This window comes from Sphaerisporangium sp. NBC_01403, assembly GCF_045040145.1.
Lineage (GTDB): Bacteria > Actinomycetota > Actinomycetes > Streptosporangiales > Streptosporangiaceae > Sphaerisporangium > Sphaerisporangium viridialbum.
Genome location: NZ_CP109534.1, coordinates 9,545,081 through 9,602,751, shown reverse-complemented (window position 1 = coordinate 9,602,751; position 57,671 = coordinate 9,545,081). Strand labels below are relative to the sequence as shown.

At 70.4% G+C, this 57,671-nt stretch carries 50 protein-coding genes (2 of these 50 running past the window's edge); 18 read left to right on the top strand and 32 right to left on the bottom strand.

Annotation, left to right across the window (positions count from 1 at the left end; genetic code table 11):
- Together OG589_RS43455 and cutA are read right to left on the bottom strand one after the other, a co-directional pair.
- On the bottom strand, positions 1-261 hold the beginning of the coding sequence (locus tag OG589_RS43455; RefSeq protein WP_405144784.1) for a hypothetical protein. Its footprint begins 441 nt before the window's first position; the window shows 261 of its 702 coding nt (coding positions 1-261); it begins with the start codon at positions 259-261; its stop codon lies beyond the left edge, outside the window.
- 369 nt (positions 262-630) lie between these two features.
- Positions 631-984 carry a divalent-cation tolerance protein CutA gene (cutA, locus tag OG589_RS43450; protein ID WP_405144783.1) on the bottom strand — a complete coding sequence of 118 codons (354 nt, stop codon included), beginning with the start codon at positions 982-984 and terminating at the stop codon, positions 631-633.
- Positions 985-1,392: 408 nt separating this feature from the next.
- Between cutA and OG589_RS43445 the strand changes: the two genes are divergently transcribed.
- Together OG589_RS43445 and OG589_RS43440 are read left to right on the top strand one after the other, a co-directional pair.
- Entirely contained in the window at positions 1,393-2,004 is a 612-nt protein-coding gene (locus OG589_RS43445) for a hypothetical protein (RefSeq protein ID WP_405144782.1), read from the top strand.
- A gap of 102 nt (positions 2,005-2,106) precedes the next feature.
- Positions 2,107-6,933, top strand: a complete 4,827-nt coding sequence (locus OG589_RS43440; RefSeq protein ID WP_405144781.1) for an FtsK/SpoIIIE domain-containing protein — start codon at positions 2,107-2,109, stop codon at positions 6,931-6,933.
- A 9-nt stretch (positions 6,934-6,942) separates the two neighbouring features.
- Here OG589_RS43440 and OG589_RS43435 read toward each other — a convergent pair whose 3' ends face one another.
- The 5 genes from OG589_RS43435 to OG589_RS43415 all read right to left on the bottom strand — a co-directional run bounded on the left by OG589_RS43435 (position 6,943) and on the right by OG589_RS43415 (position 13,495).
- Positions 6,943-9,444, bottom strand: coding sequence for a BTAD domain-containing putative transcriptional regulator (locus OG589_RS43435; protein ID WP_405144780.1), 2,502 nt, complete (start codon positions 9,442-9,444; stop codon positions 6,943-6,945).
- 233 nt (positions 9,445-9,677) lie between these two features.
- Entirely contained in the window at positions 9,678-10,607 is a 930-nt protein-coding gene (locus OG589_RS43430) for a type II secretion system protein (protein ID WP_405144779.1), read from the bottom strand.
- A 182-nt stretch (positions 10,608-10,789) separates the two neighbouring features.
- Complete coding sequence (locus tag OG589_RS43425) at positions 10,790-11,614, bottom strand: hypothetical protein (RefSeq protein ID WP_405144778.1); 825 nt, start codon at positions 11,612-11,614, stop codon at positions 10,790-10,792.
- Between the two features lie 76 nt (positions 11,615-11,690).
- The gene (locus OG589_RS43420; protein WP_405144777.1) at positions 11,691-12,701 is read right to left on the bottom strand and encodes a hypothetical protein; all 1,011 of its coding nucleotides are present in this window, start codon (positions 12,699-12,701) and stop codon (positions 11,691-11,693) included.
- Between the two features lie 521 nt (positions 12,702-13,222).
- A complete protein-coding gene (locus OG589_RS43415; RefSeq protein ID WP_354837269.1) occupies positions 13,223-13,495 on the bottom strand; it encodes a WXG100 family type VII secretion target in 273 nt (90 codons plus the stop codon).
- Between the two features lie 229 nt (positions 13,496-13,724).
- Between OG589_RS43415 and OG589_RS43410 the strand changes: the two genes are divergently transcribed.
- The 3 genes from OG589_RS43410 to OG589_RS43400 all read left to right on the top strand — a co-directional run bounded on the left by OG589_RS43410 (position 13,725) and on the right by OG589_RS43400 (position 18,445).
- Entirely contained in the window at positions 13,725-15,467 is a 1,743-nt protein-coding gene (locus OG589_RS43410; RefSeq protein WP_405144776.1) for an acetyl/propionyl/methylcrotonyl-CoA carboxylase subunit alpha, read from the top strand.
- A 104-nt stretch (positions 15,468-15,571) separates the two neighbouring features.
- Positions 15,572-16,966, top strand: a complete 1,395-nt coding sequence (locus tag OG589_RS43405) for a hypothetical protein (protein ID WP_405144775.1) — start codon at positions 15,572-15,574, stop codon at positions 16,964-16,966.
- A gap of 231 nt (positions 16,967-17,197) precedes the next feature.
- On the top strand, positions 17,198-18,445 hold the full coding sequence (locus OG589_RS43400; RefSeq protein WP_405144774.1) for a pentapeptide repeat-containing protein: 1,248 nt from the start codon (positions 17,198-17,200) through the stop codon (positions 18,443-18,445).
- Between the two features lie 70 nt (positions 18,446-18,515).
- Here OG589_RS43400 and OG589_RS43395 read toward each other — a convergent pair whose 3' ends face one another.
- Positions 18,516-19,910 carry an NAD(P)H-quinone dehydrogenase gene (locus OG589_RS43395; protein WP_405144773.1) on the bottom strand — a complete coding sequence of 465 codons (1,395 nt, stop codon included), beginning with the start codon at positions 19,908-19,910 and terminating at the stop codon, positions 18,516-18,518.
- 220 nt (positions 19,911-20,130) lie between these two features.
- Between OG589_RS43395 and OG589_RS43390 the strand changes: the two genes are divergently transcribed.
- A complete protein-coding gene (locus OG589_RS43390; protein WP_405144772.1) occupies positions 20,131-20,583 on the top strand; it encodes a gamma-glutamylcyclotransferase in 453 nt (150 codons plus the stop codon).
- Positions 20,584-20,586: 3 nt separating this feature from the next.
- On the opposite strand, the gene OG589_RS43385 is transcribed toward OG589_RS43390, so the two are convergent.
- The 3 genes from OG589_RS43385 to OG589_RS43375 form a co-directional block, all read right to left on the bottom strand.
- The gene (locus tag OG589_RS43385; RefSeq protein ID WP_405144771.1) at positions 20,587-22,368 is read right to left on the bottom strand and encodes a helix-turn-helix domain-containing protein; all 1,782 of its coding nucleotides are present in this window, start codon (positions 22,366-22,368) and stop codon (positions 20,587-20,589) included.
- Between the two features lie 403 nt (positions 22,369-22,771).
- Positions 22,772-23,956, bottom strand: coding sequence for a kynureninase (gene kynU, locus OG589_RS43380; protein WP_405144770.1), 1,185 nt, complete (start codon positions 23,954-23,956; stop codon positions 22,772-22,774).
- Between the two features lie 167 nt (positions 23,957-24,123).
- Entirely contained in the window at positions 24,124-24,669 is a 546-nt protein-coding gene (locus OG589_RS43375) for an RDD family protein (RefSeq protein ID WP_405144769.1), read from the bottom strand.
- A 90-nt stretch (positions 24,670-24,759) separates the two neighbouring features.
- On the opposite strand from OG589_RS43375, the gene OG589_RS43370 reads away from it, so the two are divergent.
- Positions 24,760-25,563: a purine-nucleoside phosphorylase gene (locus OG589_RS43370; protein ID WP_405144768.1), complete on the top strand. Its 804-nt coding sequence runs from the start codon at positions 24,760-24,762 to the stop codon at positions 25,561-25,563.
- Between the two features lie 143 nt (positions 25,564-25,706).
- Positions 25,707-27,338: a phospho-sugar mutase gene (locus OG589_RS43365; protein WP_405144767.1), complete on the top strand. Its 1,632-nt coding sequence runs from the start codon at positions 25,707-25,709 to the stop codon at positions 27,336-27,338.
- Between the two features lie 4 nt (positions 27,339-27,342).
- Here the strand turns inward: OG589_RS43365 and OG589_RS43360 are convergent, their stop codons facing one another.
- From OG589_RS43360 to OG589_RS43340, 5 genes are all read right to left on the bottom strand, one after another.
- Positions 27,343-27,963, bottom strand: coding sequence for a PH domain-containing protein (locus OG589_RS43360; RefSeq protein WP_405144766.1), 621 nt, complete (start codon positions 27,961-27,963; stop codon positions 27,343-27,345).
- A gap of 65 nt (positions 27,964-28,028) precedes the next feature.
- Positions 28,029-29,108 (bottom strand): adenosine deaminase, encoded by a 1,080-nt coding sequence (locus OG589_RS43355; protein ID WP_405144765.1) that lies wholly within the window; start codon positions 29,106-29,108, stop codon positions 28,029-28,031.
- 26 nt (positions 29,109-29,134) lie between these two features.
- Positions 29,135-29,488, bottom strand: coding sequence for a cupin domain-containing protein (locus OG589_RS43350; protein ID WP_405144764.1), 354 nt, complete (start codon positions 29,486-29,488; stop codon positions 29,135-29,137).
- A gap of 45 nt (positions 29,489-29,533) precedes the next feature.
- Complete coding sequence (locus tag OG589_RS43345) at positions 29,534-30,184, bottom strand: hypothetical protein (RefSeq protein ID WP_405144763.1); 651 nt, start codon at positions 30,182-30,184, stop codon at positions 29,534-29,536.
- Positions 30,185-30,359: 175 nt separating this feature from the next.
- Entirely contained in the window at positions 30,360-31,805 is a 1,446-nt protein-coding gene (locus OG589_RS43340) for an MFS transporter (RefSeq protein WP_405144761.1), read from the bottom strand.
- 86 nt (positions 31,806-31,891) lie between these two features.
- Between OG589_RS43340 and OG589_RS43335 the strand changes: the two genes are divergently transcribed.
- On the top strand, positions 31,892-32,260 hold the full coding sequence (locus OG589_RS43335; protein ID WP_405144759.1) for a MarR family winged helix-turn-helix transcriptional regulator: 369 nt from the start codon (positions 31,892-31,894) through the stop codon (positions 32,258-32,260).
- Positions 32,261-32,335: 75 nt separating this feature from the next.
- Entirely contained in the window at positions 32,336-32,686 is a 351-nt protein-coding gene (locus OG589_RS43330) for a PRC-barrel domain containing protein (protein ID WP_405144757.1), read from the top strand.
- Between the two features lie 67 nt (positions 32,687-32,753).
- On the opposite strand, the gene OG589_RS43325 is transcribed toward OG589_RS43330, so the two are convergent.
- From OG589_RS43325 to OG589_RS43305, 5 genes are read right to left on the bottom strand one after another with little or no spacing between them, the layout of a single operon-like run.
- Positions 32,754-34,031 (bottom strand): thymidine phosphorylase, encoded by a 1,278-nt coding sequence (locus tag OG589_RS43325; RefSeq protein ID WP_405144756.1) that lies wholly within the window; start codon positions 34,029-34,031, stop codon positions 32,754-32,756.
- Between the two features lie 41 nt (positions 34,032-34,072).
- Entirely contained in the window at positions 34,073-34,471 is a 399-nt protein-coding gene (locus tag OG589_RS43320) for a cytidine deaminase (RefSeq protein WP_363921676.1), read from the bottom strand.
- A complete protein-coding gene (locus tag OG589_RS43315; protein WP_405144755.1) occupies positions 34,468-35,736 on the bottom strand; it encodes an ABC transporter permease in 1,269 nt (422 codons plus the stop codon). The genes OG589_RS43320 and OG589_RS43315 overlap by 4 nt, the downstream gene beginning before the upstream one ends.
- Positions 35,733-36,875 carry an ABC transporter permease gene (locus tag OG589_RS43310; RefSeq protein WP_405144753.1) on the bottom strand — a complete coding sequence of 381 codons (1,143 nt, stop codon included), beginning with the start codon at positions 36,873-36,875 and terminating at the stop codon, positions 35,733-35,735. Before OG589_RS43310 ends, OG589_RS43315 begins: the two co-directional genes overlap by 4 nt.
- Complete coding sequence (locus OG589_RS43305) at positions 36,872-38,479, bottom strand: ABC transporter ATP-binding protein (protein WP_405144752.1); 1,608 nt, start codon at positions 38,477-38,479, stop codon at positions 36,872-36,874. Before OG589_RS43305 ends, OG589_RS43310 begins: the two co-directional genes overlap by 4 nt.
- On the opposite strand from OG589_RS43305, the gene OG589_RS43300 reads away from it, so the two are divergent.
- Complete coding sequence (locus OG589_RS43300) at positions 38,403-38,561, top strand: hypothetical protein (protein ID WP_405152263.1); 159 nt, start codon at positions 38,403-38,405, stop codon at positions 38,559-38,561. The two genes, OG589_RS43305 and OG589_RS43300, sit on opposite strands and share 77 nt — an antisense overlap.
- Positions 38,562-38,763: 202 nt before the next feature.
- Here OG589_RS43300 and OG589_RS43295 read toward each other — a convergent pair whose 3' ends face one another.
- The 4 genes from OG589_RS43295 to OG589_RS43280 form a co-directional block, all read right to left on the bottom strand.
- Complete coding sequence (locus OG589_RS43295) at positions 38,764-39,837, bottom strand: BMP family protein (protein ID WP_405144751.1); 1,074 nt, start codon at positions 39,835-39,837, stop codon at positions 38,764-38,766.
- 225 nt (positions 39,838-40,062) lie between these two features.
- Positions 40,063-41,304, bottom strand: a complete 1,242-nt coding sequence (locus OG589_RS43290; RefSeq protein ID WP_405144749.1) for an amidohydrolase — start codon at positions 41,302-41,304, stop codon at positions 40,063-40,065.
- Positions 41,291-42,472 (bottom strand): glutamate--cysteine ligase, encoded by a 1,182-nt coding sequence (locus OG589_RS43285; RefSeq protein ID WP_405144747.1) that lies wholly within the window; start codon positions 42,470-42,472, stop codon positions 41,291-41,293. Before OG589_RS43285 ends, OG589_RS43290 begins: the two co-directional genes overlap by 14 nt.
- A gap of 190 nt (positions 42,473-42,662) precedes the next feature.
- On the bottom strand, positions 42,663-42,878 hold the full coding sequence (locus OG589_RS43280; RefSeq protein ID WP_405144745.1) for an SCO4848 family membrane protein: 216 nt from the start codon (positions 42,876-42,878) through the stop codon (positions 42,663-42,665).
- A gap of 107 nt (positions 42,879-42,985) precedes the next feature.
- On the opposite strand from OG589_RS43280, the gene OG589_RS43275 reads away from it, so the two are divergent.
- Positions 42,986-44,116, top strand: coding sequence for a D-alanyl-D-alanine carboxypeptidase family protein (locus tag OG589_RS43275; RefSeq protein WP_405144744.1), 1,131 nt, complete (start codon positions 42,986-42,988; stop codon positions 44,114-44,116).
- A 13-nt stretch (positions 44,117-44,129) separates the two neighbouring features.
- Here OG589_RS43275 and OG589_RS43270 read toward each other — a convergent pair whose 3' ends face one another.
- The 3 genes from OG589_RS43270 to OG589_RS43260 form a co-directional block, all read right to left on the bottom strand.
- A complete protein-coding gene (locus OG589_RS43270) occupies positions 44,130-45,071 on the bottom strand; it encodes a YihY/virulence factor BrkB family protein (protein ID WP_405144743.1) in 942 nt (313 codons plus the stop codon).
- 125 nt (positions 45,072-45,196) lie between these two features.
- On the bottom strand, positions 45,197-46,201 hold the full coding sequence (trpS, locus tag OG589_RS43265) for a tryptophan--tRNA ligase (protein WP_405144742.1): 1,005 nt from the start codon (positions 46,199-46,201) through the stop codon (positions 45,197-45,199).
- Between the two features lie 41 nt (positions 46,202-46,242).
- Positions 46,243-47,559 carry a hemolysin family protein gene (locus OG589_RS43260; RefSeq protein ID WP_405144740.1) on the bottom strand — a complete coding sequence of 439 codons (1,317 nt, stop codon included), beginning with the start codon at positions 47,557-47,559 and terminating at the stop codon, positions 46,243-46,245.
- A gap of 155 nt (positions 47,560-47,714) precedes the next feature.
- On the opposite strand from OG589_RS43260, the gene galE reads away from it, so the two are divergent.
- Positions 47,715-48,677, top strand: a complete 963-nt coding sequence (gene galE, locus OG589_RS43255) for a UDP-glucose 4-epimerase GalE (protein WP_405144739.1) — start codon at positions 47,715-47,717, stop codon at positions 48,675-48,677.
- Between the two features lie 109 nt (positions 48,678-48,786).
- Positions 48,787-48,912, top strand: coding sequence for a hypothetical protein (locus tag OG589_RS43250; RefSeq protein WP_405144738.1), 126 nt, complete (start codon positions 48,787-48,789; stop codon positions 48,910-48,912).
- Positions 48,913-48,922: 10 nt separating this feature from the next.
- On the opposite strand, the gene OG589_RS43245 is transcribed toward OG589_RS43250, so the two are convergent.
- Both OG589_RS43245 and OG589_RS43240 read right to left on the bottom strand, forming a co-directional pair.
- A complete protein-coding gene (locus tag OG589_RS43245) occupies positions 48,923-49,777 on the bottom strand; it encodes a hypothetical protein (RefSeq protein ID WP_405144736.1) in 855 nt (284 codons plus the stop codon).
- Positions 49,778-49,935: 158 nt separating this feature from the next.
- A complete protein-coding gene (locus OG589_RS43240; protein ID WP_405144735.1) occupies positions 49,936-51,399 on the bottom strand; it encodes an MDR family MFS transporter in 1,464 nt (487 codons plus the stop codon).
- 93 nt (positions 51,400-51,492) lie between these two features.
- Here OG589_RS43240 and OG589_RS43235 point away from each other — a divergent pair, with 93 nt between their 5' ends.
- Positions 51,493-52,065, top strand: a complete 573-nt coding sequence (locus tag OG589_RS43235) for a PadR family transcriptional regulator (RefSeq protein ID WP_405144734.1) — start codon at positions 51,493-51,495, stop codon at positions 52,063-52,065.
- Here the strand turns inward: OG589_RS43235 and OG589_RS43230 are convergent.
- The gene (locus tag OG589_RS43230; RefSeq protein WP_405144732.1) at positions 52,062-53,948 is read right to left on the bottom strand and encodes a serine/threonine-protein kinase; all 1,887 of its coding nucleotides are present in this window, start codon (positions 53,946-53,948) and stop codon (positions 52,062-52,064) included. The two genes, OG589_RS43235 and OG589_RS43230, sit on opposite strands and share 4 nt — an antisense overlap.
- 842 nt (positions 53,949-54,790) lie before the next feature.
- On the opposite strand from OG589_RS43230, the gene OG589_RS43225 reads away from it, so the two are divergent.
- Together OG589_RS43225 and OG589_RS43220 are read left to right on the top strand one after the other, a co-directional pair.
- A complete protein-coding gene (locus tag OG589_RS43225; protein WP_405144730.1) occupies positions 54,791-55,420 on the top strand; it encodes a hypothetical protein in 630 nt (209 codons plus the stop codon).
- Between the two features lie 322 nt (positions 55,421-55,742).
- On the top strand, positions 55,743-56,360 hold the full coding sequence (locus OG589_RS43220) for a hypothetical protein (protein ID WP_405144728.1): 618 nt from the start codon (positions 55,743-55,745) through the stop codon (positions 56,358-56,360).
- Positions 56,361-56,504: 144 nt separating this feature from the next.
- On the opposite strand, the gene OG589_RS43215 is transcribed toward OG589_RS43220, so the two are convergent.
- A complete protein-coding gene (locus OG589_RS43215; protein WP_405144727.1) occupies positions 56,505-57,131 on the bottom strand; it encodes a hypothetical protein in 627 nt (208 codons plus the stop codon).
- Positions 57,132-57,300: 169 nt separating this feature from the next.
- On the opposite strand from OG589_RS43215, the gene OG589_RS43210 reads away from it, so the two are divergent.
- Positions 57,301-57,671 carry the start of a tyrosine-type recombinase/integrase gene (locus OG589_RS43210; RefSeq protein WP_405144725.1) on the top strand. 772 nt of this gene lie beyond the right edge of the window, so only the first 371 of its 1,143 coding nucleotides appear in the window; it begins with the start codon at positions 57,301-57,303; its stop codon lies off the right edge, out of view.

Here is a 57,671-nt window from a genome sequence, read left to right as displayed (position 1 = left end):
GAGGATCGGCTGGCCCGCGCCGATCTGCTGGGTGATCTGGATGGCCGACACGCGGTCGCCGCTGCGGAGGACCAGCAAGGTCGTGGCGAGCGCCCCGCCGAGGACGAGCAGCAGCGCGAGGGCGGCGAGGGCCGGCTTGCGCTCGCGAGGCGGCACGGGGAGCTTGCGGGAGGCCGGTCCGGACAGCGTGCCCGGGGACCCCGGGCGCTCCGAGTTCACGGGCGCACGGCTGTCACGGTCGGGTTTCTCGCTGATCCTCATGGGTGGGGGGCTCCCGAATCAGGAACCAGGCCGACACCCTCACCATGCGCTGAAATCGGCCGCCACCGGGGCTGACCGAGATGAACCGCATGACCACGGTGCGGGACGGCATGGTCACGGATATGTAGGACGGGGGGTCGTTGGGTTATCTTCCGGAATTCTCATGCCATTGTGTGCAGCTTGCACCAAGCTCATGGATAGAAACCGGACCCATGCTTATCCACTATGGATTAACTGTCAACGGGAGCGTCAAGAATCGCAGCGGTCCCGTGACACCGCTCGACATGATATTTCCGCTGTTATTCCCCTTTGTATCGAACGTATCGTCAGCCACAGTTACCACTCTGGTTTCCCCTGCGAAGCGGCATCTTAACCGCCCGTCTCGCGGCCGTCGCCGCCAGGTCCAGGCCGCGTCTCCTCGTCGATCCAGTGCAGATAGGCGGGAAGGCCGCCCTCGACGGGGAGGCTGATGATCTCCGGCGTCTCGTACGGATGCTCGCGGCGGATGTGCTCGGCCAGCTCGGCCGAGCGCTCGCGGGTGGTCTTGATGAGCAGCAGGTACTCCTCGGCGGTCTCCACGGCGCCTTTCCACCGGTAGGTGCTCGTGACGGGACCGACGATCTGGACGCAGGCGGCGAGCCTCGCGGAGACGGCGGACCGGGCGAGCTCGGCGGCCTTGTCACGGTCCTCGACCGCGACCTGGACCTGCACGTAGTCCGGCATGAGAGCCCCTTTCTCCTCGCTGGACCGGCCCTTCGCGACCGGTTGTACACAGCTTTATCCACAGCGACGGGGGGTTATCCACGGGCACACTTCTGCCCGATTCGTGGCGATAAATCCGGTTTAAGATCGAAAATCAGCCCACAACGCCCCCGAGTTATCCACAGGAGGGCGGGTTATCCACAGCCGTCACCCACAGACGCCTGTGGGAAACCCGTGGGACGACATGACACCCCGCGATAACCACCCAGGTTAGCGGTCTTTCCGTATCGGTCTTTAGGCACGAGACCATGCGAAACGAGCACGGATGTGCTGAAAACTGGAAAGGCGGGAAGGATAGCTACGTCCCCCCTCGACAGATACATAGTCCGGCCCGGCACCTGGGTGCGGAACTCTTGAGAAGGAGGGGTCATGCACAGAATTCTGGCGTCGAGCGTCGGGCTGGCCACAACCGTCCTGCTGGTAAGCGCATGTGGCGGAGCCGGCAAGCCCGCGACCAGCTACAGCAGGGCGGCGGCGAACGCCACCGAGTCACCGACCAGCACCGAGATGTCCCCATACCCCTCGCCGACGAGCACGTCGACCACGAGCCCCACCTACACCTCGCCGGGAGCGTCGCCGTCGGGGACCGAGTCCATGCTGAGCCCCATGCCGACGCCCGAGCACGCGAAGGTCAAGGTCGCCGACTCGAAGTACGGCAAGGTCCTGGTCGGCGAGAACGACAAGGCCCTCTACGTCTTCGAGAAGGACAAGGACAACACGTCCAACTGCTACGACAACTGCGCGATCACCTGGCCGCCGCTCCTCACCCGCGGCAAGCCCCACGCGGGCACCGGAGTGAAGGACAGCCTGCTCGGCACCACGACGCGCAAGCAGGGAGAGAAGCAGGTCACCTACGACAAGCACCCGCTGTACTACTACACCGGCGACCTGCGGGCCGGAGAGTACAACGGTCAGGGCAAGAACGAGTTCGGCGGCAAGTGGTATCTCATCAGCCCTGACGGCAAGAAAGTGGAGAAGTAGGGAGACGGGCACCCGCAGGTCTGGTTGACGTAAACCTCCGGACCGGATGAACTCCCGTCGCTACCTTATGCGCGGGAGAGCCGGACCCGGAGGAGACGCCGCATGCGGATCATGCTTACCGTGGTCTCAGAGCACGGACACCGTGACGTCGTCATCGACGGTGACGAGGAGACCACGGTCGCGGGCCTCGCGGCGGCGTTGAAGGGCGCGCCGGGAGAGCCCCGAGGCAACGTCGTACGGCTGGCGCGGGCGCGCGCGCCCTACGGCCTCGGCGGACAGGCACGCCCGCGCGGGCGCGAGGTGCCCTCGCTGTGGGTCGACGGCAGGCGGCTCGACCCGGACGCGCCCATGGTCGCGGCGCTCCGCGACGGCGACCTGGTGACGCTCGACCAGCGGGCCGCCGGGTCCACGCTCCTCACGGAGCCCGGCGGAGTGGTGGAGATCAGGGTGGTCGGAGGGCCCGCTGCGGGCTCGGTCCACCGGCTCGGCCTGGGCGTCCACGTCATCGGGTCCGACCCCGCGTGCGCGGTGCCGGTCGGCGACCACCAGCTGCCGCCCGAGGCGGCCGAGGTGCGCGTCACGCCGGACGAGGTCCTCGTCAGGTCGGTCTTAGCCCCCGGCAGGCCTCCCGCCAAGATGTCGCGCAGGGCCAGGCGCAGGGCGAGGAAGCGGGCGCGGGCCGGGGCCCCTGAGGCCGGCGCCGAGAGCACCGAGGTCATCGGCGCCCTCACGCGCGGGGCGACGCACACCGTCCCCCAGCTCGCGGGCGAGCCGGTGAACGGCCCCCGCCCTTGGCCGGACGGCACGCCGCTCACCTGCGGGAACTCCGTGCTCGTCCTCCGGGCCACCGAGCCGCCCGACGCGCATCTGGACGTCCTGCCCGAGGGCGGCCTCGCCTACAACCGGCCGCCCCGCCTGCGCCCGGCCGAGCGCCGCAGGCGGTTCGAGGTGCCCGCGGAGCCCAGCCGGGGCGAGGGCATGCGGTTGCAGCTGCTGGCCGCCTGCCTGCCCGCCGTCCTCGGCTTCACCATGGCCGCGGTGTTCCACATCTGGTACTACCTGCTGATCGGGCTCATGACTCCCATGATCATGATCGGCCAGTGGATCAGCGACCGGCGGCACGGCCGCAGGAAGTACCGCCAGGACATGAAGGCGTACCGCGAACGCCTGGTCGCCTTCGAGGCGGCGGTCGAGAAGGCCAGGGCGGTGAACGAGCTCGAACGCCGCGCCGCCTCCCCCGACGCCGCCGAGCTGCTGCTCACCGCGACCGGTCCCCGGCGGCGGCTGTGGGAGCGCAGGAGCCACGATCCCGACGCGTTGCGGCTGCGCATCGGCCTGGCCGACCTGCCCGCGGAGATCGAGTTCGTTCCCGAGCGGGGCGCGGGTCCCGACATCCCGATGCCCGAGCTTCCCGTGGCCGGGGCCGTGCCGGTCTCGCTGGCGATGCGCCGGCTCGGCGTGGCGGGCATGACCGGGCCGCGCGAGGTGACGCTGGGCATCGCCCGTTCGCTGGTCGGCGCCGCCGTCACCCTGCACAGCCCGCGCGACCTCGCCGTGGTCGTGCTCTCGGCCGGAGCCGACGGGGCCGCGCAGTGGAACTGGGCGCGGTGGCTGCCGCACTGCGCGCCGCGGGACGCCGACTGCGTCGCGCTGGTCGGCGCCGACCCCGAGGCGGCGGCGCAGCGGGTGTCGGAGCTCGCGGCGCTGATCGGCGAGCGTCTCGGCCCCGACGACCACGGCCTGGCCCCGCTCGCCCCGGCCAAGGGGTGGGGGCGCTCGTTCCTGCCCGACGAGGAGCCCCTGTTCGCCGCCTACGACGACCGCCCGTACGACGTGCTGGTCATCCTCGACGGCGCCCAGGTGCTGCGCGCCCTGCCCGGCATGCCGCAGGTGCTCCGCCAGGGGCCGCGCGCCGGCGTCTACACGATCGCCATCGACGAGGACCAGCGGCTGCTCCCCGAGGAGTGCGCGACGGTCGTCGACTGCGGGCCCGAGGGGTTCGTACGGCTGCGCGGCGGGGGCCTGGACGCGATCGGCGAGATCCTCGCCGACCAGGTCTCCCCCGCGTGGTGCGAGCGCCTGGCCCGCTCGCTCTCTCCGCTGCGCGACGTGAGCAGGGACGACGCCGCTGTGGCGCTCCCCTCGTCCGTACGCCTGCTCGACCTGCTTGAGCTGAGTCCGACCGGCCGCGCGGTGGCGGCGCGGTGGCGGGCGGGCGGCCGCACGACCGAGGTGCCGATCGGCGTCGGGGCCGAGGGCACGTTCAGCCTGGACCTGCGCACGGACGGCCCCCACGCCCTCGTCGCGGGAACGACCGGAGCGGGCAAGTCCGAGCTGCTCCAGACGCTGATCTGCTCGCTGGCCGTCGCGAACCGCCCGGACGAGATGACGTTCGTGCTGATCGACTACAAGGGCGGCGCGGCGTTCAAGGAGTGCGTGCGGCTGCCGCACACGGTCGGCATGGTCAGCGACCTCGACGAGCACCTCACCCAGCGGGCGCTGGCCTCGCTCGCCGCCGAGATCCGCCGCAGGGAGCGGCTGCTGCTGGCGGCCGGGGCCAAGGACATCGACGACTACCACGAGCTCAGGGACCGCCCGCGTGAGAACGGCTCGCCGGCCGGTGGACTCCTCGCGCCCCTCCCCCGGCTTCTGCTGATCATCGACGAGTTCGCCGCCATGGTGGCCGAGCTGCCGGACTTCATGGACGGGCTGGTCGACATCGCCCGGCGTGGCCGGTCACTCGGGATCCACCTCGTCCTCGCCACCCAGCGGCCCGGGGGCGTGGTGACCGCCGACATCCAGGCGAACACCTCGCTGCGCATCGCGCTGCGCGTCACGGAGGCCACCGAGTCGGCCGACGTCATCTCCGGGCCCGAGGCCGCGCACATCTCCAAGTCCACTCCCGGCCGGTGTTACGTGCGGTCCGGCATCGGGGCCGCGCAGGCCGTCCAGACGGCGCGGGTCGGCGGGAGGGTGCCGGAGGCCGCGCGCCGGAGCTCCGGCCCGAGGATCGTGGAGGTCGGCTGGCGCGATCTCGGGCACCCGCTGCGCACGGGTCCGCAGGGGAGCGCGGGCGGGGTGGGCGGCGTGGGCGGCGGGCCCACCAGCGACCTGGCCGTCCTCGTGGACGCCGTGGTGGAGGCCACCCGCGTCATGGGCATCCAGGAGCAGCCGAGCCCATGGCTCCCCCCGCTTCCCGAGACGATCTTGCTGGAGGACTCCGCGTCCGGCGGCGCCTCGCCGCCCCTGCGGTCCGGCGCCGACATCGTGCCGATGCCACGGTCCGGCGGTGACGAGATGCCGCCGCAATTCGGCGGTGATCTCAGCGGTGACGCGGTACGACCGCAGCGGTTCAGCGCCGACGAGGTGCCGCCGCTGCGGTTCGGCCTCACCGACCTGCCGTGGGCCCAGGACCGGCGGCCGCTCGTCCTCGACCCCGCGCACGGCGGCCACCTGCTGATCGCCGGCACGGCCCGCACCGGCAGGTCCACGGCCCTGCGGACCCTGGCCGGCTCCATCGCCCTGCACGCCTCCCCCGAGGACGTGCACCTGCACGCGATCGACTGCGGCTCGGGCTCCCTGCTGCCGCTGGTGGCGCTCCCGCACTGCGGCGCGGTCGTCACCCGTGACCAGCTCGACCGCGTCGAGCGCCTGCTCACCCGCCTCCGCACCGAGGTCGGCCGCAGGCAGCAACTCCTCGCCGAGGCCGGATACGCCTCCCTGGCCGAGGCCAGAGCCGTGACCCGGAGCGGCGCGTCGCTCTCTCCGGGCGAGGCCAGCGCCGTGAGCAGGAGCGGCGCGCCGGCGGACACGGGGCTGCGGATGCCGTGGCTGGTGCTGATGCTGGACCGCTGGGAGGGCTTCGCGGCGGCGTTCGAGGGCTACGACTACGGACGGCTGCTCGACTCGTTCATGCAACTGCTCCGCGAGGGCCCGGCCGTCGGGCTGCGCGCCGTCGTGACCGCCGACAGGTCCGGCCTCCTCGGGCAGATCTCGACGCTGTTCGAGGACCGGCTGATCATGCGGCTGGCCGACCCGGCCGACTACGGCCTGGCCGGGCTCCCGCCGCGCAGCCTCCCGTCGGCCATGCCGCCGGGGCGCGCGATCTCCATCGGGGAGCAGGGGGTGGTCGAGAGCCAGATCGCCCTGCTGTGCGACGACCCTTCGGGGCCCGCCCAGGTCGCGGCGCTGCAGGCGCTCGCCCGTACGGCCGCGGCGCGGTTCCCTGGCCCCGGGTCGCTGCTGAAGGTGGACGCGCTGCCGATGCGGATCACCTCCTCCCAGGCCCTGGAGCTCGTCCCCGCCTTCGAGCCGCCCTCGCCCCTGTGGGCGCTGCTCGGCGCGGGCGGCGACTCCCTGGCCCCCCTCGGAGTCGACCTGCTCGCCCAGGGCCCCGCGGCCGTCATCGCGGGGCCGTCCAGGTCAGGCCGGTCGTCCGTGCTGCTCACCGCCGCCCGCTCGCTACTCGGCCAGGACACCCCGATCGCCGTGGTGGCTCCCCGCCGCAGCCCCCTGCGGGAACTGTCCGGGGAGCCGGGCGTGCTCACGGTCCTCGCCGGGGACGCGGGCGACCTGCCGGGCGCGCTCGCGGGCCACGACCGGTACGTCGTCATCGTGGACGACGCCGAGCTGGTGTCCCCCGACTCGCCCCTCGGCATGGCGCTGGAGGGCACGCTGCGCAGCGGCAGGGACGGCGAGCACGGGCTGCTGATCGCGGGCACCACCGGCGACCTCGCGACCGCCTACCGGGGGTTCGTGGCCGAGGCCCGCAAGGCGCGCACCGGGCTGTTGCTGTCGGTCCAGAGCCCGGCGGACGGCGACCTGTTCAACGTACGCCTGCCGCGCGGCGCCGTCGGCGGCCCTCCCGGCCGAGGCCTCCTGGTCGTCTCCGGCACCCCGACCCCGATCCAGACCGCCCTGACCCCCTAGCGTTCGTGGTCACTCTTCGCGTGTGGAGGAGGGAAGGAGTTCCGCGATCAGGGACTCCGTCTCGGGGACGAGTCGCCCCCAGTGCTGGGAAGCGGCGGCGCGCTGCCGCAGTGTGCCCACCCAGAGCTGGAGGGTGCCCATGTCGCCCGTGGCGTGCGCGGCCCGCAGCAGGTCGCGCCACAGGCCCTCATCGCCCTCCGAGACCCGCAGCCCGGCGAGCGCGGCCCCGATGGCGCCGTCAGGGTCGCCCGCCCGCATCCGCAGCTCGCACAGCCGGTGTGCGGCGTCGGACACCCGGGCCGTGACCTCCGGGCCCACCGGGTCCCCCGCCAGCCACAGGTAGTGCCCGGCCGGATGCCCCGCCGCCAGCGGCCCGCGAACCAGGGCGAGGGCGTCTTCGAGGGCCGCGGTCTCGTTCGGGGGATCGCGCCGCGCGAGCCGTACGAGCTCGCGGAACACCTGCCAGTCCACGCGCACCTCGGGGCCGAGGCGCAGAAGGCCCTCGGTGTCGACGTACAGGTTGAAACGTCCCGCGCTGTCCATGCCGAGCCACTCCTGCGCGCGGATGATGGCGGCGTCCCGTACGGCGGTCTCCACGCCGCCCGGCCACAGCGCCCCGTCCAGCGCCTTGGGGTGGACGCCGCCCGGGTGGGTGGCCAGGTAGGCGGCCAGCTCGGAGCAGATCGGCACCCGCTCCTCCTCCAGGGGCCGGGGCGTGAGCACCCGGACGGTCCCCAGCACAGAGACCTCCGCCGACGGCCGGAAGGACGGGTCGAGCTGCACCGCCGCGAGGCCGTTCGGCTCAGGCTCGGGCAATGGAAGCACGGTTCCGTGGGTGGCGTTACGGAAGAGCTCGGCGATCTGCGCGTACTGCCGCTCGCTCAGGAGCTGGCCCATGGCGTCCAGGCCGAGGTCCTTGACGCCCGCCCTGCCACCCTCGGTGAGCTCCCAGGTCCACGCTGAGCCGGGCGAGCCGTCACCCGCTATGAGACACCCGATCAGCATTCGCGTGCCCGTACGGGCCAGCTCGGCGAGCCGAGCGGCCTCGTCAGCGGTCGCCGGCAGGGCCGACAGCAGGTAGGCAGGCGTCCGGGCCCCGGCGCCGCCGGACACCGAGCCGGCCCCATCGGAACCGGCGGGCCGCGAATCGGCCGCACGTGCCGAGAGTTCGGGCAGCACCTCGGCGATGCTGCCCGCGACGACGACCCGATCGGGGGCCACCATGGCCAGCTCGTGTCCGAAGCCGACCAGGAGCAGCCTCACATGGTCGGACCACCGGTTGGTCGCCAGCTCGACGGCGGCCGCCGCGAGGGCCGCCGCCACCATCGGCCCGGGACCGCGGAGGTCGATCACGCCGCGGGCCGTCTCCAGGTCGATCAGCACCCGCCCGTTCTCGTTCGTGCCGATGGAGACGAGCCCGGGGTAGGGAGCGGGGGTGCCCGCCACGGCCTGCTCGTTCAAGGACGAGCCGTCAGGGGCGTCCAGTCGCCAGACCCTGCCGCCGTCCACGGCCGTCCACGGCGCGGGCACGTCCTCGTCACCCGGATGGATCCACAGGTCGATGTGGGTGGACGACAGGAAGGCGCCATACACGGTCGGGGGCGTGCGGCCCCTGGACGCCAGCTCCTTGCCGAGGTGGCGGAGTCCGAGGTCGAGCAGTCTCGCGCCGGCCTGGTCGGCGGCGATCTGGAGGGCCACCTCCGCGAGCGCTGCCTCACCTGCGGGCACGGGGAGCCCGCATCCGGGCGGCCGGGTCCAGAGGCGCTCCCGGCGCCTGCGTCCCAGCGCCGCCAGCAGCCCCGCCGCGGCGAGCGACCCGGCCGCGGCGAACCCGGAGATCGCACCGGCGACGGGAATCTCGGGCGCGGGTAGGCCGGGGAGCGGGGCGCCCGCGTGCCGCCCGGCTTCATAAGGTGCCGGTCCCTGCTCGGCCACGTTCACAGCGGGCGTGGGTCCCCCGCGACGATGCCGCGTTCCCCGAAAGTCCCGCGTGGCCTCGGGGTCCTCCGTATTCGTCACTCCCGTCGCCGTGGCGTCCATGCCGGCGTCGGCGTGGCGGGGCGAGCCGTCCGGACGTCCACCCGGATGCCGCTCCGGCACGGCGGGCGTCCCGGCCGCGAGGGCCCGCGGCGTTGCCGAGTCGGGCGCGGTGACCGGTACGGACGCGGTGGTGACCAGTCGATGGACCAGGGCCTGCGTGCCCCGGGCGAACGGGATACGGGGTGGCGGCCCGGGCCTGCGGATCGCGGACAGCTCGGCCACCACGCAGGCGACGAGCTGGAGCCAGACCGGCCAGACCAGCACCGACAGCATGTCGAGCACCGCGCCCGGTCCGAGCCGCCGTGTCAGCGTGTCCACTGAGAGCCCGCCATCGGGAACCGGAGAGCCGAAGACGCGGACCAGCGCATACGGCACCCCGGCCACCAGGGCGAGCAGAGCGACGACGGCGAGGACGCCGAGCAGGATGCCGGACGCCGTCCGCTCCGCCGGGCGCACGGGTGGTGTTGCCATTTCCTCGATCCCTGACCTGACCTGTCCGCGGGGATGCCTGACCTGTCCCCGGCCCTGGGGTGGCACTGGTGCCCGTGGCGCCGCCGCCCAATCCGATGGTGGTCAGGAGTATGCCTGCCATCCACCCGTCGCGAAGACAGCGACCGCCCATGCCGCGCCGTCATGACCACGGGCACCCGGAACCTCACTGGCAGCCGGGGATCCCGTCGTCGGGGCGGCTTGCCGCCTCCGTTTCATGATCCGAGCATCCTCATGGCCGCGGGAAAGCCCAGGAACAGGGCGAACCCGGCGCACAGCAGGAACCGGGCTACCAGCATCGACCGCGCACGCTCCCCCGCCCGGCCTTCGATCTCGGCCAGCCGGCGGCGGCGTATGGCCTCGGCGCGGGCCGCCAGCGACTGCCGGACCCCGGCGCCGTCCTCCGGGGCCATCCCGAGCGAGGGCGCCAGGTCGCGCAGCTCCTCCACGTCGATCTCCTCACCGAGCCGGGCCAGGGCCTGCCAGGGGGTGATGCCGGCGAGCCCGGCGTTCACCAGCGCGTCGCGGATCCGCCACATCGCCCAGCCGTCCCCGAGGGACGAAGCCGTCATCAGCGCCTCCGGCAGTGCCCCGCCGCCCGCGAGGTTCGTGGCCACGAGGTCGAGGAAGGCTCCGGCGACGCGCAGGAAGTCACGCCTGCGGATGGCGGCGTCCCGCCTGAGCCGCAGGTCCGGGAGCAGGAACAGGACCAGGGCGAGGACGATCGCCGCCGCCGGCGGCACCGCGACCCGGAACTCCCAGCCCATGAGCGGGCCCCAGTCCCAGCCCAGGAGCGGGATCCCGGCGGCCAGGATCGCCGCGGCCGGCGGGCCGGACGCGGCGAGGAGGTATTTGGTGGCGAGATGTCCCTCGAACGACCTGCCGAGCAACGCCAGATCGGCCCGGACCGAGCGCAGCTCCCATCCCCGTGCCGCATAGAAGCGCGCGGCCAACGCGCCGACCTCACGACGGAGCGCACCGGGCTCCCCCTCGGTGGTGACCACGCCGGCCCGGTACCCGTCCCGCCGTACGGCGTCGGCGACCAGGAGCCGCTCGGCGAGCCCGGGACGACTCGGAAACAGCGCACGGAGCAGCAGGAACACCCCCAGCCCTATGATCGCCCCGCCGATCAGCGGCCCCGTCACGGTCGCATCCCCGCCTCGACGGCGCCCTCGGCCGTGTCCCTGAAGATCAACGAACCCCTCACCACGTCACGCCAGTCTCCGGAGCGGGGGACGCCACGGCCCTGGCCAGCATTCGTCCGGGTCTGTCGGATCCGGCGAGCTGGGAAACTGCCGCGCCACTCTCACCGACCATCGGGCCCACCTCATGCCGGGCTGCTTTCGGTCTCGGGAGTTTGGGCGTGGCGCCCGCGCTGGTGGGCTCCGTGGTCGGTACGGGCGAGGACGGTGGCGGCGAGTTCGCGGGCAGAACGGATGAGCAGGGTGCGGTCGAGGCGCCCGCCCCACTCACCGCGCAGCAGCTCGGCACCCCTGACGTCGTGGGCGAGGCCGCCGAGCACCAGGTCGGGTGCCCCACCAGAAGCGGACAGTACGCGGCGCACCTCGGCGATCGCCTTCCTGAACCTCTTGGCCTCGGCGATCACCACGACGCCCACGGGCGGCGGGGCCGGGGTGCGCTCGGCGAGCGCGGCGGTCAGCGTGGCGACGCGATCACGAAGGTGGGCCACCTGGTCGAGCTGGGGGCGGACGAGCAGCATGACGAGGTCGGCGGCGGCGAGCAGGCCGTTGATGGGAGGGTAGGACCCCACCCGGCCGCAGTCGGCGATGACGTCCGTGCCGGGCAGCGATCCGAACGCCTGGGCCAGCGGCTCCCAGAGCCACGTCAGCCCGGACGCCTGTTCGGCGCCGCCGATGCCCGCGAGGACCTCCAGGCCCCCGACCAGCCGCTGGGTGTGCTCGTGGATCCGCGGGGCGTCCAGGCCCCTGCGGGCGGCCACTCCGAGGCTGAGCAGGCCACGCCCGGCGTCCAGAGGATGACCCTGCTCGGAGGGCAGCCGGTAGGCGAGATCGCCTCCGGCCGCGTCACACTCGGCCAGCAGCGCGTGGCGCGGCCAGACCGCCGCGAGCGCGGTGGCAGCGGTCGTGACGCCCGGGGCGCCCTTGTCGGCCGCGAGCGCGATCAGTGCCACACCGCTCCCCCCGGTCTCGTGTCCGCCGCGATCAAACCCATCGCCCCCGCCACGAGTGCGCTCGGAGTCATGTCGCTCAGCCCTGTCCGTTTGTGGTCGGGGTGGGTCCGGGGGTCCGGCGGGCGGTGGGGGTTGGGGTCGGGCGGGCTGTCGGCCTGGTGCTCGGCCTCCCGGTCGTCTGGGCGGTCGGGCGGGAGGTCGGTGTACGGACCGGCCGCGTGCCGGCGCGTGGGGTCGTGGAGGCCCTGGGGGTCTGCCGCGTGTTCGGACTGGGCGCGCCCGTCGTGACGTCGTCCGGCGCAGGGGGCGTTCCGGCGGAGGGCCCGGCGGAGGGACCGCCACTGGGGTGTGGCTGCGGGGAGGTGTCGGCCGGCAGTCCGGGGAGGTAGGCAAGGCCGATGCGGCCCGCCGACGCGTAGGCGACGACGGTGGGCGCGATCTCGGTGTCGACGATGACCGACACCGAGGTGGACCCGCTTCCCGTGCTCCCCGGCCGGTCGTCCACGGACGTGCCGTCCACGAAGTTGACGAGGGCGTGGGCGGCGAGGATCCTGCCGCTCTCCGGGGTGCCCTGCCCGCCGGGTATGAAGATCACCTGGACCCGGTCGCCCTTCGCCAGACCCGGAGGCAGCTGGCCCGCCTTGAGCAGGAGCCCGACCACCGCCTTGCCCGGACGCAGTTCAGAGGAGGCGAGCGCCACCATCCGGTCGTTCAGCAGCGTCCCCGGCATGAGGTCGACGGCGGCGAAGTGGCGCCCCACCTCTTCGCGGGCGGACCACGGGATGTACTGGATGTCCGCGACCGCGATCCGCACCTCCTTGAGCGCCACCACGGGGATTCGCTGGCCGGCCCCCACCCGCTCCGTCACGGCGATGGCCGACACCCGCTCGCCGTTCTGGATGAACAGGACGGCCGTGACCAGCGCACCGCCGACGATCAGCAGGACGGCCAGAACCGCCAGCGCGGGCCTGCGCTCGCGGGGGGCGACGGGCAGCTTCCGTCCCTGCGGGTAACCGGACGACGGCGCCTGGTCGCCGATCCGTCGCGCCTCTGGACCGCGGAAGGGGGGTTGCTCGGTGACCCTCATCGGTGCGGACTCCAGAGTTTGGCGACACTGCTGGCGAGCACCGACATTACTCAAGATTGGATCAGAATCGCCGTAATAGGCCCGGAAACCCGTGTCGTGTCTGGCTTTATGAAGGAGTCACCGGCAATGGAGCATCATGAGGAGTTACGGCGGCCCTTTACGGTCTATTTGGCCCCCGGTCATATTGGGGGGATTGGTACCGTTTCCGGGCTTGCCGAAAGCGGGGCGGACGGCCACCGGGATTTTCGCCGCCGCCGTGGTGCGGGCGACGGAGCCATCCCCCGAACCGCCCACAGCGCGCCTGGAACCGCGCCCCCATAGGAGGGAACCGGCCGAGCCGTGGCCGCGGCCGGACCCACGAAGCCGGCGGCCCGCGGCCCGCCTTGACGGTCTTCCGGGGCGTCGCGGCGGAGAGCCGGCGACCATCGCCTGAAATGGGAGAACACCCTCTGGGAAACGACGGGAGGAAACACGAAAGCCCGGCGGTGGAACTCCACCCCGCCGGGCTCCGGTCTCGCGCGCTATCGCGTCGCGGACTCGATGTTGCCGCGGTAGGTGGTGATGATGCGGGAGGCCTCGGCGAGCTCCTCCGACATCCTCTGGAACGCCTGACGGTAGTTCTGCCAGGCACCGCCGAAGCGCACAGCGCCCGGCCCGGTCCACGCGGTGCCGACCTTCGCCGCCTCGCGGTCGAGCGCCGCCATCGTCTGGCGCACCTGCTCCGCCTGCTGCGTGAACTGAGCGGCCATGTTCTGCATTTCCGCGGGGTCGCCGCCGAGCAAGCTCTGGCTCATGCCGGTCTCCTTCGGGATCGTCTGCATACAGGGGGTAGCCAAACGCCCCTACCCTAGACGTCAAACCCCTATGACGCACTGGTTATACCGAGTGGTTATCACCCCCAGCCCATACCCGTCATCCCGGTTCCAAGGGCAGAAGACCGGGGGTAGGGGCTCACGCGAGATCAGAGGCCGCTTACACTCCGTGGAAGGCGCGCAAGGCCTTGGGAGGAAAGGGACAAACTCGGTGCAGAAGGTCCTGATCGCCAATCGTGGCGAGATAGCGGTGCGGATCGCCCGCGCATGCAAGGACGCCGGGCTGACCGGCGTCGCGGTGTACGCCGACCAAGACCTCGACGCGCTCCATGTGCGGATGACCGACGAGGCGTACGCACTCGGCGGGCAGTCGCCTGCAGAGACGTACCTCGACATCGGCAAGTTGCTGCGCATCGCGGCCGAGTCGGGCGCGGACGCCGTCCACCCGGGATACGGCTTCCTGGCGGAGAACGCCGAGTTCGCCCAGGCGGTGATCGACGCCGGTCTGGTGTGGATCGGCCCCCCTCCGTCGGCGATCATCTCGCTCGGCGACAAGGTGGCGGCCAGGCACATCGCCCAGCGCGTCGGGGCGCCGCTGGTGGCGGGCACCCCCGACCCGGTGTCGGGCGTGGAGGAGGTCGTGGCCTTCGCCTCCGAGCACGGCCTGCCGATCGCGATCAAGGCGGCCTTCGGCGGCGGCGGGCGTGGCCTGAAGGTCGCCCGCACGATGGAGGAGATCCCCGACCTGTACGAGTCGGCGGTGCGCGAGGCCGTGACGGCGTTCGGGCGCGGTGAGTGCTTCGTGGAGCGCTACCTCGACCGGCCCCGCCACGTGGAGACGCAGTGCCTGGCCGACCAGCACGGCAACGTCGTGGTGATCTCCACCCGCGACTGCTCGCTGCAGCGGCGGCACCAGAAGCTGGTCGAGGAGGCCCCGGCCCCGTTCCTCTCCACCGAGCAGCGGGAGCTGCTCTACAGCTCCTCCAAGGCCATCCTCAAGGAGGCCGGCTACGTCGGGGCGGGCACCTGCGAGTTCCTGGTCGGCCAGGACGGCACGATCTCCTTCCTGGAGGTCAACACCCGGCTGCAGGTCGAGCACCCCGTCAGCGAGGAGGTCACGGGCATCGACCTGGTGCGCGAGATGTTCCGCGTCGCCGACGGCGAGCCCATCGGTTACGACGACCCCGAGATCCGAGGGCACTCGATCGAGTTCCGGATCAACGCCGAGGACGCCGGCCGCAACTTCCTGCCCGCTCCCGGCACGCTGACGACGATGCGGGCGCCCGCGGGCCCCGGCGTGCGGCTCGACGCGGGGTACGAGGCCGGCATGACGGTCCCGCAGTCGTTCGACTCGCTGGTGGCCAAGCTGATCATCACCGGCCGCACCAGGGCCGAGGCCCTCGCGCGGTCCCGCCGGGCGCTGGAGGAGTTCACGGTCGAGGGCATGCCGACCGTCCTGCCCTTCCACCGGGCGGTCGTGTCCGACCCCGCGTTCACCGGCGAGCCGTTCAGCGTGCACACCCGGTGGATCGAGACCGAGTTCTCCGGCGAGATCGAGCCCTACGCAGGCGAGACCGCCACGGAGGAGCCGGTCGAGCGCGAGCGTGTGGTCGTCGAGGTCGGCGGCAAGCGCCTGGAGGTGGTGCTGCCCGTCGCGCCCGCGATGGCGCGGCAGTCCGTACCCAAGAAGCCCGCCCGCCGGTCCGCCGGCAAGGGGTCGGCGGCGGCGGTGAGCGGAGACTCACTGGTCAGCCCGATGCAGGGCACGATCGTCAAGGTGGCCGCCTCCGACGGCGACGTCGTCCGGCCGGGTGACACGATCGTGGTGCTGGAAGCGATGAAGATGGAGCAGCCGCTCACCGCCCACAAGGGCGGCACCGTGACCGGCCTGGTGGCGACCGTCGGGCAGACGGTCACCGCGGGGGCCGCGATCTGCGAGATCAAGGACGCCTGAGCGGCGGTCTCATGCCGGTCGCCCTGCAGATCGAGATACGGTGGCGTTTCTAGGAACCTAGACGACCCCCCGTTCGTCCTGTAGGGCGAAGGAGGCATATAGCCGTGACCACTCATCCGGTGCGCCGCGCCACAGCCACAGTCGTGGCCATGCTGGCCGCACTTCTCACGTTGCTCGCGCTGTCGCCCGCTGCGCGGGCCGCGGCCCCACCCGATCCGAACGCGATCGTGTCCGCCTGGAAGGCCAGCCCGGTCTATGCCGGGCCTGGCGTGTCGCTCAGCTCCAGCCAGCTGTCCGACATCCGTGACGCGGTGAAGGGCGCGAACAGCAAGATCTACGTCGCCGCCCTCGCCGACGGCACGGTGACCGACAGCGCCTCGGCAGGGCACCTGATCACCGCCCTCGGCCAGGCGCTCTCGCAGCAGGGCCGCCCGCGTGCCACTGTCGCCATCCTCGACGGCAACACGCTGTTCGCCGGGTCGAGCGCCATCCGCAAGACCGGCCTGGCGGGCCAGCTCGCCAACGCGGCGACCAGCAACAACAAGGACGTCGTCACCGGCATGAAGGACTTCGTCGAGCGGGTCGACAAGGCCGTCAGCGGTGACACCAAGGGGGCGCTGAAGTCCGGGAGCGCCGCGAGCAGCGGCGGCGGTGGCGGGGTGCTCATCGGCATCCTGGTCCTCGCCCTGGTCGGCGGCCTCGGCATCTTCTGGTACTCCCGCAAGAAGAAGCGCGACCGCGAGGCCCAGGAGGCCCGCGAGCTCGCCGCGGTCAAGCAGACCGTCGAGGAGGACGTCACCAAGTTCGGCGAGGAGATCACCGCGCTCGACCTCGACGTCAAGGTGTCCGACAACCAGGCCCAGACCCAGACCGACTGGCAGCAGGCCCTCGACGCCTATGAGCGGGCCAAGAACGAGCTCGCGGCGGTCAAGCGCACGGACGAGCTCCGCGGCGTGACCACCGCCCTTGAGGAGGGCCGCTACGCCCTGGCCTGCGTCAAGGCGCGCGTGAACAACGAGGCGCTTCCCGAGCGGCGCGCACCGTGCTTCTTCAACCCGCAGCACGGCCCGTCCGTCCGCGACGTCCTGTGGGCCCCGCCGAACGGCGCCCCCCGCGACGTGCCCGCCTGCGCGGCCGACGCGCAGCGCGTGGAGCAGGGCTTCGACCCGCACATGCGCGAGGTCATGGTCGACGGTCAGCGCCGTCCCTACTGGGACGCCGGCCCCGCGTACGCTCCCTACGCCTCCGGTTACTACGGCGGCTTCGGCGGCGGCGACCTGATGACGGGCATGCTGATCGGCACCATGCTCGGTAGCTCCTTTGGCGGCTTCGGCCACGGCTGGGGCGGTGGCGGCTATGACGCCGGCTACGCCGCGGGCGCCGAGTCGGCCGGTGGCGGCGACTGGGGCGGTGGCGGAGGCGACTTCGGCGGCGGCGGAGACTGGGGCGGCGGAGGCGACTTCGGCGGCGGAGACTTCGGCGGCGGCGGAGACTGGTAGTCCAGATCAGCCCCTTCGGCTCGTGGTGATCGTCACGGCCACGTGTTCCTCAGAGCCCCGGCGGGCCACCTGCCCGCCGGGGCTCTTCACGTGTGTACGAACCTCGCGAGGGCTGATCTTGAAGAGCGGCGCTTCGCGGGTCCGGCGGAGGCGAAAGCGATCTGCAAGACACGTGCAACCCCACGTATATGAGCCGCTGTCACACTCGGCACAGTTGTCGAGGAGGCTCCGTTGCGTAGTTCCATCCCCCTGGCCCTGGCCACCGGGCTGTTCGTCCTGACCGTGCCGACGCTGCCGGCGTCCGCGTCGTCCGTGCCGGGGTCCGAGACGGGCACGCTCAGGGCGGCGGAAGCCGTGGCGGCGGCGCCGTGCAAGCCCGGGTCGGGCGCCAAGCTGCGAGGCAGGAACTTCACCGGCGGGGCCGCGCTCCCGGCCGACCTCCGCTGCGCGGACCTGACCAACGCCAAGCTGGACGAGGTCGACTTCACCCAGAAGGACCTGACGGGGGCCATCCTCAAGAACGCCTCCATGAAGGAGGCGGACTTCACCCAGGCCCGCCTGGAGTACGCCGACCTGAGCGGCGCCGATCTCTCGGCCGCCGACCTCGGGCAGATGCACGCCAAGCACGCCACCCTCCGAAGGACGATCCTCACCGACGCCCACGGCGGGCAGGCCGAGTTCCCGCACGCCGACCTCACCGGGGCCATCATGGCGAGGGTCGAGCTGACCCAGGCGAACCTCACCGACGCCACGCTGGTCGACGCGTACCTCAACGAGGCCACCCTCGGCCAGATCCAGGCCAGGAACGCCGACTTCACCAGGGCCAAGCTCCGCGACGCCAAGCTCGGCCAGGCCAAGCTGCAGTTCGCGGTGTTCAAGGGCGCCAACCTCACGAAGGCGGAGCTCGTGCAGGCCGAGCTGAACGGCGCCGACTTCAAAGGGGCGACGGTCGAGAAGGCGTCCTTCGTCCAGGCCGACGACGTCAACCTCACCGGAGCGCTCGGCACCCCGGAGGGCGTGCCGAGCGACGCCGTCGGCAACCCGCCGGACCTGCCCCAGGGCTTCGAGGACGCGGGCGGGTCGGGTCCCACGCTGCCGGTCGTCACGCGCGGCAGCGGCGGGCTGGGCCTGGTCCTGGTGATCCTCAGCGGCGTCGGCCTCAGCATCACGCTGATCCTGTGGGGCCTCTCCCACCGGCGCAGGAACGAGCGGGCGGCGCGGTTCGCCACCGCGCGGCGGAGCGCCGAGGAGGACGTGATCAGGCTGGGCGAGGAGATCGACTCGCTCGACTTCGACTACAAGATCAACCACATGACCACGAGCGGCGTGGACCAGGACTGGCGCCGCGCGCTGGACGCCTACGAGGCCGCCAAGCAGTCGCTGAACGTCGCCCAGAGCGTTCCCCAGCTCGCGGGAGTGGCCGCGGCCGTACATCACGGCAGGGACGCCCTCGGACGTGTGAGATCCCGTATGACATGACCGGCCGGAGGGGTCGCCGTACCCGAAAGGGATCAGGCGGACGGTAGTGGCAGGCGGGGGGTCGCCGTGTTCAGATCACGGTGGACTTGACGGGGAGCATCAGGCGGCGGGCCGCCTCGGTGATCGAGCCGGCCAGCGACGGGTAGACCGCGAACGTGTGGGCGATCTGGTCGACCGTGAGCCGGTGCTGCACGGCCAGCGACAGGGCCAGGATCAGCTCCGACGCGCGCGGGGCGACGACGACGCCGCCGAGCACGATGCCGGTGTGCGGGCGGCAGAACAGCTTCACGAAGCCGTCGTTGAAGCCCTGCATCTTCGCGCGGGCGTTGGTGGCGAGGGGCAGCTTGACGACGTTGGCCTCGACCTCGCCCGCCTCGATCTGCCGCTGCGAGACGCCGACGGCGGCGATCTCGGGGTCGGTGAAGATGGTGGACGCCACGGTGGCGAGGCGCAGGGGCTGCACGGCCTCGCCCAGCGCGTGCCAGACCGCGATGCGGCCCTGCATGGCCGCCACGGAGGCGAGCATGAGCACGCCCGTACAGTCGCCGGCGGCGTAGACCCCGGGGGCCGAGGTGCGGGACACCTTGTCGACCTGGATGAAGCCGTTCCTGTCGAGGGTGACGCCCGCCTCCTCAAGGCCGATGCCGGAGGTGTTCGGGATCATGCCGACGGTCATGAGGCAGTGGCTGCCCTCGGCCGTGCGGCCGTCCTCCAGGGTGACCACCACGCCGTGCTCGGTGCGCTTGACCGAGGAGGCGCGGGACTTGCCCATGACGTTCATGCCCCGGCGCCGGTAGACCTCTTCGAGGACCTCGGCCGCGTCGGCGTCCTCGTTGGGCATCATCCGGTCGCGGGACGAGACGAGCGTGACCTCCGAGCCCAGCGAGCGGTACGCGCCGGCGAACTCGGCGCCGGTGACGCCGGAGCCGACGACGATGAGGTGCTCGGGCACCTCGTCCAGATCGTAGAGCTGGCGCCAGGTGAGGACGCGCTCCCCGTCGGGCACGGCGCCCGGCAGCACGCGCGGGGTCGCGCCGGTGGCCACGATGACGACGTCGGCCCTGATGGTCTGGTCGCCCACCCGCACTACCTGGGGGTCGACCAGGCGCCCCGAGCCCTTGACGATCTCGACGCCCTCGGCGGTGAGCCTGGCCGCGATGTCGGCCGACTGCGCCTGTGCCAGCTCCTTGACGCGCTTGTTCACGAGCGGCATGTCGACCTGGACGCCGCCCACGTCGCCGTCGAGCCCTCCGGTGAAGTTGACACCGAGCGAGGAACCATCCAGAAGGGCCTGTTTGCGGACAGATGTGGCGATCATGGTCTTGGACGGCACGCAGTCGGTGAGCACGCACGCCCCACCGGGACCGTCCTGCTCGACCACGGTGGCCTGGGCTCCGAGCTGAGCCGCGACCAGCGCCGCCTCGTAACCTCCGGGCCCGCCGCCAATGATCACAATCCTCGTCACATACCCCATTGTCCCGTATGACGCGGGGTGCCCGGGGTGCAATACCCGATCAGAAGCCTCGAAGACCGGTAAAAAGCCCGATCCTCCCCGAAAAACCCCAATGAATCCACGGGTCCAAGCCATGATCGCCGCAAGAAAGAAAGCCGCCGCCAGAGTACCGGGGCGTGTTGGAGGCGCCTGGCCGGATCACCACGCGGATCTTGGATTACTCTTGTGTGCCGTGCCTGTTTACGCCGCCTATGGCAGCAACATGGACCCCAAGCAGATGGCCCAGAGGGCTCCCCACTCGCCCATGCGCGGGACTGGCTGGCTGCAAGGCTGGCGCCTGACGTTCGGCGGCGAGGACGTCGGCTGGGAGGGCGCGCTCGCCACGATCGCCGAGAGCCCCGCCGAGCACGTCTTCGTGGTCCTCTACGACGTCCCCGACTGGGACGAGCCCTCGCTCGACCAGTGGGAGGGGGCCGCGCTCGGGCTCTACCACAAGGTCAAGCTCCGGGTGGCGACCCTCGACGGCGAGATCGTCGCGTGGTTCTACGTGCTCGACGAGTACGAGGGCGGCCTGCCGTCGGCGCGCTACCTCGGCATCCTCGCCGACGCCGCCGAGAAGGCCGGAGCCCCCGACGACTACGTCACCGACCTCAGAAGCCGCCCCTGCACCTCGATCGGCGACTGACCTTCAACGGTTCTCGATCAGAACGGGTTCTCCTGACACGGTGACGGTGTCGCCGGGCCGTACGGGAGTGGTCGTCCCGTCCAGCCGCCGCACCTCCCGGGCCCTCGGACCGGCCGTGGTGGCCGCCGTCCCCGTGACGGCCCACCTGATCGAGGCGGTGTGACGGGGCTCGGGCTCCGTCATGGTGAAGTCGCACTGCCAGACGTCCTCGGGGAGCCCGATCGCCAGGCCGTGACCGCACGATCGGCTCTCGGCGTGGGCGAGCCACCGTTCGAGTTGCTCCACGGCCAGCGCCGCACGGGTGGGGGCGCCTCCCTCTGCCTGCAGGACGATCGGGATCTTGGTGCCGCCCCAGTTGTAGAAGTACATCCTCTCCAGGTTGACGTTCCGCGCGTACAGCCCGGTGAGGAAGAAGCGCACGGCGTAGTCGCGGGCGCGCTCCTCGTCGAGCCGGCTCTCGAGGGGGATCGAGTAGGTGGTGCCGGTGCTCCACAGGCGCGGCTGGATGCCTGCCTCGTGCATCGCCCGGTCGACCGTGGTGGCCAGCTCCAGCATGCTCTCGGGCGGGTCGGAGGCGGTGCGCTGGTACAGCTTGATGCCCGCGACGTCGCAGTAGCCGTACCCTCCGAGCTGCGCGAACCGCTGGAGGACGCGTCGTCCCTCGGGCGTCCACAGCTGCCCCATCCCCGGGCAGACCACGGTGGCCTCGGGGTCGGCCGCCCTGATGATCTCGCGGGCCCGCCGCGTCATCTCGACCAGCTTCTCGACGCTGCCGGCGTAGAACCGGCGATCGTTGGCGAGCACCCACAGCTCGTACGCCTCGACGCGCCCCCGGTAGCGGGTGGCGACGGCGCGCACGAACGTGTCCCAGTCGGCGAGGTCATCGGGCGGCGAGGCCCTGGAACCGTCCGGGTACGGCGCGGGAGGGCCGCCGGGGCTGGCCCACGCGGGCGTGCCGCCCATGACGAACAGCGCCGGCAGCCCGGCGTCGTGGGCTCCTCCGACGAGGCGGTCCAGGACCGTCCAGTCGAACTCGCCCCGCTTCGGCTGGATCTGCGCCCAGCGGGTCTCGCTGTCCCACAGCCGCACCGCGCCGACCCGGAAGCCCGGCATGGTGCCGGTGGAACTGTTCAGGGTGACGCCGAACAGCGTGCGGGGCACCGGGGCGGGATCCATCGTCCAGGCGGGCCCTGCGATCCACTGCGCCGCCCGGCGCGGGGGCTGGGACGGGGCCGCCGTGCTGCCTCCGAGCACCGCGAAGCACAGGATCACAACTGCCGCCGCACCCGCTAGCGCGAGCCCCTGACGTGACCCGAAGCGCTTGGGCGCCGGCCCGGGGACCTCATGTGCCTCGATTCGCCGGCCGGGGGCCTCCTGCGCCTCGGCCTCGGGCGTGTCGAAGATCTCGGGCGTGTCGAAGATCTCGGGCGCGAGGAAGCCGGGCGTCGCGAGACCGGCCGGCGCCACCGGCCCCGATGCCTCCATCCCCGTCTCCGCCTCCGGACGCTCCGGAACCAGAGAGAGGACGGGCGGTGCCGCCTCCATGGCCGAAGAAGCGGCGGCCTGCGTCCACCGCCGGTACAGCTCCTCCTGCTCGGCCTTGGTCGCGCCGCACGCTCTCGCGATGCGCTCCAGCGGCCCATAGCTGTCCGGGACGATCTCGCCCCGGCAGTAGCGGTGCACCGTGGACCGGCTCATCCCGGTGCGGCGCCCAAGCGCCTCGTACGTGCGGCCGCTACGGAGCTTCAGCTCGGACAGCAACTCGGACAGCCGCTCCACCGACACTCAGCCACCTCGTCTCACCGAGCCAGGGATCGCGTGGAGTATCCCAGCACAAGGTGAACGGCGCACGTCATAACCCTGATCATTTCCCGTTGTCCCAGACGCCTCCCAGCCTGTTGCCGAACGGGCGCCCGCGTTGCCACGCTGTCTGGCGTCCGGAGTCCCGCGACCGGGCCCGGACCGGCGTGATGGGAGCGTCGAACACCGAAACACCGTGAGAAGGGTGAAGGGTGAAGACCAAAAGACGGCCGCGCGAGCGTCTGCGGCGAGTGGTACGTCGACCGGTCCTGAACAGCGGCTTCCCGTATTGCTACGGCTGGGCTACGAGGGCGTCCGGCCGCAGTAAGAGCGTCTTCGAGTGAGATCGCGAGGAGCCGGTGGCACCGCGCCACCGGCTTCCTTGCTTTCAGCGTCCCGCGGCCAGCACGTCCGTAAGGCTCTGGGCGGCGCGGAGGGCGTCGGTGTGGCGGTTGTAGAGCGGGGCGAAGCCGAAGCGGAGGACGTCCGGGGTGCGGAAGTCGCCAATGACCTCGCGGGCGGTCAGCTCGGCGACCAGCGCGCCGGCGTCCGGGTGGCGCAGCGAGGCCTGGTGGCCACGGTTCTCGTCGCGCGGGGTGACCACCTCGACGGCGTCTGCGAGCAGCTCGTCCACGCACTGGATGAAGAACCCGGTCAGCGACAGGCCCTTGGCTCGTACGTCTTTGAGCTCCACGCCCTCCCAGACCTCCAGCGCGGCCTCCAGGGCCAGCAGCGACAGGATGTCGGGAGTGCCGGCCCGCGCCCGGGCGATGCCGGGGGCCGGCTCGTACTTCTCCGCCATGGCGAACGGATCACGGTGACCGCCCCATCCGGACAGCGGCTGGCGGAACGACTCCTGAAGACCACTGGGCACGTAGATGAAGGCCGGCGACCCCGGGCCGCCGTTGAGGAACTTGTACGTGCATCCGACCGCGAGGTCGACACCGAGGTCGTCCAGCTCGATGGGCAGCACGCCCGCGCTGTGGCACAGATCCCACACCACCCGTGCCCCTGCGGAGTGCACCCGGGCCGTGAGACCGGCCATGTCGTACAGGCGCCCCGTCTTGTAGTCCACGTGGTTGAGCAGCACCACCGCCGTCTGCTCGCTCAGCACCTCATCGAGCTCGTCCACGACGACCGGGCGAAGCACCGTCCCGGTCAGCTCGGCCACCGACTCCGCGATGTACCCGTCGGTCGGGAACGTCGCCGCGTCGACCACGATCTCCCGCCGGCCCGGCGACAGCCGCACCGCGCCCACCAGGGCCTTGAAGATGTTGACGCTGGTCGAGTCGGCCACCACGACCTGCCCGGGCGCCGCGCCCACCAGCGGGGCGATCTTCTCCCCCACCCGCTCGGGCGCCGTCCACCAGCTCTCCGGCCACGATCTGATCAGCCTGCGCCCCCACTGCTCGCGCACGACCTCCTCCACCCGCCCGGCCACCCGCCGCGGCGGGGCACCCAGCGAGTTGCCGTCCAGGTAGACCACTGCCGGATCGAGGTCGAACTCGCCACGGAGATACGCCAGTGGATCCTCGGCGTCCAGCTTCGCCGCCCGCTCGGTCAAGTCGGTCATGTGCCCGCGTCCTTCTCGTGGAGGCCCCGCCATCAGGGGCGCAGTTCCAGGAAGACGTTACGCTCCCGCCCACGCGCGCGGTCTGTCGACGGTCACCAACCGAGCCGGCCGCACTCAGCCGGTCTGACGATACCCAAGATCGGCATCCTCCTTGCCGAGCCGAGTGCTCAGGCCGGTTGCTCGCGTGGTCGCACCGCCGAGCCCACGCCGACCACGACAGTGCGGGCGAGCACGTCGTGAAGACACCGCTTGGCATCGCCCAAGATCCACAGAGAGTCGAGCAGGGAAAGGACGAGGCCGATGTAGGGAATCGACGACGCGGCCGCGAAGATGAACGCGCGCAGCCCGGCCTGGGAGACCGTCAACGGCCCGCCGTCTCTGGCGACGACCTTCAACCGGCACAGCCGCTTCCCGAGAGTGCGCCCCCAGCGGGCATGGGAGATCCAGAAGTAAGAGAACAAGATGATGTCGAACGTCAGCTGGAGAGGCCAGTACGGATCGCCCACGTAGGGATTGCCGAAATACTGGTCCAGGATCGATTGCTCGGGCATCTGTACATCGGCCGCCGGCTCGGTGAAGAACCCGGGCACCAATGCGGTCGAGATCACGAAGTTGACGATCGAAAGCAGGATGAGGTCGATCGACGAGGCGAGAAATCGGTATCGCCGAGCGGCGAGGGCCGGCACTTCCGGCCCCCCGGGGGAAAGCGTCACCGCGCCAGTGTGGCAGCCATGATCCCCCCTGCGAAGCCCGCTGTCAGGCCGTGTGCTGATCGCTGGAATGGGGTTGTAGCCTCGGTGCTCGTGAGTAGTGATGTCTATGAACTCGCCGCGGACGCCGCGGGTGCGCTGAAGTCCCTTACCGGGGTCGAGTCGTTCGACGTGGCGCTGGTCATGGGGTCCGGGTGGGGCCCCGCCGCCGACGCCATCGGCACGACGATCTCCGAGCATCCGGTGACCGAGTTGCCGGGGTTCTCCGCCCCGGCCGTGGCCGGGCACTCGGGCAAGATCCGGGCCGTCGAGACCGAGTCGGGCAGGAAGGCGCTCATCTTCCTCGGGCGCACCCACCTGTACGAGGGCAGGGGTGTGGACCCGGTTGTGCACGGGGTGCGCACCGCCGTCGCGGCCGGTGCCGGCACGGTCGTGCTGACCAACGCCGCCGGGGGGCTGCGGCCGGAGGTTCAGAGCGTCGGCGAGCCCGTGCTGATCAGCGACCACATCAACCTGACGGGCGCGAACCCGATCACGGGGGCGACCTTCGTCGACCTGACCGAGGTCTACTCCAGGCGCCTGCGCGAGCTGGCCCGCGAGGCGGACCCGTCGCTCGCCGAGGGCGTGTACGTCGCGTTCCGCGGCCCGACGTACGAGACCCCGGCCGAGATCCGCATGCTCCGCACGCTGGGTGGTGACCTCGTCGGCATGTCCACCGTGCTGGAGGCCATCGCCGCCCGTGAGGCCGGGGCCGACGTGCTCGGCCTCTCCCTGGTGACCAACCCGGGCGCGGGACTGGTCGGCGAGCCGCTGAACCACGAGGAGGTCCTCGAGGTCGGCAGGGCCACGGCGGCACGCATGGGCGTCCTGCTGGCCAAGGTCGTCAACAAGCTCTGACGGTCGAGTCGGCTTCCCCGCCCGATCCATTCCCCGGCGCGGGAGGGGACGGTGGCCGCTCCTGTCCGGCGAGGGGCTACATTGACCCGGTTCGGTGCTCGTGGTCGGCTTCTTACGTGAGTTGAATGTGCTGAAGGGGCGTTATGTCTGATCTCGTGCGGCGGGCTGAGGAGTGGCTGGCCCAGGACCCGGACGCTGAGACGCGGGCCGAGCTCCAGGAGATCCTCGACAGCGGGGACACCGCCGAGCTTCAGGACCGCTTCGGGGTCAAGCTGGAGTTCGGCACGGCGGGCCTGAGGGGCGAGCTGGGCGCCGGGCCGAACCGGATGAACCGCGTGACCGTCATGCGCGCTGCGGCCGGCCTGGCGAGGCGGCTGGGGCCGGGCAAGCATGTCGTCATCGGGTACGACGCCCGGTACAAGTCCGACCTGTTCGCCCGCGACTCGGCGGCCGTGCTCAACGGAGCCGGGCTGCGCGTCTCGCTGATGGGCCACCACTGGCCCACCCCCGTGCTGGCCTTCGCCGTGGGACACCTCGGCGCGGACGCGGGCGTCATGGTCACCGCGTCGCACAACCCGCCCCGGGACAACGGCTACAAGGTCTACTGGGGCGACGGGGCCCAGATCGTGCCCCCGCTCGACGAGGAGATCTCGGCGGCCATCGACACGGTCGGGCGCGTGGACCTGCTCTCGCTCGGAGACGAGTGGGAGACCCTGAGCGACGCGGCGATCGTCGGGCCGTACCTGGCGGCGGTGAGCGCACTGCCGCTGGGCGACGCCCGTGACCTGCGGGTCGTCTACACACCGATGCACGGCGTGGGCGGGGAGGTGCTGCTACGGGCCTTCACCTCGGCCGGGTTCGAGAGCCCGTCCGTGACCGAGGCGCAGTTCGCCCCGGATCCGGACTTCCCGACGGTCGCGTTCCCGAACCCGGAGGAGCCGGGCGCGATGGACCTCGCGCTACAGCTCGCGGAGAAGGTCGGCGCCGATCTGGTGATCGCCAACGATCCGGACGCCGACCGCTGCGCCGTGGGCGTGCCCACGCGGGACGGCGGCTTCCGCATGCTCACCGGTGACGAGGTCGGCGGCCTGCTCGGCGAGTACGTCATCGACCGCACCTCGGGCCCCGACCGGCTGGTGGCCGCCTCGATCGTGTCGTCCTCGCTGCTCGGCAAGATCGCCAAAGCGCACGGGGTACGGCATGCCGAGACGCTGACCGGCTTCAAGTGGATCGTGAAGGCCGGGGACGGGCTCGTCTACGGCTACGAGGAGGCGCTCGGCTACAGCGTCGGCTCCGACCAGGGCTTGCCCGTGCGGGACAAGGACGGCATCGGCGCCGCGCTGGCCGTCGCGGCCATGGCCGCTCAGGCGAAGCGCGAGGGCAGCACCCTGCTGGACCTGCTCGACGAGCAGGCGAGCAGATACGGGCTGCACGCGACCGCGCAGCTCTCGGTCCGCGTGGATGATCTGTCGCTCATCACGGACGCCATGGACCGGCTGAGGTCCGCCCCTCCCCTGGCGCTCGGCGGCCGGGCCGTCCGGTCGGTGGACGATCTCGGCACGGGCGTCGACGGTCTGCCTCCCACGGACGGGCTCCGCTACCGGCTGGACGGCGACGCCCGCGTGGTGGTGCGCCCCTCCGGCACGGAGCCCAAGCTCAAGTGCTACCTGGAGGTCGTCATCCCGGTCGGCGGCGACATATCCGCCGCCAGAACCCAGGCCACCCACGACCTCGACTCCCTCAAGTCCGACCTCTCAACAGCCCTGGCCTTGTGAAGGCTCAGGAGAGGATGAGGGCGGCGATCACCAGGGTCAGGGCGGCGGCGAGGGCGACCAGGGCCGAGGGCGACCAGGTCGCCGTCAGGGGCAGGCGCTCTCCGGCGGCGCGGGATCTCTTCTCCGCCGTCTCGGTGAGCTGCTGAGCGACCCAGTCGGCATGGGTGCGGCCGGCCATGACCTGCGCCGCCGCCTGCTCGGCCTTGGAGAGCTGCGGCTGGGTGCTCGGATAGCGGCCGGACTTGGCCGGGACGACCGGAGCCCCGCGCCGCACCGCCTTGGCCCGCTCACGCGCCGACGACTGCGGCGCCCAGCAGCGCACGGTGTCGTCGCCCGACTCGATGATGATCGCGTGCGAGACGTGGATGCCGTCGACGGCCTTCCACGGCACGAAGACGTTGCGCAGCGGGTTGCGCACCAGGACGCCGTCCTCCCCGGCCAGGATGCCGGGACGCAGGCAGCCGACGAAGACCGCCGCGGTCAGCACGGCGAGCACCGCGCCCGCGACGAGAGCGGAGGGGATGGTGCCGTTGGCGACCAGGTCGACGGCGTTGAACGCGGCGAACACCATCCACACCCAGCCCAGAACCCAGGCCGTCTTGGACCGGAAGACTTGTGGCTTCACCGCTCGCTCACCGCTACCTCTCCGTTCAGCAGGCGGTCACCACGCTAACGCCTCGCACGCAGTGCTCAAGCCTGCCACTTGAGCCGGGCGAACCCCGGCTTGATGACGCCGTTGATCAGCGCGAGCCGCTCGTCGAACGGGATGAACGCTGACTTCATGGCGTTGACTGTGAACCACTGCAGATCGTCCCACTCGTAGCCGAAGGTCTCGACGAGGTTGGCGAACTCCTGGGACACGCTGGTGTCACTCATCAACCTGTTGTCGGTGTTGACGGTCACCCGGAAGTACAGGCGGCGCAGGAGGCCGATGGGGTGCTCGGCCAGCGAGGACGCCGCGCCGGTCTGGAGGTTGGACGTCGGGCACATCTCCAGCGGGATGCGCTTGTCGCGCACGTAGGCCGCGAGGCGCCCGAGCTTGGCGGTGCCGTCCGTGGCGACCTGGATGTCGTCGATGATGCGCACGCCGTGCCCGAGCCGGTCGGCGCCGCACCACTGGATGGCCTGCCAGATCGACGGCAGCCCGAAGCCCTCGCCCGCGTGGATCGTGAAGTGGGAGTTCTCCCGCTGGAGGTACTCGAAGGCGTCCAGGTGCCGGGTGGGCGGGTAGCCGGCCTCGGCGCCGGCGATGTCGAACCCGGCCACGCCCACGTCGCGGTAGCGCACGGCGAGCTCGGCGATCTCCATCGAGCGCGCCTGGTGGCGCATCGCGGTGAGCAGTGCCCCGACCCGGATGTTCCGGCCCGCAGAGCCGATCTTGAAGCCTTCCAGGACGGCCTCCACCACCTGGTCGAGGCTGAGGCCCGCGGAGGTGTGCAGCTCGGGCGCGTACCGGACCTCGGCGTAGACGACGCCGTCGTTCGCCAGGTCCTCCGCGCACTCGGCGGCGACCCGCACCAGCGACTCCCGCGTCTGCATGACGCCGACCGTGTGGTCGAAGGTCTCCAGGTAACGCTCCAGCGACCCGGAGTCGGACGCCTCGCGGAACCAGGTGCGAAGCTCCTCCACGTCGGTGGTGGGGAGCCGGTCGTAGCCCGTCTCGCGGGCGAGGTCGATGATCGTCTCCGGTCGCAGGCCACCGTCGAGATGGTCGTGGAGAAGGACCTTGGGGGCCTTGCGGATCTCGTCGAGCGTGGGCTGCTGGGTCATCGGAACATCCTAAGGAGTCTTTCGCGTCACTCGTCGCGGTTCACGGTGTCGGGCGAGAAGGCGGGCATGCAGACCGCGACGTACTCCGCGCCCTCGGGGCCGACGGTGTAGCGGATCTTCTCGCCCGGGAAGCTCACGAACGCCTCACCAGAGGACACCTCGGTCACGCCCTCGTCGTGCTCGATCACGACGGTGCCGCGCAGCACGAGGGTGTACTCGGTGAACCGAGGGGTCTGGGCCGGCTCCTCCCAGCCCGCCGGGGCGGTCATGTGGGCGATGGACACCTGGTCGTCGCCACTGTTGACACGGCCGACGTACTCGTCGATGACCTTGCCGCCCGGCACCGGGATGCGGGTCGCGCCCGCTATTTTGCGTACCACGCGACCAGTGTATTGATCCGCGCGCTTCGCCCGGCACGCCCCGATCTAGTGGGCGACGTCGATGACCAGCCGCGACGGGTTCGACTGCTCGCTGACCCGGAACCCCGCGCGGTGGCGCAGCACGATGGCCACGGTCACGACGCCCTCGAAGTCGCCGATCCGCACGACGCCTGTGACGTTGCCGAGGTCCGGCTGGAACATGGGAGTCCTCCCCCAGGTGGGCTTGCCGTCCTCGGTGTGCGCGCTGGCCGGGGTCAGCGTGGCCTGGAGGTACGCTCCGCCCTTGATGTCGACGGGCTCGCCGGAGCCGTCCTCGATGAGCTGCTTCACCCAGCCCACGGTGTACCCCGTCCTGGCGCCCTGCAGGTCGATCACCACCCGGTCGTACCCCTGGTGGGCGGCGAGGCGCACTCCCTTGACCAGGGGCGGCCTGGCGGGCGCGCGTTTGACCTCGACCTGCTTGGTGCCGGTGGGCGGGGTCAGGTCGGACGAGCCGGTGGACGGGGTGACCGTCGCCGTGGGCGTCGGGGGCGAGGACGCGGGGGCCGACGGAGAGACCGAGGGCGGAAGGGGGGCCGGGGACGACGCCGCGGGCGTGATCGCCGCCCCTGACGGAGAGCTCGGGGTGGTGCCGCAGGCCGCGACGAGCGCGAGCGGCACGAGTGCGGTGGCGATCCTGTTCATGGGCCTCTTCATGGGCCTCGGCTCCTCCGCTGGGTTCTCCAACTCCTTAGATGCCGAGAATGCCTCACCAGTTCGCGGGGAAACTTCCTATCCCGAAAATGTGTCCGAAGTGCCCTGTACGTGCGAGGAGCCCCCCGGCGCGCACGCGCCGGGGGGCTCACCAGGAGGGATGGAGGTCAGCCGGAGCTCAGAGGGTCTCCAGGACCTTGACCTCGCCCCCCTCTCCTACCTCCGCGACCGGGGCCGCCGTACGGGCGCGGAGGAGTCCCGTGAGCGCGATGGCGAGGCCGATGAGCGCGATCGCGGCGCAGACCGCGAACGACGACCGGATGGCCGTCATGGTGACCGCGCCCCCGTCGGCGGTCGCCACGGCGGCCACGATCGCGAGCACGAGCGCCCCGCCGACCTGGCCCGAGGTGTTGAGCAGGCCGGACGCCAGCCCTTGTTCGTCGTCGGCCACTCCGGCGGTGGCCTGGATGTTCAGCGAGGGGAACGACAGCGCGAAGGCGATGCCCAGCAGCACCATCCCGGGGATGACCAGCGTGCCGAGGCTCGGGTGCTCGCCGGCGTTGAGGAAGACCGCGTACCCGGCGGCCAGGGCGAACGACCCGATGACGATCAGCCGGGCGGTGCCGAACCTGTCGGCGAAGTCGCCCATCTTGGTGGAGGTCACGGCGACGAGCAGGCCGGCGGGCAGGAACGCCAGCGCGGTGTGCAGCGCCGACCAGCCGAGCAGGTTCTGGAAGTACTGCATGGCGACGAACTGGAAGCCCACGTACGAGCCGAAGAGGATCACCAGGCCCAGGTTGGCCCCGACCAGCGGCCCCGAGCGCAGGATGCCCAGCCGTACGAGCGGGTGCCTGACGCGCCGCTCGACGGCGACGAACAGCGCGAGCAGGACCATGGCGCCCGCGATGCTCGCGATGGTGCGCACCGAGCCCCACCCGGCCTCGGGCGCCTGGACGACGGCGAACACGAACAGCAGCATGGACGCGGTGATGGTCGCGGCGCCGACCAGGTCGTAACCCCCGGTGGCCCGCTCCTCCCCGGAGTGGCGCGGAAGCAGCTTGACCCCCGCCACCAGCGCGATGATCGCGACCGGCACCGGCATGAGGAAGGTCCAGCGCCACCCGAGCTCGGTGAGGAACCCGGACAGGACCAGCCCGAGAGAGAAGCCACTGGCGCCGCAGGCGGTGAAGATGCTCAGCGCGCGGTTGCGCGCCGGGCCCTCCGCGAAGGTCGTGGTGATGATCGAGAGCGCGGCGGGAGCGGTGAAGGCCGCGCTGATGCCCTTGATGAACCTGGCCGCGATCAGCAGGCCGCCGTCGTCGACGAGCCCGCCGAGCAGGGAGGCGACGGCGAAGACGGCGAGCGCCACGAGGAAGACCCTGCGGCGGCCGAGCAGATCGGCCGTGCGGCCGCCGAGCAGCAGCAGGCCGCCGTAGCCGAGCACGTATCCGCTGACGATCCACTGCAGGGAAGAGGTGGAAAGGCCGAGGTCGGCCTGAATGGACGGTAGGGCCACTCCGACCATCGAGACATCGAGAGCATCGAGGAACACGACGGCGCAGAGCACGGTGAGCGCTCCCCAGAGGCGCGCGTCCCATGGTTCGTCATGTGAGGAGGGGAACATGGGCCAGGACATTACATGCGCATGCATTCAATGCACAAGCATTTAATTCGCGTGCATCTAATGTGCGTGCATGCTATAGTCCCGGCATGGAAGACCTCGACGTCGTGGACTCATGGCGTGAGTTGCTGGCCCGGCATGCGGCCACGTGGTGCACGCTCGAACGCGAGCTGGGCGAGAAGCACGGGTTGGGCGTCAGCGACTTCGAGGTCCTCGACCGCATGGCCGAGTCCGAGCACGGGAAGTACCGCGTCCAGGAGCTGGCCGACGCCGTTCACCTCAGCCAGAGCGCGCTGTCGCGGCTGATCTCGCGCCTGGAGAAGGCCGGTCTGGTCTGCCGCAACATGTGCGCCGAGGACCGGCGCGGCGTCTTCGTGAAGATCACCGAAGCCGGCGTCGAGCGCCACCGCCAGGCCCTGCCCACCCACCGCGCCGTGCTCAACGCGTCACTTTCATGATCGCCGGCCGCGTTTGGCGCGGCTACTCCGGGTAGTCGAGGGATATCACCGTCTCGACGACAGGGAGTGCGACACATGACCGAGGCCTGGACCTACCGCGAAGGCGTCGCCCCCGACCCGGACCTGAGCCTCATCGACTACGACGTCGAGGCCACCGACGGCAAGATCGGCACGGTGGACGAGGAGAGCAACGTGGCCGGGGACAGCTACCTGGTCGTCGACATCGGCTTCTGGCTCTTCGGCAAGAAGGCCCTCGTGCCCGCGAGCATGATCACCGGAGTCGACCCCCAGGAGAACAGGATCTACCTCGCCCGCACCCAGGAGGAGATCAAGGACGCTCCGGAGTTCGACGAGGACACCTACAAGGACGTCGCCTATCGCCGGCAGGTGGGCGAGTACTACGGCCGTTTCCCTTACGCACCGTAAGCGCCGGGCGCGGGGGCCCTTCTCATGTCGAGGAGGGCCCCGTGCCCGTCCGCCGAGAGGCGTGGCGTCAGGCGGTGATCCGGTCGATCACGAGCGGGAGCAGGCCCGGGTCGCCCGCCTCGCCGACCTGGTAGGCGCCGTCGAGCGCCGCGAGGGCCCGCTCGAAGCGGGCGGTCTCGTCGGCGTGCAGGGTCATCAGGGGCTGGCCCTCGCGCACGGTGTCACCCGGCTTGGCGTGCAGCGTGATCCCCGCGCCGAAGGACACGGAGTCCTCCTTGCGCGCCCGGCCCGCGCCGAGGCGCCAGGCCGCGAGCCCGACCCCATAGGCGTCCAGCCTGGTCAGCACCCCGGAGGCGGGCGCCGTGACCTCGACGGTCTCGGCGGCAGTGGGCAGCGCGGCGTCCGGGTCGCCGCCCTGGGCGGTGATCATGCGCCGCCAGGCGTCCATGGCCGAGCCGTCCTTGAGCGCCTCCTCGGGGTCCTTCCCGGAGATGCCGCCCGCCGCCAGCATCTCGCGCGCGAGCCGTACGGTCAGCTCCACCACGTCGGACGGGCCGCCTCCGGCGAGCACCTCGACGGACTCCTGGACCTCCAGGGCGTTGCCGACGGCGAGGCCGAGCGGGCGGTCCATGGCGGTCAGCAGCGCCACCGTCGTGACCCCGTGGTCCGTGCCGAGGTCGACCATCGTACGAGCCAGCTCGCGGGCCGTCTCGACGCTCTTCATGAACGCGCCCGAGCCGACCTTGACGTCGAGCACCAGCGCGCCCGTACCCTCGGCGATCTTCTTGGACATGATCGAGGAGGCGATCAGCGGGATCGACTCGACCGTACCTGTGACGTCGCGCAGCGCGTACAGCTTCTTGTCGGCCGGCGCGAGCCCGTCGCCGGCCGCGCAGACCACCGCGCCGGCCTCCCGCAGGACGGCGAGCATCTCGTCGTTCGAGAGCGACGCCCGCCAGCCGGGGATGGACTCCAGCTTGTCCAGCGTGCCCCCGGTGTGGCCGAGGCCCCGTCCGGACAGCTGGGGAACGTACGCGCCGCACGCGGCCACCAGCGGGGCCAGCGGCAGCGTGATCTTGTCGCCCACGCCGCCCGTGGAGTGCTTGTCGGTGGTCGGCCTGTCGAGCGCCGACCAGTCCATGCGCGAGCCGGACCTGATCATCGCCTCGGTCCACCTGCCGATCTCGCGGCGGCCCATCCCGTTGAGCAGGATCGCCATGGCCAGGGCGGACATCTGCTCGTCGGCGACCTCTCCCCGCGTGTAGGCGTCGACCACCCACGAGATCTGGTCCGCCGACAGCTCGCGGCCCTCCCGCTTCGTGACGATGACGTCGATCGCGTCCATCAAAGGCCCCCCGGAAAAAAGGATCGTCAAGTGAGAAAGGTTCAGGCGCCGCGGGACAGGTCGTCAGGGCCGAAGGCGAACGGCAGGATGTCCGCCATCCTCCAGGGCCCCTCGGGGGTCTCCACCAGCAGCTCGGGCCCGCCGTGCTCGAAGAGGAGCTGCCGGCAGCGCCCGCAGGGCATGAGCAGCTCGCCGTGGCCGTCGACGCACGTGAACGCCACGAGCCTGCCGCCGCCCGAGGCGTGGAGCGCGGAGACCAGGCCGCACTCCGCGCACAGCCCGAGGCCGTAGGAGGCGTTCTCCACGTTGCACCCGGTGACCACGCGGCCGTCGTCCACCAGCGCGGCGGCGCCGACGGGGAACTTCGAGTACGGCGCGTACGCGTGGGCCATCGCCGCCACGGCCCGCCGCCGCAGCGCGTCCCAGTCGAGGTCGCTCATTTCGCCTGGCCCTTCCGGTAGGGAACGCCGTCGGCCGCCGGCATGCGCAGCCGCTGGGAGGCCAGCGACAGGACCAGCAGCGTGGTGAGGTGGGGAGTGAACGAGGTGAACTGCTCGGCCACGGTGTCGGTCACCGCGAAGACCGCGAACACCAGCACCGCGAAGACGCCGCTGATCAGCGCCGCGCGGTTCCTGTGCTGCTGTACGAGCTGGTAGACCGCGAAGGCGGCGAGCAGCATCGCGACCACCAGCAGCAGCGCGTGCACGGACGTGCCGCCCTGGCGGAGCTGGAGCGCGTCGGTGTACCCGAAGAGCAGCGCGCCGCCCGCGAGGCCGCCCGGCCGCCAGTTGCCGAAGATCATGGCGGCGAGGCCGATGAAGCCGCGGCCGCCCGTCTGGCCCTCGCGGTAGATGCCGGCGGCCACGATCGACAGGAAGGCGCCGCCGAGGCCGGCCAGCGCTCCGGAGGTCACGACCGCGAGGTACTTGTAGTAGTACACGTTGACGCCGAGCGACTCGGCCGCCACGGGCCGCTCGCCGCACGCGCGCAGCCGCAGCCCGAAGGCCGTGCGCCAGAGCACGTAGAAGCTCAGCGGCACCAGCAGGATCGCCACGATCGTGAACAGCGAGATGTTCTGCGTCACGCCGCGGAGCACGCCCGCGATGTCGGACAGCAGGAACAGGTGGGTGTTCTCCAGGTCCCGCAGCGGTACGCCGATGCCGGGGATGCTGACGTCCGTGACGGGCGGGATGCGCGGCGACTGGGTCTCGCCGCCCCCCTTCATGCCGGTGAAGATGAGCTTGGAGAGGTACTCGGTGACGCCCAGGCCGAGGATGTTGATGGCGACGCCGGAGATGATGTGATCGACGCCGAACGTGACCGTGACGAGGGCGTGCAGCAGCCCGCCCAGCGCGCCGCCGATCGCTCCGGCGATGACGCCGGCCCACGGGGTGCCGAAGGTCAGGGCGCCCCAGGCCCCGCACCAGGTGCCGAGGATCATCATGCCTTCGAGGCCGATGTTGACCACTCCCGCGCGCTCGGACCACAGTCCGCCGAGGGCGGCGAGGCCGATGGGCACGGCGAGGCCGACGGCCGCGCCGATGGTGCCACCCGAGGTGATGTCGTTCGCCCCGGTCACCACCCGGGCGATGGACATCATGACGAGCAGCGCCAGCACGCCGAGCAGCAGCACCTGCCAGCTCAGGCGGAAGCGGCGAACCTGCGGTGGCGCGGGTGGCGCCGCGGAGATCTCGGAGACGGTCACGCCACCGCTCCTTCCACCGGTGCGGAGGCCTCCGCGGAGAGCTGCCTGCTCACCCTGCGCTGCTCGGCGGCGAGGCGGTACCGGTGGACCAGCTCGTAGGCGACGATGACCGAGAGCACGATGGTGCCCTGCATGATGATCACGATCTCCTTCGGGATGCCTTCGAGGTCCAGGATGTCCGAGGAGTTGTCGAGGAAACTCCAGAGCAGTGCGCCGATCGCGATGCCGGCCGGGTTGTTGCGGCCGAGGAGGGCGATGGCGATGCCGGTGAAGCCGAGGCCGGTCGGGAAGTCCAGGCTGTAGGAGTACGACGCGCCCAGCAGCTGAGGCATGCCGACCAGCCCGGCGGCCGCACCCGAAAGGATCATCGTCAGCAGGACCATCTTCTTGACGTTGACGCCGCTCGCGACCGCCGCCGACTCGGACCGCCCGGTGGCCCGCAGGTCGAACCCGAAGCGTGTCCAGTTGAACAGCACGTGGTACGCCAGGCCCAGAGCCACCGCCACGATGACGAACCCGAAGACCGGGGTCTTCGTGCCGGGGATGAGCTCGAACCCGGGGAACTGGCCGGACGGGGGGATCGGCTTGGTGCCGATGTTGTTGCTGCCCGACACCGCCACGGCGAGGCGGTCGGTGGTGAGCAGCCAGGCGCCGACCCCGGTCGCGATCGAGTTCAGCATGATCGTCGAGATGACCTCGCTGACGCCCCGGGTGACCTTGAGGATTCCGGCGATGGACGCCCAGACGCCGCCCACGGCCACCGCGACGAGGATCGTGACCCCGACGTGCAGCGGGGCGGGGAGCACCAGCGCGCCGCCGACCGCGGCCGCGACCAGGGCGGCGAGACGGTACTGGCCGTCGACGCCGATGTTGAACAGGTTCATCCGGAACCCGACCGCGACGGCGAGCGCGGAGATGTAGTACGTCGTCGCGAGGTTGATGATCATCACGATCGTACGCGGCTGCGAGCCGTAGTCGACCAGCAGCTTCATCGTCTCGAGCGGCGGGTTGCCGGTCAGCTGAAGGATGATCGAGGTCACGATGCCGGCGAAGACGATGGCCAGCAGCGGGGCGGCGAGCCCCAGCAGGCCTCCGAGCCTCACCCTGCCGAGCAACCGGTCGGTGAACGACGAACTCATGCTTCCTCCCCGGCGTCGGTCGCTGCCGAGCCGAGTTGCTCAGTGGGCGTGTGGTCCCGGGCGCCGGTCATGGCGGATCCGAGCCGCTCGGGGGTCACGTCGCCGGGGTCGACGTCGGCGACCATGCGGCCTCGCAGGATCACCTTCAGGGAGTCGGACAGGCCGATCAGCTCGTCCAGGTCCGCCGAGATCAGCAGGACGGCGAGGCCGACCGCGCGCGCGGTACGCAGGTGGTCCCAGATGGCGGCCTGCGCGCCAACGTCCACGCCGCGCGTCGGATGGGAGGCGATGAGCACGACCGGGTCGCCGCTCATCTCCCGTCCGACGATCAGCTTCTGCTGGTTGCCGCCGGACAGCGCGGCGGCGTCCACGTCGATGCCGGGGGTGCGGACGTCGTACTCCTCGACGATCCGCTGGGTGTCGGCGCGGGCTCCGGCCCGGTCGATCCATGGCCCCCTGACGTTGGGCCTGCGCGTCTGGTGGCCGAGGATGCGGTTCTCCCAGAGCGGGGCCTCCAGCAGCAGGCCGTGCCGCTGCCGGTCCTCGGGGATGTACCCGATGCCGCCCTCACGCCTGCGCAGGGTGGTCCACGCGGAGACGTCGGCGCCGCCGAGCGTGATCACGCCGTCCGCCGGGCGCATGCCCATGATGGCCTCGACCAGCTCCGCCTGCCCGTTGCCCTCGACGCCCGCGATGCCGAGCACCTCGCCCTTGTGGATGTCGAACGAGACGTCCTCCACGACCGCCCGTCCGTCCGGATTGCGTACGGTCAGGTTCCGCACGGCCAGCGCGACGTCGGCGGTGACCGTCGACTCGCGCGTCTCGGGGCTCGGCAGCTCGCTGCCGACCATCAGCTCGGCGAGCTGCCTGGCCGTGACGTCCTTGGGGTCGACGCTGGCGACGGTGGTGCCGCGCCGGATCACCGTGATCGCGTCGGCGACCGACAGCACCTCGTCGAGCTTGTGCGAGATGAAGATGATGGTCAGGCCCTCGCGGACCAGGCCACGGAGGTTGTCGAAGAGCTCGTCGACCTCCTGCGGCACCAGCACGGCGGTCGGCTCGTCCAGGATGAGGATGCGCGCACCCCGGTAGAGGACCTTGAGGATCTCCACGCGCTGCCGCGCCCCGACGCCGAGGTCCTCGACCAGGGTGTCCGGGGCGACCCCGAGCCCGTAGGCGTCGGAGATCTCCTTGATCTTCCGGTGCGCCGCGGCGAAGTCGATGCCGGCCCCGCGCCTGCGCGGCTCGCTGCCGAGGATGATGTTCTCAAGGACGGTCAGGTTGTCCGCGAGCATGAAGTGCTGGTGCACCATGCCGATGCCGGCGGCGATGGCGTCACCCGGCGTGCGGAAGCCGACCGGGGAGCCGTCGACGCGGATCTCGCCCTCGTCCGGCCGCTGCATGCCGTATAGGATCTTCATGAGCGTGGACTTGCCCGCGCCGTTCTCGCCGACGATGGCATGCACATGCCCGCGTCGCACGCTGAGACGGATATCGCGGTTGGCGACGACACCCGGGAATCTCTTGGTGATCCCCTCTAGCTCGACGGCGGGCTCGGTGGCGGTAGCCGAAGAAGTCGAAGTGCTGATGGCGGCCTCCTCCATGCGGATGGCCTCGAAGGCGGGACTGGCGAGCCTCGTGGGCGTGGCGGCCGGTCTTGTCCATGCGGGTGGCCTGGTGGCGTGACTGATGCGTGGCAGCCGGCCGTGTCGGCGGATCCGGTGAGCCCTTCGGGCACTGCGGCCGGCCTCGTGGGCGGTCAGAGGGCCTGTAACTGCGCACCAGCCGTCCTCGTGGGGCCGACCGACGGCCTCGTGGGCGAAGCGGGTGAACTGACAGTAGTCCAGGGGGCCCGGGGAAACTGCCTCCGGACCCCCTGGAACCGCGATTATTCGGCGGGAACCTTGATCTCGCCGTTGATGATCTTCGTCTTGTACTCGTCGATCTTGTTCTTGATGTCGTCGACCTGGCCACCGGTGGTGGAGAAGTCGACGCCGCCCGCCTTGAGGTCGTAGGTCGTCGGACCGGCCTTGACCGTTCCGTCGGCGAAGCTCTTCAGGAAGTCGAACACCGCGACGTCGACCTTCTTGAGCATGGAGGTGAGGATGACGTCACGCACGCCCGCGTCGGCCGTGAGCGCCTGGTCGGAGTCGACGCCGATGGCGAAGGCCTTCGCCGCCTTGGCCGCCTCGAAGACGCCGCCGCCCGAGCCGCCCGCCGCCTGGTAGACGATGTCGGCGCCCGCGTCGTACATGCCCTGGGCCGCGGTCTTGCCCTTGGCCGGGTCGTTGAAGCCAGCGAAGTCCGGCGGCTGGGTGAGGTACTTGACGTCGATCTTGATGTCCGGCTTGACCGACTGGGCGCCCTTGGTGAAGCCCACCTCGAACTTCTTGATCAGCGGCACCTGCACGCCGCCGACGAAGCCGATGTGGTCCTTCTTCGTCTTCAGGGCGGCTGCGGCGCCCACCAGGAACGAGCCCTCGTTCTCGGCGAACACCAGGTTGGAGATGTTCGGGCCCTCGGCCCCGTCGTCGACGATCGCGAACTTGGTGTCGGGGAACTCGGCCGCGACCTTCTTGGTCGCCTCGGAGTAGGCGAAGCCGACCGCGATGACCGGGTTGTAGCCGCCCTGGGCGAGCAGGCGGAGCCGCTGCTCCTTCTGGGCGCCGGTCTCGCCCGGGTTGGCCGAGAGCTCCTTGGTGTCGGCCAGCTTGAGCTCGGTCTTCGCCTTGTCCAGGCCCACCGCGGCGGCGTCGTTGAACGACTGGTCACCACGGCCGCCGATGTCGTACGCGAGGCCGACCTTGGCGCCGGTCGGCGCCGCCGCCGAGGAGGCGTCCGACGCGGCGGGCGCCGCCGTCTCGGTGTCCGAAGTACTACTGCCTCCACATGCCGCGACGGCCATGAGCATGGCCCCCATCGCGGTCGTGGCTGCCAGCTTGCTTGCGTGAGTGCGGAGCAAGGTGACTCCTCCCGTGTATCTTCGCCGTCCAACTTGTGTGCACGCGCGAAGGAACGCACGGCAACCCTGCACGGAAGATAGTTGTTTGACCGGTGTTGGCCAAACCGGCGCCCGGCTCCGAAATAGGTCCGTTATGCAGCTCACGCCGCCCTGTGACCTGCGAAACCGTGAGACGGGACGGCGGGGACGCCATTTGGGGCGCCCCCGCCGTACTGCGGAGCTCTGTCAGGCCGTGACCGGGTGGACGGCATCCTGGTCGGCGGAGGTGCGGTGCCCTTCCCAAAGCGCGGTGAGCGCCGTGGCCGCCATCACGCTGACGCCGACGCCGATGCAGCTCTCGTCCACGTCGAACGTGCCCTGGTGGATGTCGATCTGCCGGGTCTCCCCCGGCGCTCGCACGCCGAGCCTCGCGTACGCTCCGGGAACCGACTCCAGGTACCACCCGAAGTCCTCGCCGCCGAGGGACTGCGGGGTGGGAACGGTGGCGTCGGGGCCGAGCACCTGGCCGGCCGCGTCCCGCAGCATCTGGACGCTGGTCACCTCGTTGATGGTCGGCGGGACGCCGCGGATGTAGTTCATCTCGGCCTCCACGCCGTAGGCGATCGCGACCGAGTCGAGCAGCGACTTGAACAGGTCGGGCGCCTCGTGCCAGGCCTGCTCGTCCAGGCAGCGGATCGTGCCCTCGGCCAGGCCGTCGTCGGGGATGGCGTTGGCGACCGAGCCCGCCTGGACCCGGCCCCACACCAGCGACAGCGAGGAGCGGGGGTCGACCCGCCTGCTCAGCGCGGCGGGCAGCTCGGTGACGATCTTGGCAAGCGCGAAGACCAGGTCGGCGGTTAGGTGCGGGCGGGCGGTGTGGCCGCCGGGCCCCGCGACGCGGACGCTGACCTTGTCACAGGCCCCGGTGATGGGACCGACGCGCAGGCCGAGCCTGCCGACCTCGACCCTTGGGTCGCAGTGCAGGCCGAAGATGCGGTCGACGCCGTTGATGCCCCCGGCCTCCAGCACCTTCAGCGCTCCGCCGGGCATGACCTCCTCGGCGGGCTGGAAGATCAGGCGCACCCGGCCGGGCAGCAGGCCGGCCGCAGCCTGCTCGGCGAGGAACAGGCCCGTGCCGAGGACGATGGACGTGTGCACGTCGTGCCCGCAGGCGTGGCAGACGCCCGTGATGGTCGAGCGGTAGGGGACTTCCTTCTCGTCCTGGAGCGGCAGCGCGTCGATGTCGGCGCGCAGCGCGACGGTGGGGCCGTCGCCGCTGCCGATGTCGCAGATCAGGCCGGTGCCGCGCGGCAGCGGTGTCGGCACGAGCCCGGCCTCGGAGAGCCGCGCGGCGATGCGCTCGGTGGTGCGGTGCTCCACGAACCCGAGCTCGGGGTATGCGTGCAGGTCGCGCCGGAAGTCGATGAGGGACTCGTTGTTGACGTTCAGGAACGCGTCGAGTTCCCCCCGTAGATCACGTGCCGGCATGACCGATCGCCCCGTTCGACGTCCTCGAGTTGGTGGTGACGAAGCGGTCCTCCGCGAGCTCGACGATCGTCGCGTCCACGACGTCGTCGAGGGTGCCGCCTCCGGAAAGGATCGCGCGCTGGCGCTCGCAGGAGTTGCCCTGCTCCACCACGTCGGCGATGGTCGCGAGCTCGTCGGGACAGCCGAGTCGCTCGGCCACCGGCGCCAGCTCGCGCGTCAGCTCGTACAGCATGTCTCTCATGGGCGCGGTCGAGCCGTGGTCATCGGTGATCACGACCGCGTCCAGCCCGTATCGGGTGGCGCGCCACTTGTTGTCGCGAACGACCCAGGGGGCGGGATGCGGCAGCCGGTACCCGCGGTCGAGCTGCTGATCGAACTGCTGCACCAGACACTGCGACAACGCCGTCACCATCCCGACCTCTCTCAGGGTCGGTATACCGTCGAACATTCGAATCTCAATCGTGCCGAAGTCAGGATGCGGCCGGATATCCCACCACACCTCTTTGATGCTTTTGATGGTCCCCGCCCGCTTCAGGGTGTCCATGTACTCCTCGAACTCGGCCCAGTCCGCCAGCATGTGCGGCGGTCCGGCCGTAGGCAGCGCGCCAAAAACGATGGCCCGACTGGAGGCGAGTCCGGTGTCTTGCCCGCCCCAGTACGGGCTGGAGGCCGTCAGCGCGAGGAAATGAGGCAGGTAGGCCGCAAGTGCGTTGACGATGGGGATGACTTTATCCCTTTCCCGTACCCCCACGTGGACATGTACGCCAAATGTTTGGATCCGCCATGCCAGCCACTGCATCTCCTCGACCAGCTCGGTGTACCGCTGGACGGGTGCGTAGACCGCCTCGCGCCAGTCGCTGATGGCGTGCGTCCCCGTGCAGGCCAGGGCCATGCCCCGCGTCTCGACCACCTGGCGGACGCGGTCGATGGTCGTCTTGAGGTCCTTCACGGCCTCGGACGCCGTGTGGCACACGTCGGTGATCACTTCGAGCTGCGACTGCATCAGCTCGTGCATGACCTTCGGGCGCGGGCTCTCACTCAGCTCGGGGATGGCCTCCAGGACCTGGCGCGCGTCCTGGCGGAGCCGGCGGGTGTGCGTGTCGACAAGCTGGAGTTCCCATTCGACGCCCAGCGTCGGGCCGCGCGAAGGATTGAACTCAATTGTCACGGCACGCCTCCATGGGCATTGGTCTCAGGCCGAGTTTCCGCCGCCTAGCGAAATCGGCCAACCCTGCGGTCACCCCAGTTCGCGCCGACTTACAGGTTTCCCGGCATCGGCGCCAAACCGGAGATGGCCCCCACACATGCATGGTCAACCGCAAAACGGTCGTTTACCATCTCTGCCCGCGAAGAGGGGCTTATATGCGGGCGTCACGCGGGGCGGCGCGCCACGCACGCCAGCCGATGGCCCCGATCGCCAGGGCGAGGATCAGATTGACCGCGATCAGGATGCCGTGCACCACATAGAAGGCCGTGGGATGCCCGTCGGCGAGGTTGAACCCGAGGTTGATCCACTCGAACACCATGAAGGCGGCCAGGGCCAGGAGGAACCCGGCGACGCGTCGTGTCATCATCACCTCCTCCATCCTACCGCCCTGGTTACTGACCAGCACCTTCGCGATCTTTGTCGTGTCTTGCCCCATCTGAAAAGCGACAAAGCTACGCTGAGTTCTCTATGGGGATGAAGCACGTAACAGCACTCAGCGCACTCGCGCTCGCCGGGGGACTCACGTTGGTCACCCCTGCTCAGGCGCGCGCCGCGACCGACGACACCACGCCCATCGGCGGAATGCTGCTGGGACGGCGCGGCGTCGTAGTCGACTCGGCGGCCAAGGCGCTGCCCAAGACCGAAGCCTCCGCCTTCGTGGTCGCCGACGCGGACACCGGCGAGGTGCTCGCCGCCAAGGACCCGCACGGCCGCTACCTTCCCGCCAGCACGCTCAAGATCCTCACCGCCGTCACGCTCATCCCCCGCCTGAACAAGAACAAAGTCATCAAGCCCAGCGCCGAGGCGTGCAACGTCGAGGGAAGCGCCGTGGGCCTGACCCAGCACAGGATCTACAAGGTCGACGACCTGTTCCGCGCGCTGATGATGGTCTCGGGCAACGATGCCGCCGTGGCGCTCGCCGAGACCAACGGCGGAGTCGCGCGCACCCTCACCGACATGAACGCCGAGGCCAAGCGGCTCCAGGCCCTCGACACCGTGGCCAAGACGCCGAACGGCCTGGACGAGCCGGGCCAGAGCAGCTCGGCGTACGACCTGGCGCTGATCGCGCGGGCCGGGCTGGCGAACCCCGACTTCCGCGAGTACGTCGGCACCAAGCTCGCCGACTTCCCCGCGCCCGAGGGCAAGCACTACCAGATGGCCAACCACAACAAGCTCCTCGGCAAGTACCCCGGGATGCTCGGCGTCAAGAACGGCTGGACGACCAAGGCGCTCGGCAGCTTCGTCGGTGCCGCCAAGCGGGACGGGCACACGATCATCGTCTCGGTGATGCGCCACGAGGGCTCGTTCTGGGAGGAGGTCAAGGAGCTGCTCGACTGGGGTTTCACGGCCAGGGGCCACGTGACGCCGGTCGGAGCGCTGGTCGGGCCGGTCGTCCCCAAGGCGAAGCCCACCAAGCCCGTCGGCGGTCCTCCGGGGGCGGCCCCCGCCCCCGCCAAGCCCGTCGTCGCGGCGCAGGACTCGGCGCTGGTCGGCATCGGCGCCGGGGTGGTGGCCGTGGGCCTGCTCGGCGGCGTGGTCTGGGTCGTGTACGGCGTGCGGCGCCGCTCGCGGGCCGAGCCGCGCCCCGAGCCCACAGAGGTGTGACGCCGGCCAGCGGCTAGTCGTAATCGCTGGTGGGCATGGGCGTGGGCTCGGGCGGCGGCGCGCCGTCTGCGGTGGAGGTCCACGCCGCCACGTACAGCACCCAGCGCGCCGAGAGGTTGAGCCAGACCAGCAGGCCCACGACCACGGCGAACGCGCCGTAGATGGGGTTGCTCAGCGTGTGGGACAGCAGCAGGGTGGCGAGCTGCTTGAGCACGCCGAACCCGATGGCCCCGAGCAGCGCCCCCTTGAGGAGGGTTCTGAGCGGCTTGCCCACCTTGGCCAGCCAGGCGAGGATGATCAGGAACACCAGCATGTCGGCCGCGACGCCGATCAGCACCCCGGCCAGGGGCAGCAGGGTCGCGGCGACGACCGAGCCGTCCAGCCTGAGCCACCCCATGATCGTGCCGGTGGCCTGGACGGCGACGCCGCCGGCCACCACCGAGATCACCATGGTGAGCCCGATGAGCACGAGCGCCACCAGGTCGCGCAGCTTGGCGACGAACCAGTTCACCGGGGGTTCGCAGCTCACGCAGATGTCGTGCAGCGCGTCCCGCAGGGCGTCCACGGCGCCGATGCCGGCGTACAGCAGGCCCAGCAGTCCGATGATCCCCGCGCTCGTGCGCGCCTGGGAGAGCTGGTCGATGTGCAGCTGGCCGGCCAGGCCGGGAAGCTGCTGGTTGATGGCGGCTTCGAGGGTCTCCAGCGCGTGCGGGTTGAGCGCCACCACGTAGCCGAACAGGGCGAAGGCCAGCGCTATCAGCGGGAAGAACGACAGGAACGCGAAGTAGGTGACGGCGCCCGCCAGCCGGTCGCCCCGCTGGCTCTGGTAGCGGTGGACGGTGCGGATCAGGTGGTCGACCCAGGGCCAGCGGACGCGGTAGTACTCGGTTCTGGCCCTGCCCCACGCCTTGACCGCCTCGACCCTCTGGAGGAACGAGGCCCACGCACTTCCCATCCTGCCCACCTACCCAGCAGACGTACGGTATGCGGACAGAGAATGGTCACCTCAGAGGTATCTCGGCGCCACCCCGCTCGTGGACCGGAGGCCGCGCCATGGCCGGGCGCCGCCTCCGGTGAGGCTCAGCCCCTCGGGACGAACCCGACGCGGTCGCGGACGGCCTCCATGGTCTCGCGGGCGATCTCGCCGGCCCGCCGCGCACCGACCGCGAGCAGCCGGTCGAGCTCGGCCTCGTCGGACAGGAGCTTCTCGGTGCGCTCGCGGATCGGCGCGAAGGCGTCCACGATGACCTCGGCGACGTCCTTCTTGAACGCGCCGTAGCCGAGACCCGCGTAGCGCGCCTCCAGGTCGGGGATCGGCGTGCCGGTGATGACCGACTGGATGCGCAGGAGGTTGGTGACGCCGGGCTTGTTCTCGGGGTCGGCGACGACCTCGGAGCCGGTGTCGGTCACCGCGCGCATGACCTTCTTGCGCAGCGGGCCCGGCTCCTCGAGCACCTCCAGCAGGCCCTGGGGGCTGGAGGACGACTTGGACATCTTCGCCAGGGGATCCTGAAGGTCGGCGATCTTCTCGACCTCCTTGAGGATGTACGGCGCGGGCACGTTGAAGGTCTGGCCGTAGCGGCTGTTGAACCGCTGGGCGAGGTCGCGGGTGAGCTCCAGGTGCTGCTTCTGGTCGGCGCCCACCGGCACCTGGTCGGCCTGATACATCAGGATGTCGGCCGCCTGGAGGATCGGGTAGGTGAACAGGCCCACGCCGGCCGAGCTCTCGCCGTACCTCGCCGCCTTGTCCTTGAACTGCGTCATGCGGGCGGCCTCGCCCATGCCGGTGTTGCAGATCAGGATCCAGGCGAGCTCGCTGTGCTCGCGGATGTGGCTCTGCACGAACAGCGTGCTGCGCTCGGGGTCGATGCCGGCGCTGAAGAGCTGGGCGGCGGAGACGCGGGTGCGGCGGCGCAGCTCGGAGGCCGAGGGGTTCACCGTGATCGCGTGCAGGTCGGCGATGAAGTAGAAGGCGTCGTGCGTCTCCTGCATGTCGACCCACTGGCGGACGGCACCGAGGTAGTTGCCCAGGTGGAACGAGTCAGCGGTGGGCTGGATGCCGGAGAGAACACGAGGTCTGGCCATAGCAAACAATTCTGTCAGGACTCCAGGGTGGTCTGCGACTCCTACTCAGGACTCGGGGCGTCATCGGAGTCGGGGGGCACGACTTTCCTGATCACGCGCACCCGGCCCACCCTGCGGCCGTCCATCTCGGTGACGATCAGCGAGCAGGCGGGCCGCTCGACCCTCTCCCCTGACTCGGGAAGGTGCCCGAGCGCGGCCATGACGAACCCGCCGAGCGTCTCGTAGGGGCCCTGCTCCAGCCGGATGCCGGTCTCGCTCTCGAAGTCGTCGAGGTTGATCAGGCCCTCGATCTCGATCTCGCCCGCCACCAGCCGCACCGGCTGCCCGGCGGCGTCGTACTCGTCGCGGATGTCGCCGGTGAGCTGCTCGACCAGGTCCTCCATGGTCACGATGCCTGCCGTGCCGCCGTACTCGTCCACGACGATGGCGAGGTGCTGGCCGTCGTCGCGCATCTCGGTCAGCGTGGGGAGCACCCGCTTGGTGGCGGGCAGCAGCTTGACCGGCCTGATGGGCACCAGCTCGCTGATCGGCTCGATGCTGCCGGTGAGCACGGGGTCGAGAAGATCACGCACGTGGACGAACCCCACGATGTTGTCGTAGGAGTCCCGGTACACGGGGAACCGCGAGTGGGGCATCGCCGCGGCCAGGATCGCCGCCTCGGCCAGGGGCGTGTCGGCGGACATGAACTCCACCTCGGTGCGCGGCAGCATCACCTCCCTGAGATGGCGCTTACCGGCCGTGAACACCTCGTCGATCAGGTCTCGCTCGTCCTTGGTGAGCTCCTGGTGGCCGACGACCATGTCCCTGAGCTCCTCGGTGGTCATCGCGGCGCGGTCGGCGTGGGGGTTGCCCCCGAGGAGCCGCACCACGCCGTCGGTCGACTTGGACAGCACCCAGATCACCGGCCGCGACAGCGAGGCCAGCCGGTCGAGGAAGGGCGCGACCAGCAGCGAGAGGCCTTCGGCCCGCTGCCTGGCGAGCCGCTTGGGCGCCAGCTCGCCGAGCACCAGGGTGACGTAGGAGATCGCGAGCGTCACCACCACGAGAGACAGCGGCCGTACGGCTCCGGCGGGCACCCAGGACTTGGCGATGAGCGGCTCAAGCTGACCCGCCAGGGTGTCGGCCCCGACCGCGGCCGACAGCACGGTCGCGACGGTCATCCCGATCTGCACGGCGGAAAGGAAGCGGTTCGGGTCGCGGGCCAGCTTGGCCACGCGTGAGCCGCGCCTGCCCTCCTCCGCCAGCTTGCGGACCTGGCTCTCGCGCAGGGAGACCATGGCCATCTCGGCGGCCGCGAAGAACCCGCCGATCAGGACGAAGACGAGGACGAGGACGATGTTCGCCGCGACGTTGTGCACGTCGATCGATGTCCGTTCGAATAAGGCTCACATGATGATCTGGTCAGCGTACCGGCTGCGCTTTATCTCGCCGTCGTCCAGCGGCGCGTAAGCTGGGCACTGGCCGTACAAAACCGCACACGATCAAACAAGATCGCACGGATGGGTGGGGAAAAGTGAAGCTGCTGGTAACCGGGGGCGCCGGTTATATCGGAAGCGCCGTGGCCGCACAGCTCATCGAGACCGGTCACGAGGTTACCGTCCTCGACGACCTCTCCACAGGGCACGCCGACGCGGTTCCGGCGGGCGCTTCCTTCGTCGAGGGCTCCGTCACCGAGGCGGGGGCCGTCCTCGCGCAGGGGTTCGACGGCGTGCTGCACTTCGCCGCGCGGTCGCTCGTCGGCGAGTCGGTGGAGAAGCCCGGGCTCTACTGGTCCAGCAACCTCGGCGGCACGCTCGCGCTGCTCGATGCCATGCGGGCGCACGGCGTGCGGCGCATCGTCTTCTCCTCCACCGCGGCGACGTACGGCGAGCCCGAGGGCACCCCGATCGTCGAGACCGACCCCACCCGCCCCACCAACCCGTACGGGGCGTCCAAGCTCGCGGTCGACACCGCGCTCACCGCCTTCGCCGGCCTGCACGGCCTCGGAGCGGTCAGCCTGCGCTACTTCAACGTTGCGGGCGCCTTCACCGCCGCCGGCGGGCAGGTCTACGGCGAGCGCCACGCCGTGGAGACCCACCTGATCCCGAACGTCCTCGCGGTCGCCCTCGGCCTGCGCGAGTCGGTGAACGTCTTCGGCACCGACTACCCCACCCCCGACGGCACGTGCGTGCGCGACTACGTCCACGTCACCGACCTCGCGCGGGCCCACCTGCTGGCCCTCGACTCCTGCCGGCCCGACTCGCACAAGATCTACAACCTGGGCAGCGGCACGGGCTTCTCGGTGCGGGAGGTCATCGCGGTCTGCCGCGAGGTCACCGGTCACCCGATCCCCACCGTGGTCGGCGAGCGCCGGGCGGGCGACCCCGCGGTGCTGGTGGCCTCCTCCGAGCGCATCCAGCGCGAGCTCGGCTGGAAGGCTGAGCACGCCGACCTGCGCACGATCGTCACCGACGCCTGGGCCGCCCTGACCCGCTGACCCGGCAACCTGTGAAATCGAATCACGTTCTGCGAAAGAGGCATCTCGCTCCGTCATCTGTGGTGAGATCTCATACGTGATAAAAGCTGCAAACTTTTCACCTTTTGCGGTGAAGGTGGCGCTGGCTGGTCTCATCGTGTTCTGCGCCGTGCTCGCCGCGGCCGGCGCGGTGTTCGCCACCACGGTCCCGGAGGACGGGCGCGGCCACGGCCGGTGCACCTCGCACTCCGGATGAGGGCCGGCGGCTAGCCGTGCCGCAGGGAGACCCGCATGCGCGCCTGGTTGTTGGCCGGGCGGCGGTCGCCGACGCGCGCGGAGAACACCGTCGCCTCCGTGTCGACCTCGCGCGACCCCCGGCGAGGCATGCGGAAGACGAGGCTGAGCGTCCCGCGCGCGCCCGACCCTATCGGCCGCAGCGCGCAGCCCACCTGCCCACGCAGCTTCGCGCACCGGGCGCCGCTGGCCGAGACGAACCGGGCGCCGTGCTCGGTGAAGTAGACGCGGGCGTCGCGCACGGGCACCGGCCCGCTGTTGCGCACCGACGCCCTGACGGTGAAACGCTGTCCCGGCTTTGCGATCCCCCTGGCGGGCGAGAGCCGCACGGCGAGGTCGGCCCCCTCGCCCACCTTCGTCAGGACTTCGGCGTGGTTGTCGGCCTCGTTGTCGTCGACCACCTCCGACGTCAGGCGGGCGGTCGCGCGGAGCGGGCCACGCGCGCCCGTACCGACCACGCCGAGCACCGTCACCGCGCCCGAGTCACCGGCCTGGATGTCCGTCGTGGAGGGGCAGACCACCTCGTGCTTGGACGTCCCCGGGTGGCACGAGGCGACGTTGACGGCGATGACGTCCACCTGGTCGGGAACGCGGATCGTGAGCACGGGCAGCACGGCGTCGCCCGGCCCGGCGTTGCGCACCTTCACCTCGTAGGACAGCCACTGCCCCGGCTGCGCCACGCGCGGGGAGGCGGTGAGGCGCACCGACAGGTCCGCCCCTCCCCACAGTCTCGGCGAGTGTCTCGCTGACGCGTTCACCACCGCCGGAGCACCCGCGACGACGAGCAGGACGAGACCGGCGGCGATGCCCGCCGAGAACAGACCCATTGATGTGCGACCCCCATACGTTCGAGATCAATTGAACGCCGCGAGGGTCTCGCCGCGCCCGCCCGACACGCAGCCCCCGATGCAGACGAATCCCACCGAACGGCAAAGGTTGGTCCCGTTCCGGTCACCCCGCTCCCCCGCTCACTCCGTTCCCCCGCTCACTCCGGGACCGGAGCCGTACGGGCCCCGAAGTCGAGGACGGTGCGGCCGGGCAGGAAGGCCAGGGCCACGACGGCGACCACCGCGCCCGCCACCGCGAGCCAGGGGATGACCGTGGCCGCCGCCGCGGCATGCGCATCGGCCAGGCCCGCGTGCCCTGCCGCCTGGTCGCGGACGACCGCGGTGTACGCCGTGCCGGCGACCGCCAGGGCCACCGAGCCGCCGATCTGGCGGAAGAACGTGAGGTTCGCGCTGGCCGTGCCGATGTAGCTGGGCGGCACGGAGTACTGGACCGCCACCGTCAGCCCCGAGAGCATCGGGCCGATGCCGAGCCCGATGAGCGCCATCCAGGCCACCAGCGACCAGGTCGGGGTGTCCACGGCCAGCCCGGAGCACAGCAGCGCGCCGGCCACGATGAGGAACGGCGCCGCGAGCAGCCACGGCTTGTAACGGCGCGTCTTGCTGATCAGCGCGCCCGTCAGCACGCTGCCGGCCACCATGCCGAACATGAGCGGGTAGATGTGCAGCCCGGACGACGTGGCGCTCTGGCCCTGCGCCTGCTGGAAATAGCGGGGCAGGAAGACGGCCCCGGCGAACAGGCAGGACGCGGTGAAGAAGGAGGTGATGTTCACGATCGTGTAGGTGCGGTCGCGGAACAGGTGCAGCGGGATGATCGGCTGCTCGGCACGCGCCTCGACCAGGACGAACACCGCGAGCAGGACGGCCGAGGCGACCAGCGGGCCGATGACGGGCGCGCTCGTCCAGGTGTGGTCGTCCAGGCCCTTCTCCGTGAGGCCGAGCAGGAGCGAGCTGATCGCCACGGTGAACACCGCGATGCCGAGGTAGTCGGGCCTGGACCCTCCGGTGCCCGGCACGCGGGGCAGGCGCGGCACGATGATGGCCAGGAGCAGCGCCCCGATCGGGATGTTGACGAAGAACGCCCAGCGCCAGCTCGCGTGGTCGGTGAAGAACCCGCCGAGGAACGGCCCCGCGATGTAGCTCGCGGCCATGACGGCCCCGATCGCGCCCTGCACCCTGCCGCTCCTGTCCGGCGGGAACAGGTCGGCCATCAAGGCAAGGGACAGCGGCAGGAGCGCCCCCGCGCCCAGCCCCTGCACGCCGCGGAAGGCGATGAGCTGGCCCATGTTCTGGGCGAGCCCGCACAGCACCGAGCCCACCAGGAACACCACGATGCCGATCAGCAGCAGGGGCTTGCGGCCGTAGGCGTCCGACAGCCTGCCGTACAAGGGGACCGTGACCGTCGAGGTCAGCAGGTAGGCGGTGACGACCCAGGTGTAGAGCCCGGCGCCGCCGAAGTCCGCGGTGATGCGGGGTAAGGCGGTGCCGACGATCGTCTGGTCGAGCATCGCGAGGAACATCCCGCCTAGCACGCCGAACAGCAGCAGGCCGTTGCCCCGCTCCTGGCGCTCTGTGCCGGCCGGAGCCGTGGTCATCGCCGTCATCGCCTGTCCTCTCAATCCACTGGCATGTCTGCTTAGACAGGTAGAAGGTGACATGTCTGTACTTACATGTCAATCCTTAGTTATGCTGATGCCATGTCGCTGCGGATCGCCCTGCTGGGCCTGCTGTCCTTCTCCGGGCCGGCCAGCGGATACGACCTGACCAAGAAGTTCGAGACGTCGCTCAACTACGTCTGGCAGGCGGGGCACAGCCAGATCTATCCCGAGCTGGCCAAGATGGCGGCCGACGGCCTGATCACGGTCGAGGCCGAGGGCGCGCGCGGGCGCAAGATGTACACCATCACCCGCGAGGGGCACGACGAGCTGCGCCACTGGCTGACCGAGCACACGCCGAGCGGGCCCGTGCGTAACGAGAGGGCGCTCCAGGCCTTCCTGCTACCGCTCCTCGACGCGCCGGAGGCGCTGGCGGTCCTGCGCAGGGTGAGCGCGGGCGTGGAGGCCAGGCTGGACGACCTGCAGGCGCTCCGTGCGACCAAGCAGGCACAGATCTGTCCCGACAGGGGAACGGTCGGCGGCTACGCCCTCGACCTCGGCATCAGGAACGCCCTCACCACCCTGGCGTGGGCCAGGGACACCGCCGCCTCCATCGACCCCGGCCCCGTCGGCCCCGGCTCCGGCTTCGCCGAGGAGCCGTCCGACCCGGCCTAGCCGCAGCTCACGGGGGCGGGCCTGGTCGTCTCGGGGTCGAAGCCGACCTTCCCGAAATACTTCTCGAGCAGCGTCTTCACGGTGCCGTCCTCGTACATCTGGGCGATGGCGGCGCGCACCGTCTTGCAGGTCCTGCTGTCGCCCTTCTTGACCGCGACGGCGTACCGCTCGTCGGTCAGCCTGGCGCCCAGCACCTTGTAGCGGATGCTCTCGCGGTTGGCGAACCCGGCCAGCAGCAGGTCGTCGCCGGGGACGGCGTCCACCTTGCCCGCGCGCAGCATGTTCATGCAGTCGGCGTAGGTGTCCGCGACGACGAGCCGCACCTTGACGGCGTCCTGGACGATGCCGGTGGACATGCTCGACCCCGGCGAGCACATCTTGCGCCCCTCCAGGTCGGCCACCTTCGTGTACGGGTCGCCGTCCCGTACGAGCACGTCGACGTGTGCGGTGTAGTACGGCCCCGCGAAGGTGACCTGGTTGTTGTCGTTGATCGGATAAGTCGCGATCACCAGGTCGGCCGCGCCGGAATTCAGGAGGGACACCCGCTCGGTCATGCTGGACGCCTGGTAGGTGATGCCGCTGCGGGGGACGCCGAGCTGCTTGGCGATGTAGGCGCCGACCTCCACCTCGAAGCCGTGCCACTCTCCCCCGTCGCTGAGGGCGATGCCGGGCACGAGGTTGCGCATGGCGATGGTCAGCTTGTGCGTCCTGGCCGCCTTGTCCACGACGGAGGAGAACGCCGGGGGCGTGTCGGGGGTGCGCCCGGGCGTGCTCGCCTGGCGCGTCGCACCAGGGGAGACGGACGCCAGGCCCGGCCCCCACTGCCTGGCGGCGAGGGCGCCGCCGCCCGCGAGCACCATGACCGCGACCGCCGCGGCGAGCCACCTGCCCCGCCGAGGACGCCTGCTCGGCGCCTCCTCGGCGAGTGCGCCGGCCTCCGGCGCCGGGGGGACGACGGAGCCTGCCGACCCCGCGTCGCGGGTGCCGCCCCGGCCCGTCCACGCGGATGCGATCGTCTCGCGGCCGGCCAGCTCGGCGCCCTGGCTGAGCACGGCGGTGGACGCGCCCACCGCCTCGGCGTGGCCGAGCAGGCGGAGCAGGATCTGGTCGGCGGAGGGCCTGGCGCCCGGCGACTTGTGCAGGCATGAGCGCACCACGCCGCGCAGCGGCTCGGGCAGGCCGCTCACGTCGACCTCGTGGTTGAGCACGCGGTTGAGGACCACGGCGATGGAGTTGCCGCCGAACGGCGCGGAACCGGTGGCCGCGAAGGCGACCGTCGAGCCCCACGCGAACACGTCGGCGGGCGGGCCCACCTCGCCCCCGGAGATCTGCTCGGGCGCCATGTAGGCGGGAGTGCCGACGGCCCTGCTGGTGATCGTGCCCGTGGAGTCGAGGATGCGCGCGATGCCGAAGTCGACCACGCGGGGCCCGTCCGCCGCCATCAGCACGTTGTCGGGCTTGAAGTCGCGGTGCACGATGCCCGCGTGGTGGATGGCCGTCAGCGCCGTGGCCGTACCGACCGCGAGACGCTCCAGCTTGCTGCCCGACAACGGCCCGGTGGCCTCGACGGTCTCGCGCAGCGACGGCCCCTCGATGTACTCGCTGGCGATATACGGCGTGTCGCCGTCGAGGTCGGCGGCGATCACCCGGGCCGTGCAGAACGAGGCGACCCGCTCCGCGGCCTTGAGCTCGCGCGCGAAGCGCGACCTCGCCGTCAGGTCGCCGCTGAACTTGACGTGCAGCAACTTGACCGCGGCACTCTCCCCGGCGTCGCTCTCACCGAGGTAGACGACCCCCTGACCGCCCTCCCCGATGCGCCCGGTGAGTCTGAAAGGGCCCAGCTGCCGGGGATCTCCCCGTCCGAGCGGCCCGAGCTCCGGCATTCCTGTCCCCGTGATTCCTCAAGTGTCGACCATGAGAACTTTACGGCCCCTTGGTGGTCTTACCGGGAACCGAGACCACGCCGTAATCTCCCATGTCGGCCGGACCGGCCGCCACGACGCGAAAGGCCGCCCGCCGGAAACCCCGGCGGGCGGCCCCTCGATCACGGCCGTCCGACCCTCGTCAGACGCCCATCTTCTTCTTGAGGGAGTGATCTACAGTTGGCGGGACCTGCGGCAAGCACGGATTCACCGCTTTGATCCTGCTCCTAGGTGGTCAGCTCCAGTCGTCACCTGTCATCGTTCGTCGCCCCCGGACGGCCCACACACGGCCCCAGCCGCCCTGATATTTGTGCTGGCCTCCCGACAGCCACCGTCCGACCTCGTGGTGGACGCCCCCACGTACCTAAAGGAGTGTGCGTCATGCCCGAGGCCGTCATCAGCTACCGGGGGCCGATGCCCACGCAGGGCCCCGGCCCGCGCGACCTCCACCCGTTCATGCCGTGCTTCGCGGTCGAGATCGCCGATGAGCGAGTATTTCGAGTGCACACCGAGTTGACGGCTCAGGGTTCCCACTTCGCCATCAGACGCCTGGAACTAACGGGCCCGGCACCCCTGTCACCCGACCAGGCGCACGAGACTCTGAACAACGCCTTGCAGCTATACGCAGTGCGCCGCCTAGAGCCCCTCACTATGGAATGGCTCAGTACGGGAACCAGGCCAGTTAATCCGAGTGAGGTCTGGACCCTTACGTCAGAAGATGTGTGGCAGCCCTGAGCACCATGGGGGGCATCATAGGGCGCCGCGTCATGACGGCCATATGCGACAAGGGCCAACGAGACAGAGTGCAGAGTGTCGGCGCGTGCCAGGCAGGCGGCCATGACTGCTGGCAACGTATCGTCGAAGTCGAAGCACCAGCCGTCACCCCTGTCTCGCCGTTGGAGTTGGCCGAGGCGTTCGATGTGCTGGATGCCGCATGGCGCCTGGCGTTCGACAGGAAAAAGACGCCGCTACTGGCACTGAGCACGGTGGCGACGCCGGCCGCGCTGTCGCTGGGCTGCGCTACCCGAGCAGAGTTCGAGACTCGGCTTAGCGATCTGGCCGATCTGATCGACCGCATCAAGGTGGATGAGGCACTGCTGCGGCCACGCTCGGACGAGGAAATGAAGAAGGATAAAGACCAACTGCGCGCCAGTCTGAACCGCATGGTGGACTGCCTGCACCACCACCTACCGGCGACCCAGCATCGGGCAGTGGACGCAGCTATCAAAACGCTGCGAACGATCCGGGGAGCACGCAACGCCGAACAGCACGGCATCACCGAGGGAGGCGGACTGACTGCCAAGCTCCGCGAGCTCGGTATCCATGATGCGCCGCCGAACTGGACAGGAGCGTGGGATGTCGTCAGAGCACGGGCGGTCGGGGCGCTTACATCCCTGCGGCACGAGCTGATGGCATACGTCAACACGCTGTAGGTCAAGATGCCTCTGAGCTGGGAGGATCATTCAGCACAGGCACCCGTGGCCAGCCGGAGACACGCCGGAGGCGTCGTTCAACACTGGTCGCCATTGTCTGACTACCTTCGACCTACTACTGCATACTTGAGTAATGACGCCCGACCTTATACCACCGCTCATGACAGGCGCTTTCGCCCTCGGGGGAGGTCTCGGTGGTGTACTGCTTACTGGCTGGATAACTCGACGCAACGAGTCGCGGAGACTAGCTGCCGACGATGCTCGGCGATGGCTAAACGATCGACGCCAACTATATGCTCGATATCTAGTACTCGCGGAATCGATGCATCGAGAGATTGACCGTATCGGCCTGTTACTTTCCTACGATGGACGAGAATTAGTTGAGGACGAGCAAGAAGACCAGATCCAAGATGACTTAGTTGACTATCTCCACCGTTGGGACGAAGAACTGCAACCAGTGCTTCTCGAAGTGCAACTTATGGCGACACCGGCCGTAGCCGACCTCGCTGACCGGGTTTCGGGAGCTCTCTTGGATATCACAACGGCTATTGAGCTCCGTAGGACATTCATCGAATATTACCCGGGTTGGTTCCAAGCTCAAGATTTACTCGAAGTACTACGAAACGCGATGCGAAAAGAACTGGGACTTACTGAAACACTATTATCAGATTCTCGACATGGAGACTGGCCTTGGTTGAGCGACAGGCCACCCCGAGAATCCTACCTGCAACACTATCCCGACGGCCGACACTTCAGCGAGACAGAGGAGCAATTCCTACAACGTATTCAGTCTGCAAAGAATGAAGCTCTTACTCGTCACGGCAACAACCAGACGCTTTCGCCCTCCACTGCTACGGCGCCAGAGGTCACAAAGATGAAGAATATTTCACCAGGAACCAAAAAACCTCGTCCTATGCAGCGTGGCAAGGAGAAGAACTAGCGCGCTCCAGTACGGCTCTGACCCCGCTGACTCTCGGCGAGATCAGACACCTGCTCGTCCACCTGCTCAAACGCAGCGCCCGCACTGTGGCGGATGTCCTGCGCTGGTCCCTGTGGCGGCGCCGACATCAAGCCCGCGCCCAGGTCAGCCGCTACCGGCGGCAAGCCGCTCTAGACGCTTCGCCCACGGGTCCCACTGGAGAGCGACCAGGTCGGCGCCATAGGTCCTCGCCAGCAGGCGGCGTAGCGGCTGATCGATCGCGTTCGCCACGACGACGACCATGTCCCGCTCGGCGTCGATCGAGGCCGCGAAGATTCTCGGATCGTCGAGGGGCCCTCGGTCGGCGGACATCAGGGCATTGAGTTTCGCGACGCTGTGCCTCACCTGCCACACCTCCGGAGAGATCACGAACGGTGTCCGCACCTGGTTGGGCCAGGCCACGCCGCGGAGCGGTGCCGCGGCCAGCTCATGTCCGCGCGAGCTGACGTAGGGGGCGACGAGCCGCCAGGGATGACGGAGCAGGTACGGCGGGGCGAGGTCCTCCGGGTGGGCTTCGGCTCGTTCGTCCGCGAGGGCCAGGGCATGGTTGAACGGCTCGATCCGGGCATCGTACGGCTCGTCCAAGGTGCCGGGTCGTTCCACGAACACCTCGACGGCGTCGGGTGTCGCGGGCTGCACGATCGTCCGGTTCGCCATGAGGAAGAGGAACTCCGGGAGCGCCGCGACCGCATAGAGGACGAACAGCGTCAAGACGACCTTGAGTGTGCGCACGGAGATGCAGTCTAGATCAACTTTGTGATGACGCCCGGGTTCTCCGAGCCTTCTCGCGGGTGGTGGTAGGGGCCGACCCCGGCCGACCGCCCTGCCCGCCGGGTACAAGACCGAGACGGGATCCGACGGCAAGCCCAAGCGCGTCCGCACGGACCGCTACGGCACCGGAATGCGCTACAGAGCCCGCTACATCGGCCCCGACGGCACCGAGAAAAGCCAGTCCTTTCCCGATCGGCAGAAGCGCCAAGCGGAAGACTGGCTAGCTGGGACCGCCGCCGACATGTCTCGCGGGCACTACATCGACCCACGAGCGGCCCGTGTCACCTTTCGCCAGTTCGCCGAGAAGTGGCTTGCCGAGCGGAGTGGCGACCCGAACACAAGAGCATCAATGGGCTCTCAGCTACGGCTTCACGCCTTCCCGTACATCGGCCCTCGGCCCCTCGGCTCGTTCCAGCCCGGACACATCCGAGCGTGGGTAAAGCAGCTCGAAGAGAACGGCGTCCGCGGTTCGTACGCGAAGACCATCTACTCGAACGTGCG

Bases quoted from the DNA above. Each gene is read 5' to 3' on its own strand.
- cutA (WP_405144783.1), bottom strand. From the start codon at position 984: ATGCCGGACTACGTGCAGGTCCAGGTCGCGGTCGAGGACCGTGACAAG.
- OG589_RS43445 (WP_405144782.1), top strand. From the start codon at position 1,393: ATGCACAGAATTCTGGCGTCGAGCGTCGGGCTGGCCACAACCGTCCTG.
- OG589_RS43440 (WP_405144781.1), top strand. From the start codon at position 2,107: ATGCGGATCATGCTTACCGTGGTCTCAGAGCACGGACACCGTGACGTC.
- OG589_RS43435 (WP_405144780.1), bottom strand. From the start codon at position 9,444: ATGGCAACACCACCCGTGCGCCCGGCGGAGCGGACGGCGTCCGGCATC.
- OG589_RS43420 (WP_405144777.1), bottom strand. From the start codon at position 12,701: ATGAGGGTCACCGAGCAACCCCCCTTCCGCGGTCCAGAGGCGCGACGG.
- OG589_RS43415 (WP_354837269.1), bottom strand. From the start codon at position 13,495: ATGAGCCAGAGCTTGCTCGGCGGCGACCCCGCGGAAATGCAGAACATG.
- kynU (WP_405144770.1), bottom strand. From the start codon at position 23,956: ATGACCGACTTGACCGAGCGGGCGGCGAAGCTGGACGCCGAGGATCCA.
- OG589_RS43365 (WP_405144767.1), top strand. From the start codon at position 25,707: ATGTCTGATCTCGTGCGGCGGGCTGAGGAGTGGCTGGCCCAGGACCCG.
- OG589_RS43355 (WP_405144765.1), bottom strand. From the start codon at position 29,108: ATGACCCAGCAGCCCACGCTCGACGAGATCCGCAAGGCCCCCAAGGTC.
- OG589_RS43345 (WP_405144763.1), bottom strand. From the start codon at position 30,184: ATGAAGAGGCCCATGAACAGGATCGCCACCGCACTCGTGCCGCTCGCG.
- OG589_RS43340 (WP_405144761.1), bottom strand. From the start codon at position 31,805: ATGTTCCCCTCCTCACATGACGAACCATGGGACGCGCGCCTCTGGGGA.
- OG589_RS43335 (WP_405144759.1), top strand. From the start codon at position 31,892: ATGGAAGACCTCGACGTCGTGGACTCATGGCGTGAGTTGCTGGCCCGG.
- OG589_RS43330 (WP_405144757.1), top strand. From the start codon at position 32,336: ATGACCGAGGCCTGGACCTACCGCGAAGGCGTCGCCCCCGACCCGGAC.
- OG589_RS43325 (WP_405144756.1), bottom strand. From the start codon at position 34,031: ATGGACGCGATCGACGTCATCGTCACGAAGCGGGAGGGCCGCGAGCTG.
- OG589_RS43320 (WP_363921676.1), bottom strand. From the start codon at position 34,471: ATGAGCGACCTCGACTGGGACGCGCTGCGGCGGCGGGCCGTGGCGGCG.
- OG589_RS43310 (WP_405144753.1), bottom strand. From the start codon at position 36,875: ATGAGTTCGTCGTTCACCGACCGGTTGCTCGGCAGGGTGAGGCTCGGA.
- OG589_RS43305 (WP_405144752.1), bottom strand. From the start codon at position 38,479: ATGGAGGAGGCCGCCATCAGCACTTCGACTTCTTCGGCTACCGCCACC.
- OG589_RS43290 (WP_405144749.1), bottom strand. From the start codon at position 41,304: ATGCCGGCACGTGATCTACGGGGGGAACTCGACGCGTTCCTGAACGTC.
- OG589_RS43280 (WP_405144745.1), bottom strand. From the start codon at position 42,878: ATGATGACACGACGCGTCGCCGGGTTCCTCCTGGCCCTGGCCGCCTTC.
- OG589_RS43275 (WP_405144744.1), top strand. From the start codon at position 42,986: ATGAAGCACGTAACAGCACTCAGCGCACTCGCGCTCGCCGGGGGACTC.
- OG589_RS43270 (WP_405144743.1), bottom strand. From the start codon at position 45,071: ATGGGAAGTGCGTGGGCCTCGTTCCTCCAGAGGGTCGAGGCGGTCAAG.
- trpS (WP_405144742.1), bottom strand. From the start codon at position 46,201: ATGGCCAGACCTCGTGTTCTCTCCGGCATCCAGCCCACCGCTGACTCG.
- OG589_RS43245 (WP_405144736.1), bottom strand. From the start codon at position 49,777: ATGGGTCTGTTCTCGGCGGGCATCGCCGCCGGTCTCGTCCTGCTCGTC.
- OG589_RS43240 (WP_405144735.1), bottom strand. From the start codon at position 51,399: ATGACGGCGATGACCACGGCTCCGGCCGGCACAGAGCGCCAGGAGCGG.
- OG589_RS43235 (WP_405144734.1), top strand. From the start codon at position 51,493: ATGTCGCTGCGGATCGCCCTGCTGGGCCTGCTGTCCTTCTCCGGGCCG.
- OG589_RS43230 (WP_405144732.1), bottom strand. From the start codon at position 53,948: ATGCCGGAGCTCGGGCCGCTCGGACGGGGAGATCCCCGGCAGCTGGGC.
- OG589_RS43220 (WP_405144728.1), top strand. From the start codon at position 55,743: ATGCATCGAGAGATTGACCGTATCGGCCTGTTACTTTCCTACGATGGA.